Below are 56,627 nucleotides of genomic sequence, written 5' to 3' on the forward strand. Positions count from 1 at the left end.
AAGCTGATCATGGAGGCCCTGGCGGGCAACAACGTGCCGTTCATCAACGACGGCCAGCCGATCACCGCCGTGCCGCACATCAGCATCGGCGTCTCGCTCAGCGTGATCATCGGCATCCTGGCGGTGGCCACCATCGCCAGCCTGATCAAGTCGTCCCGCGAGGCGAAGAACGACGCGGAGAAGACGCCGACCCCGGTCGGCTGACGGTCAGCCGCCCACCCGGCCCGCACCCGCCAGCGCGGCGGTGCGGGCCGGTGGCATCTCCTCCAGGATCACCCGGCCGTTGACGCTGCAAGCGTGCAGCACGAAGCGGGTGCCGTCCCGTGGGGCGGCAGCCACGAAGCCCACATGGTCGATATCGCCGCGCGCGTCGGCGAAGAAGTACAGGTCGCCCGGCTGCTCGCTGCCGAGGGGCAGCTCGGGCACGGCGAGACGCTGGTCGCTCGCATCGCGCGGCACGGTGACGCCAAGCTGGCGGAAGGCCAGGTGCACCAGCCCCGAGCAGTCGATGCCGTACGGCGTCAGCCCGCCCCACACGTAGGTGACCCCGAGCCAGGCCCGCGCCGCGGCCAGCGCCGCCGCCCGGTCCACGGCGCCCGCCGCGCCGTCCCCGCTCTCGCGCACGCTGAGCTGGTCCAGCGGCAGCCAGCCGGGGTAGCCGCGCGGGTCCAGCTTCGCGGCGGGCTGCGCGGTGGCCACCACCCGGGCCCAGCCGCCGCGCACCTCCTCGACCAGCACCTGCTCGCCGTGCAGCAGCTGGGTCAGCACGCCGTGGTACATCCGGCCCTCGTCGTCCAGCCCGGCGACCCAGGAGCGCGGGTCGCTGTGCGGCCCGAGCACGGCCGCGTCCACGCCGGGCCGGGGTGCGTCAGGGCGCGACCACAGGGTCGCCACCGGGGCGGTCACCGTCGCGATCTTCATGCGGGGTACCTCGCTTCAGTCGGCTGCGCTCCGTTGCGGGATCGACACGCCCAGTCCGGGGGCGTCGGGTAGTACCACAGTCGCACCCTCGTAGCGGCATCCGCCAGACACCGGCGGCTCGGCCAGCCACCAGGCCGCGTCGAGGTCGCTGACGATGGTGGTCGGGTGCGCCGCGACCAGGCTCGCCGCGGCGCCGATGCCGACGGGGCCCTCCATCATGGAGCCGACGCAGGTGCCCAGCCCGTGCGCGGCGGCCAGCTCCAGCAGGGTGCGCGCGGTGCTGAGCCCGCCGCACTTGGCCAGCTTCACGTTGACCAGATCGGCCGCGCGGCGGCGGATCACCTCGACCAGGTCGCGCAGGCCGAACACCGACTCGTCGGCCATGATCGGCAGCGCGCTGCGGGCACTGACCCAGGCCAGCCCGTCCAGGTCGTGCCGGGCGACCGGCTGCTCGACCAGCTCGACCGGCAGCTCCAGGGCGGCGATGCGGTCCAGGATGCGCACCGCGTCGCGCGGCGTCCAGCCCTGGTTGGCGTCCAAGCGCAGGGTGACGCCGGGGTCGAGGGCCTCGCATACGGCGCGGATGCGGTTCAGGTCGCCCGCGGCATCCGTGCCCACCTTGAGCTTCAGCACCGTGAAGCCCCCGGCGATCCGCTGCTTGGCGGTGACGGCCAGCGCGCCCGCCTCACCCGCGGACAGGGTCACGTCGGTGGGCACGGTCAGGCTCGTGCCGCCGAGCAGGCGTGCCAGGGGAATGCCCAGGCGGCGCGCGGCCAGGTCGTGCAGTGCCACGTCCACCGCCATCTTGGCGGCCTCGTTGCCGACCACCGCGCGGGCCACCTCGCGGCAGCGCGCGGCCAGGTCGTCCGGGTCGCGGCCGATCAGCAGCGGCGCCATCATCTCCGCGACGCACGCCTGCGAGCCCGCGATGCTGGCCCCGGTCACCGCCCACACCTGCGGCGCCTCGCCGAAGCCGGAGCGCCCGTCGGCGTCGACGATCTCGACCAGCAGCGTCTCGACGGCGGTGGCCCGGCGCAGCGCCGTCACGAACGGGGTGTGCAGGGGCGCGGAGACGCGGTGGGTGCGGACTTCGGTGATCGACACGCCACCGACCCTACGTGCGAAACCGGTACCGCAGAAGCCCCGTTCCGGGGCGGCCCGTCAGCTCGCGCCGCGCTGCGCCCAGCTCGCCGCGGCGATCCGGCCCAGCAGCGCGCACGCCTCACCGTCCGGGACGTCACCGGTGGTGCAGACCGCCAGCAGGTACGGCGGCGCGTCCGCCGGGTAGATCAGCGCGCTGCTGTGCCGCTCGCCGGTCACCCAGCCGTTCTTCAGCGCCACCCGGGTGCCCTCGGGCAGGCCGCGGTGCAGGTCGTCGCGGCACTCCTGGGCGGACAGGATGTCCAGCATCGCGGCCGACCCGGCGGGCGAGGCGAGCCGGCCGCCGTGCAGCGCGCCGAACAGCGCGGCCAGGTCGGCGGCGGTGACCTCGTTGCTGATCCCGCCGTCGCGCGCCGGGTAGTCCTCGATGCCGCGGTCGGTGTGCGCGCGGGTCGCCCCGGCGAGCCGCCACACATCGTTGACCTGGGCGAACGCCTGCTCGTTGGGGCCGAGCGCGGCGAGCACCAGGTTGGTGGCCAGGTTGGAGGAGCGCACGATCATCCGCGTGATCAGCCAGCGCAGCGGGGCCTTGCCGCCCAGCCGGTCCCACACCTGCGGATCGCTGTCGTACGCCGGGTCGTTGGCGTACCCCCCGCCGCCGGGCGCGGCCGACACGTGCTCGTTGTGCACGGCGATCTCGGCGTCCAGGTCCAGCCGGCCGGCCTCGGCGGCGCGCCAGGCGGCGGCCATCACGCCGACCTTCATCGTGCTCGCGGCATAGTGCAGCGCCCCGGCCTCCCGGGCGTATCGCGCCGGCCCGTCGAGCGGGCCGCACCAGACGGAGGCGGTGCCGGGGAAGGCGTCGAGTTCGGGAGCCAGGCTCTGCAGCGTGATCACGCCTGCAGGTTACTGAAAACGGGGCAGCGGCGCGCGCTGGGAGGCCGTAGAGTGCCGCGCCGTGACTGAGTTGATCCCTTCTCACCTGTCGGCCCCGGCGCCCGACACCACGCACCGCTGTGAGCAGTGCGGGTGCAGCCCGGCTCGGCAGATGACCTTCCGTGGGCACCGCGGCATGATCGTGGTGATGCAGTTCCTCAAGGAGCGCGGCGTGTGGTGCCGCACCTGCGGCCTGGCCGTGTTCCGCACCATGACCAGCCGCACGGTCGCGCAGGGCTGGTGGGGCTACGGCTCGTTCCTGATCACGCCGTTCGTGCTGCTCTACAACCTGGTGGGCCGCCTGAAGCTGCGCAAGCTGGGCGAGCCGGTCCCCGCGCTAGACGGCTCGTCGACCGCGCCCTGGAACCCGGGCCGCCCGGTGTTCCTGCGCGCGACGATGCTGGTCCCGATTCTGCTGGTGGCGTTCGTGACGACGGTGGCGATCCTGGCCGACCCGGCGAACAAGATCGGGCAGTGCGTCGTCTCGCAGGGCACGGACGACGTGGAGTTCGTCGACTGCTCCCAGCGCAACGAGGGTGTGGTGCTCAGCGTCGTCGACGACAAGGATCAGTGCCCCGCCGAGGCCGTCGGCTACGTCGAGGAGTACACCGAGTACCGCTCCGGCGGCCGCCACGTCGACGAGATCTACTGCATCGGCGCCTGACCATCCGCATGACCGAGACTCCCGCCGGGCCGCGCGAACGGCACGGCGGGAGCCCCGATCAGTGCGGAGTCACCGCGCGCGGCGGGCGACCCAGCCGGTGGCCAGCAGGAACTGGGCCAGGACGTAGGTGAGCATGACCCAGATCTGAGGGCCGGGGATGGTGAACGCGTCGGCGACCCGTACCGCGATCAGCAGATCCGAGATCAGGAACAGCGCCCCGCCGAGCGCGGTGCGCCAGCCAAAGGCCGCTGCCAGCGCCGCGGTCGACGACAGCAGCGTGCCGTACACGGCCATCGGCAGCGCCAGGCCCGCCTCCGACAGCGCCGGCCACAGCCAGCTCAGCGCGCCGACCAGGAAGACCGCGTAGCCGATCGGCACCAGCAGCATCGGCCACGCCCGCAGCCGCGACAGCGCGCCGTGGCGCACGAACGTGGTCACGTAACAGACGTGCGCCGTGCCGAACAGCGCCATACCGATGATGAACGCGGTCGTTCCCTCGAACTGCAGCGCCACGTCACCGGCCCAGGAGAACAGCAGCGCGGCCAGGATGCCGGTGGTCGGGACCAGGCCGCGCGAGCGGTGGTACAGGTAGAACCACAGCGCCAGCAACGGCAGCAGCAGCGGCTTGGTCGCCCAGTCCAGCGGCCTGCTCTCCACGCCGGCGGCGATGACGTTCAGGGCCGAGGCCACACCGAAGAGGCCCAGCACAAGCCGGTCCGCGCGCATAGTCGATCTCCCGAGGGGTGAGGGGTCCGCGCAGCATACCCACCGGTAGCCCGCGCGCAACACCCACCACCCTCCTTGGTTGATCATGAACTTATGGACGTGCTGGACGGCGTGTCACCACCCCGCCACCGTGATCGAACTCCGACGATCCGGTTGATCACGGTGGCGGGGTAGGGACGCGCCGGTGAACACGTCCATAAGTTCATGATCAACCCGGGATAGGGGCCGGCCCCCGGGCTGCGGGGCAGCGCGGGGGCCGGTGGGGCTGGGAGGAGCTGTCAGGCGTGCTTGCGGCGGGCCGCCATGCGGCCGCGCTGGGTCTGGTCGAGGACGACCTTGCGGATGCGCACCGCGGCCGGGGTGACCTCGACGCACTCGTCCTCGCGGCAGAACTCCAGCGCCTGCTCCAGGGACAGCTTGCGCGGCGGGATCAGCTTCTCGGTCTCGTCCGAGGTGGACGCCCGCATGTTGGTGAGCTTCTTCTCCTTGGTGATGTTGACGTCCATGTCGTCGGAGCGGGAGTTCTCCCCGACGATCATGCCCTCGTACACCTCGGTGCCGGGCTCGACGAACAGGGTGCCGCGCTCCTGCAGGTTGGTCATCGCGAACGCGGTGACCGGGCCGGTCCGGTCGGCCACCAGCGAGCCGTTGTTGCGGGTGCGCAGCTCGCCGAACCACGGCTCGTACTTCTCGAACACGTGGTGGAGGATGCCGGTGCCCCGGGTGTCGGTGAGGAACTCGGTCCGGAAGCCGATCAGGCCGCGCGCCGGGACCAGCCACTCCATCCGGATCCAGCCGGTGCCGTGGTTGACCATCTGCTCCATCCGGCCCTTGCGGGTGGCCAGCAGCTGGGTGATGGCGCCGAGGTACTCCTCGGGGGCGTCGATGGTGAGGCGCTCGACCGGCTCGCACAGCTTGCCGTCGATGTCCTTGGTGACCACCTGCGGCTTGCCGACGGTCAGCTCGTACTGCTCGCGGCGCATCTGCTCGACGAGGATGGCCAGCGCCAGCTCGCCACGGCCCTGCACCTCCCAGGCGTCGGGGCGCTCGGTGGGCAGCACCCGCAGCGACACGTTGCCGACCAGCTCCTTGTCGAGCCGGTCCTTGACCATGCGCGCGGTGACCTTGGCGCCCTTGACCCGGCCGACCAGCGGCGAGGTGTTGGTGCCGATGGTCATCGAGATCGCGGGCTCGTCGACGGTGATCAGCGGCAGCGGGATCGGGTTCTCCGCGTCGGCCAGCGTCTCGCCGATCATGATGTCGCCGATGCCGGCGACGGCGATGATGTCGCCGGGGCCGGCCTCGTCGGCCGGCTTGCGCTCCAGCGCCTCGGTCATCAGCAGCTCGGAGATGCGCACCGACTGCTGGGTGCCGTCGGTCTTGCACCAGGTGACGGTCTGGCCCTTGCGGATCGTGCCCTGGCGCACCCGGCACAGCGCGAGGCGGCCCAGGAACGGCGAGGCGTCGAGGTTGGTGACGTGCGCCTGCAGCGGCGCGCCCTCGGTGAAGGTGGGCGCCGGGATGGTGTCGAGCAGGGTCTGGAACAGCGGCTGCAGCGAGTCGCTGTCGGCCGGGATCTTGCCGTCCTCGGGCTGGGTCAGCGAGGCGATGCCGTCACGGGCGCACGCGTACACGATCGGGAAGTCGATCTGGGACTCGTCGGCGTCGAGGTCGAGGAAGAGCTCGTAGGTGTCGTCCACGACCTCCTTGATCCGCGCGTCGGGCCGGTCCACCTTGTTGATGACCAGGATGATCGGCATCTTGGCCTTGAGCGCCTTGCGCAGCACGAAGCGGGTCTGCGGCAGCGGGCCCTCGGAGGCGTCGACCAGCAGCACCACGCCGTCGACCATGGTCAGGCCGCGCTCCACCTCGCCGCCGAAGTCGGCGTGGCCGGGCGTGTCGATGATGTTGATGGTGACCTGGTCGCCGTTCTCGCCGACGTACTTGACGGCGGTGTTCTTGGCGAGGATCGTGATGCCCTTCTCCCGCTCCAGGTCGCCGGAGTCCATGACCCGGTCGGCGACCTCGGCGCGCGCGTGGAAGGCGCCGGCCTGCTTCAGCATGGCATCGACGAGCGTGGTCTTGCCGTGGTCGACGTGGGCGACGATCGCGACGTTACGGAGATCGGGGCGGGTAAGCATTCATCCATTGTCCGGCAGGCGTGATCGAAAATAGCGGTCGGGGTGGCCCGCGTGGCGGGTGTCACCCGGTGGTATGGGTGTCTTTCCCGCCTTGAATCCGTTATCAGTGGTATGTCGGCTAGCCCGCGTACGGTGCTGGGCACCGTCCTGATCATGCCCCTGCTGCTGCTCGCCGCGCTGCCCGCGGTGGCGGTGGCGGTGGGGCAGCCCCGCGCCGTCCCGCAGCCGGACCGCGCCCGCACGACGGGGGTGGACCCGGTCACCGGCACCGCGGGGATCCGGGTCGACACCGACGGCGGCGTGGTGCACGTCCGCTCCGGCCCGACCACCGACCGGCGCGCCATGGCCGCGCTCGGCGACGACAGCCGGGTGGCCGTGCGCTGCAAGGTGTGGGGCGAGCGGGTGACCGGCACGAAACGGCGCACCGCGTACTGGATGCGGGTCGGGGCCGGCCGCTACCTGTCCGACGCCTTCCTGGACTGGCCCGCCGCGCGGCCCGAGGTGCCCTGGTGCGGCACCGCCCCCGTGGACGCGGTCACCGCCCGGGTGGCGGCGGGCGGTTCGGTGCTCAACCTGCGCCGCGAGCCCGGCACGGCCGCCGGCCGCCTCGGCACCGTCGACGACGGCAGCGTGCTGGCCGTGCGCTGCCAGGCCGCGGGCCAGGCGGTCGGGGGCTCGGGCACCTGGCTGCGGGTGGCGGGCGGTCGCTACGTCGCCGAGGCGTACGTGCGCTGGGCGCCGCAGCGGCCCTGGCTGCCGTGGTGCGGGCAGGAGCCGTCGCGCACGCCGCCGGCCAGCTCGCGCGAGTTCGTGGCGGAGGCCGAGGGCCCGGCCCGTGCCGCCGCGCGCGCCCACGGGGTGCCCGCGTCCGTGCTGGTCGCCCAGGCGGTGTACGCATCGGACTGGGGCCGGGCCGAGCCCGCCCGGCGCGACCACAACCTCTTCGGCGCGCTCTGCGTCCCCGCCGCCAAGCCCGGCGCGCTGGGCTGCCGCGAGTACGGCGCCACCGCGCTGCGCGCCTATCGCAGCCCCGCCGACTCCTTCGCCGACCAGGCCCGCGTGCTGGCGGCGGAGCCGCGAAACGCCACGGCCCTCACCCACGCCGCCGACCCCGAGCGGTTCGTCCGCGACCTCCAGGCCGCCGGGTACGCCGGCGGCGCGCGCTACGCCGACCGCCTGGTCGACCTGATCCGCCGCTACGACCTGCGCCGCCTCGATACGGCGGGCTGACCGGTCCTGGCCGGGAAGGGCCTGGTGGGGGTGTGGATCGGGGTAGCGTCGCGGAGGGAGGTCGACATGTCTGGTGCAACGGTCATCCCCACCCTGCGCTACCGGGACGCCGCCACGGCGATCCGGTTCCTGCGGGACGCGTTCGGGTTCCGGGAGCTGCTGGTGGTCCCCGGGGCGGAGGGCACGGTGGCGCACGCCGAGCTGACCCACGGCACCGGCATGGTCATGGTCAGCTCCACCACGGACGGCGGGGACGGGCGGATGCCGTTCGCGGGCGGCCCGGCCTGGCTCTACGTGATCGTGGACGACGTGCAGGCGCACCACGACCGGGCCATGGCCAACGGGGCGGAGATCGTCTACCCGCCGAAGAAAGAGGAGTACGGCGGCAGCAGCTACACCGCCGCCGACTCGGAGGGCAACCAGTGGACGTTCGGCTCCTACCGGCCCGAGGGCTGGTAGGAGGCCGGTCCGCGGTCAGCGGTCGAACTCGCCCGCCTTCGTGCCCGCCAGGAAGGAACCCCAGTCGGCCTTGCTGAACAGCAGCACGGGCCCGGTGGGGTCCTTCGAGTCGCGTACCGCGACGGATCCGGTCAACACGGTCGTCTCGACGCAGTCGCCGTTGCCGCCGCTGCGGCTGCTCTTCCGCCATACCGCGCCCGTGAGATCGACATGGTGCACTGAACAACTCCTCGTGGTTTCGGGTCACCCCGTGAGACTTCGCGCCACGTCCAGCATCCGGACGCTGGACAGCCGGGGGCTGAGGGCCGCCGCGCAAAGATGGTCGAAAACCAGGCTACAACGGGCTATTTCGGTCGAATCGTCCAGGTACAGGTCCCCGGCGAAACCCTCGAAGTAGACGGTGTCCGGATCCCTGCGGTCGGGGAAACGCAGGATCCGGAACGCCCCCGTCATCGCCTCGTGCCCCCCGTGGGCGAACGGAAGGATCTGGACCGTGATGTGCGGCAGCTCGTTGGCCGCGGCCAGCGCCCGCAGCTGCTCGGCCATGACGGCGGGGCTGCCCACGATGCGGTGCAGCACCGCCTCGTCGAGCACCGTCCAGAACTCCGGCGGCTGGTCCTGTTTGAGCAGCTCCTGCCGGGTCAGCCGGATCTGCACGCGCCGCTCGACCTCGTCGGCGGAGTCGTGCGGCCGCGTCGCCCGGATGACGGCGCGGGCGTAGTCCTCGGTCTGCAGCAGCCCCGGCACGAACGACAGCTCGGCGCCGCGGATGGAGTCCGCCTCCGACTCCAGCTGGATGAGCTTGAGGTACGGGCTGGAGACCTCGCCGTACTTCAGCCACCAGCCGCCGCGCCGCTTCGACTCCCGAGCCAGTTCCAGCAGCTCCTCCCGCTGCCCGGCGTCGTCGAGACCGTAGAGGTCCAGCAGCACCAGCAGGTCGCCGCGGCGCACGCCGACCTCGCCGTTCTCGATCCGGCTGATCTTCGACGGCGAGCAGTCGAGCGCGGGGCCGACCTGCTGGTGGGTCAGGCCGGCGGCTTCTCGCAGCTCCCGCAGGGCCACGCCGATGCGGCGGCGGCGTAGCGAGGTGCCCGACGTGGCCAATGACCCTCCTCTGCCGACAGACGCGTCGCCAAGTCTGCTGCTCGGGCAGCTGATCAGGCAAGGGGTCACGCCGAACGGGCGGAATTCCCCGGGTGCCTCCTTGCAAGTTGAATCTCGCACGTGCAAGGTGGAAGGAGAGCCGGGTCCGTGCCGGGAGGCGACGTGCACACTGGACGCATCACCGACGCGCAGGCGATGGGATACCGCCGCATGCTGCGCGACCACCTGCCTGATCCAGCCGCGCCCGAGGCCGGCTGCCGCCTGTGCCACCTGCCGGGCTGCGCCGACTACCGCTACGCCTTCCACTCGCTGGCCGTGGCCGGCCGCTCCACCGCCGTGGACGCCCCGCCCGGCGAGTGACGCCCGCGGCCGGAAATGCCGTGGCCCGCGCCGGGGCGCGGCGCGTACCGTGACCGGTAGCAGCGGGGCGGTCCCGCGCGATGAACTTCCGAGGAGGTGGCGCCCATGTCTGTCGAGGTATCCAGCACGCCGTCCTCCCGGATGGCGTGACCCTTCCGCCACTCGCGTCTGCACGACAAGGAATGAGATGACCGTCTCCCTGTCGTCCCTCGGCTGGGACGACCACTTCGCTTCCGCATACCCCCTCTTCGACCGGCCCGACCACGCACCGGGCCGGGTGGTGCGCGCCGACCGGGGCGTCTGCACCGTGCTGACCGACGCCGGCACCCACCGGGCGAGCCTCGGCGGCCCGGCCATGATCGCGGCCGCCGCCGACCCGGTGGCCCTGCCCTGCGCGGGCGACTGGGTGGCGCTGCGGCACTGGCCCGACCAGCGCACCACCATCGAGGCGGTGCTGCCGCGGCGCAGCGCGATCGTGCGCCGCACCGCCGACAAGGACGCCACCGGCCAGGTGCTGGCCGCCAACGTCGACACCGCCGCGGTGATCGCCTCACCCGACCCCATGCCCGAGCCCGGCACCATCGAGCGCCTGCTCTCCCTGGCCTGGGAGTCCGGCGCCCGGCCGCTGCTGGTCATGACCAAGGCCGACCTCGTCGCCGACCCCGACGCGCTCATCGCGGACCTGGCCGAGCTGGCTCCCGGCGTCCCCGCCGTCGCCGTGAGCGCCGAACGCGGCACCGGCCTGGACACCCTGCGCGCCCTCTGCGCACCCGGCCGCACCCTGGGCCTGATCGGCGCCTCCGGCGCGGGCAAGTCCACCCTCGTCAACGCCCTGGTCGGCACGACCGTGATGACGACCCAGGCCAAACGCCGGGTCGACGGCAAGGGCCGCCACACCACCACCTACCGCGCGCTGATCCCCGTGCCCGGCGGCGGCGCCGTCCTGGACACCCCCGGCATCCGCGGCGTCGGCCTCCTCGACGGCGAGACCGGCCTGGACCGCACCTTCGCCGACATAGTCGCCCTGATCGCCCGATGCCGCTTCCCCGACTGCGCCCACGCCACCGAACCCGGCTGCGCCATCCGCGACGCCCTCGACTCCGGCACCCTCCCCACCCGCCGCTGGGAAAGCTGGCGCAAACTCCAGCGCGAACTCGCCTTCGAATCCCGCCGCGCCCGCACCCGCGCCACCCGCCCCACCCGCCGCCCCCGCTGACCCCGCTGACCCCCCGTCTAGTGCGGCGATCTTGCGTGAACTGTGGGTGCGACACGCCCGAAACGGGCAAATCCCTAACAGTTCGCGCAAGATCGGCGGGGGATGGGGTGCGGCGGGGGTCACGTTGTGGCGGCGAAACGCCGTGTTAGCACGTATGTTCGTGGCGCGAAGCAGGAATGTCGGGGGGCGGGGCTAGAGTTGCGCAGGCATGCGACTGCGCGTGGAGCAGGGGTGTTGTGCTGCCCTGCCGACGGCTGCTGAGCTGGGACGGAGCCTGGGCTGAGACCCTGGGGCGCTGCCGCGTGGACGCCTGACGAACATCGCTGAAACCGTGTGGGGAGAGTTGCTGTGAGCGACCGACTGATCATCCGTGGGGCGCGCGAGCACAACCTGCGCGACGTCAGCCTTGACCTGCCCCGGGACGCGATGATCGTGTTCACCGGGCTGAGCGGCTCGGGCAAGTCGAGCCTCGCGTTCGACACGATCTTCGCGGAGGGGCAGCGCAGGTACGTCGAGTCGCTGTCGTCGTACGCCCGGCAGTTCCTCGGGCAGATGGACAAGCCGGACGTCGACTTCATCGAGGGCCTGAGCCCGGCGGTGTCGATCGACCAGAAGTCCACCTCGCGCAACCCGCGCTCGACCGTGGGCACCATCACCGAGGTGTACGACTACCTGCGGCTCCTCTTCGCCCGGGTGGGCCAGCCGCACTGCCCGGTCTGCGGTCACCTGATCAGCCGGCAGAGCCCGCAGCAGATCGTGGACCGGGTGCTCGCGATGGAGGAGGGCACCCGCTTCCAGGTGCTCGCCCCGGTCATCCGCGGCCGCAAGGGGGAGTATCTCGACCTCTTCTCCGACCTGCAGAGCAAGGGCTTCGCCCGCGCCCGGGTCGACGGGGTGGTCTACCCGCTGAACGAGGTGCCGAAGCTGGCCAAGCAGCAGAAGCACACCATCGAGGTGGTCGTCGACCGCCTCGCCGTCAAGGCGAGCAGCAAGCAGCGCCTCACCGACTCGGTGGAGACCGCGCTCGGCCTGGCCGGCGGCATTGTGATCATGGACTTCGTCGACCTGCCCGAGGACGACGAGCACCGCGAGCGCAAGTTCTCCGAGAACCTCGCCTGCCCGAACGAGCACCCGCTGGGCATCGAGGACCTGGAGCCGCGGGTCTTCTCCTTCAACTCGCCCTACGGCGCGTGCCCGGAGTGCACCGGCTTGGGCACGAAGAAGGAGGTCGACCCGGAGCTGGTCATCCCCGACCCGGAGAAGAGCCTGGGCCAGGGCGCGATCTCCCCCTGGGCCGGCGGCCAGACGATGGAGTACTTCGGCCGCCTGCTGGAGGCGCTGGGCGAGGAGAACGGCTTCGACCTGGACACCCCGTGGCGGGCGCTGACCGCGCGGGCGCAGAAGCTGATCCTGCACGGCGCGGAGAACCAGGTGCACGTGCGCTACCGGAACAAGTACGGCCGCGAGCGCTCGTACTACTCCGGTTTCGAGGGCGTGATCCCGTGGCTGGAGCGCCGGCACGCCGACACCGAGAGCGAGTGGTCGCGCGACAAGTACGAGGGCTACATGCGCGAGGTGCCGTGCTCGGTCTGCTCGGGCACCCGGCTCAAGCCCGAGGTGCTGGCCGTCACGTTGGACGGGCGCAACATCGCCGAGCTGTGCGCGCTGTCGGTGGGCGAGGCCGCGGTCGTGCTGGCCGGGCTGGAGCTGGACGACCGGCAGCGCTTCATCGCCGAGCGGGTGCTCAAGGAGATCAACGCCCGGCTGCGCTTCCTGGTCGACGTCGGCCTGGACTACCTGTCGCTGAACCGGCCGTCGGGCTCGCTGTCCGGCGGCGAGGCGCAGCGCATCCGGCTGGCCACCCAGATCGGCTCCGGCCTGGTCGGCGTGCTGTACGTGCTGGACGAGCCGTCGATCGGCCTGCACCAGCGGGACAACCACCGGCTCATCGAGACCCTGGTCCGGCTGCGCGACCTGGGCAACACGCTCATCGTCGTCGAGCACGACGAGGACACCATCCGCACCGCCGACTGGGTGGTGGACATCGGCCCCGGCGCGGGCGAGCACGGCGGCGCCATCGTGCACAGCGGGCCGTACGACAAGCTGCTGGTCAACGAGGAGTCGGTGACGGGGGCGTACCTGTCCGGCCGCAAGCAGATCGCGACCCCGGCGCAGCGGCGCCCGGCCACGCCCGGCCGAGAGCTGACCGTGGTCGGTGCGCGCGAGCACAACCTGCGCAACGTGTCGGTGGCGTTCCCGCTGGGCCAGTTCATCGCGGTCACCGGCGTGTCCGGCTCGGGCAAGTCGACGCTGGTCAACGACATCCTCTACACCGTGCTGGCGAACCAGATCAACGGGGCGCGCATGGTGCCGGGGCGGCACACCCGCGTCACCGGCCTGGAGCACGTCGACAAGGTCGTGGGCGTGGACCAGTCGCCGATCGGGCGTACGCCGCGGTCGAACCCGGCCACCTACACCGGCGTGTTCGACAACATCCGCAAGCTGTTCGCCGAGACCACGGAGGCGAAGGTGCGCGGCTACGGGCCGGGCCGGTTCTCCTTCAACGTCAAGGGCGGCCGCTGCGAGAACTGCGCGGGCGACGGCACCATCAAGATCGAGATGAACTTCCTGCCCGACGTGTACGTGCCGTGCGAGGTGTGCAAGGGCGCCCGGTACAACCGGGAGACCCTGGAGGTGCACTACAAGGGCAAGACCATCGCCGAGGTGCTGGAGATGCCGATCGAGGAGGGGGCGGCGTTCTTCGAGCCGATCCCCGCGATCCACCGGCACCTCAAGACGCTGGTCGACGTCGGCCTGGGCTACGTGCGGCTGGGCCAGAGCGCGCCGACCCTGTCCGGCGGCGAGGCGCAGCGCGTGAAGCTCGCCTCCGAGCTGCAGAAGCGCTCCACCGGCCGGACGGTGTACGTGCTCGACGAGCCGACCACCGGCCTGCACTTCGAGGACATCCGCAAGCTGCTGCTGGTGCTGCAGGGCCTGGTCGACAAGGGCAACACCGTGATCGTGATCGAGCACAACCTCGACGTGATCAAGTCGGCGGACCACCTGATCGACATGGGCCCCGAGGGCGGCCACAAGGGCGGCTCCGTGGTCGCCACCGGCACCCCGGAGCAGCTCGCCGCGGTGGACGAGAGCCACACCGGCCAGTTCCTCAAGCCGATGCTCGCCGCCCACCCCGCTCCCGCTCCCGCCACCCCGCCCCGCGCCCGCAAGGCCCGCGCCAAGGCGGCCGTCTGACGACCGCATGATCGTCCGACTTGCCCGGCACATGGGCGAAAGAGCGGTCAAGATACGCCCAGGTGCCTGGCAAGACGGATGATCTTCGGGGCCGATCGGACGAGAAATTAGTTGAACTCGCAGCTAAATCTCAGAGCGGGCCGCTAGGTTGATCGGGAAGATTCCTCACCTAGGAGGCCCTCCCCATGAGTGACGTGACCCCCGGCGCCACCTCGCGCCGGGTCCTGCTGACCACCGCCGGTGCCGTGGGCGCCGGTGCCCTGCTCGCGGCCTGCGGTTCCGAGAGCCCGACCGCGACGCCGTCCAACGCCGCCCCCGGCGCGGGCGCCTCGACCGGTGCGACGCCGGCCGGCGCGGGCGGTGGCGCGGTGCTGGCCAAGACCGCGGACATCCCGGTCGGCGGCGGCGTGATCTTCAAGGAGGAGGGCGTCGTCGTCACGCAGCCCACCGAGGGCCAGTTCAAGGGCTTCAGCAACATCTGCACGCACATGCAGTGCCCGGTCAGCTCGGTGGAGAGCGGCAAGATCAAGTGCCAGTGCCACTTCAGCGAGTTCGCCATCGCCGACGGCGCGGTGCTGAGCCCGCCCGCCCCGCGCCCGCTGGAGGAGAAGGCGATCAAGGTCGAGAACGGTGAGATCCGCCTCGCCTGATCGTCGGAGGGCCCCGATAGGCTGACGAACGTGGCTGATCCGTCCCAGTACCGGCCCGCGCCGGGCACGATTCCCGACGCGCCGGGTGTGTACCGGTTCCGTGACGAGCAGGGGCGGATCATCTACGTCGGCAAGGCCAAGAGCCTGCGCAGCCGGCTCAACTCCTACTTCGCCGACGTCTGGACGCTGCACCAGCGCACCCAGCAGATGGTGACCACCGCCGCGGGCGTCGACTGGGTCGTCGTCGGCACCGAGGTCGAGGCGCTCCAGCTGGAGTACTCCTGGATCAAGGAGTACGACCCCCGCTTCAACGTGAAGTACCGCGACGACAAGTCGTACCCGTACCTCGCGGTCACCCTCGACGAGGAGTATCCGCGGCTGCTGGTGATGCGCGGCGCCAAGCGCAAGGGCGTGCGCTACTTCGGGCCCTACTCGCACGCCTGGGCCATCCGGGAGACGCTCGACCTGCTGCTGCGCATCTTCCCGGCGCGCACCTGCTCGGCCGGGGTGTTCAAGCGGGCCGGGCAGATCGGCCGCCCCTGCCTGCTCGGCGACATCGGCAAGTGCTCCGCGCCGTGCGTGGGCCGGGTCAGCGCGGCCGAGCACCGGGGCATCGTCGACGACTTCTGCGACTTCATGGCCGGGCGCACCGACCACATGCAGCGCCGCCTGGAGAAGCAGATGCACGAGGCGTCGGCGGCGCTGGAGTTCGAGCGGGCCGCCCGGCTGCGCGACGACCTGATCGCGCTGCGCCGGGCCATGGAGAAGCAGTCCATCGTGCTGTCCGACGGCACCGACGCCGACGTGGTCGCCTTCGCCGACGACCAGCTCGAGGCCGCGGTGCAGGTGTTCCACGTACGCGACGGGCGGGTGCGCGGCCAGCGCGGCTGGGTGGTCGACAAGACCGAGGACCTCACCGTCGGCGACCTGGTGCACCACTTCTGCACCCAGATCTACGGCGGTGAGTCCGGCGAGTCCGACGTGCCCCGCGAGCTGCTCGTGCCCGAGCTGCCCGCCGACGCCGACGCGCTGGCCGACTGGCTGTCCCAGCACCGCGGCTCGCGGGTGGCGATCCGGGTGCCGCAGCGCGGCGACAAGAAGGCGCTGCTGGAGACCGTCGCGCGCAACGCCGGGCAGTCGCTGGCGCAGCACAAGCTGCGCCGGGCCGGTGACCTGACCGCGCGCAGCAGGGCGCTGGAGGAGATCGAGGACGCGCTCGGGCTGGGCAGCGCGCCGCTGCGCATCGAGTGCTTCGACATCTCCCAGATCCAGGGCACCGACGTGGTGTCCAGCATGGTCGTCTTCGAGGACGGCGTGCCGAAGAAGTCCGACTACCGGCGCTTCATCATCAAGGGCGCGACCGACGACGTCTCGGCGATCAGCGAGGTGATGCGGCGGCGCTTCGCGCGCTACCTGGCCGAGGGCCCGATCGACCCGGAGGCGGAGGCGGCCCCGGCGGGGCGGGCCAAACGGTTCGCGTACCCGCCGCAGCTCGTCGTCGTCGACGGGGGCGCGCCGCAGGTCAACGCGGCCGCGGCGGTGCTCACCGAGCTGGGGGTGACCGACGTCGCGGTGTGCGGCCTGGCCAAGCGGCTGGAGGAGGTGTGGCTGCCGGACGACCCGATGCCGGTCATCCTGGCCCGCACCGCCGAGGGCCTCTACCTGCTGCAGCGGGTGCGCGACGAGGCGCACCGCTTCGCCATCCGCTTCCACCGCGAACGCCGCTCCGCCCGGATGACCGCCTCGGACCTGGACACCGTGCCCGGCCTGGGGGAGATCCGGCGCAAGGCGCTGCTGCGGCACTTCGGCTCGCTCAAGCGGCTGTCCGCCGCCAGCGTGGAGGAGATCGCCGAGGTCCCCGGCATCGGCCCGCGCACCGCGCAGGCGGTGCTGGTGGCGCTCGGCGTGCTGCCGCAGCCCGAGGCTGTCGCGCAGCCCGAGGCCGAGCCCGCTGCCGGCGGTGCGCTTCCGGCTGCCGTACCCACTCAGCCGGGGCTGCGCGACGACGCGGCGCCCGCTGCGGCGGAGGATCCCGGCACCCCTGGCTAGGATGGTTTTCCGTTGCCTGCATCCCGCGGCAACCTGCTCGCCCGCTCGCACGGCTTGGATGGGCCGTCGGGACCGGCGGGCCGCCCGGATGGGCGGTGACCATCAGCAGTGGGGGCACACGTGAGCGTGGATACGACGGCCCGGCTGGGCACGCCCGGCCAGGAACGGGCCGCCGCGGACGAGTCCGGCGAGCGGCCGGCCACCGACCTGGTCGTGGTGACCGGCGTCTCCGGCGGGGGCCGCAGCACGGTGGCCCGCGCCCTGGAGAACGTCGGCTACTACGTGGTGGACAACCTGCCGCAGGCGCTGCTGGTGCAGCTCGCCGAGCTGGCCGCGAAGGCGGGCGGCGCGGCCCGGCACACCGCGATGGTGCTGGACGTGCGCAGCCGGGTGTTCTCCACCGACCTCGCCGGGGCCATCCGCGACCTGCGCGAGAAGGGCTTCTCGCCGCGCGTGGTGTTCGTCGACGCCGACGACGAGGTGCTGATCCGCCGGTTCGAGAGCGTGCGGCGCTCGCACCCGCTGCAGGGCGACGGACGGCTGTCCGACGGCATCGCCGCCGAGCGCGCCCTGCTGGCCGAGGCGCGCGAGCAGGCCGACGTCCTGATCGACACCTCGCACCTGAACGTGAACCAGCTGCGTGCCCGGGTGGAGGAGCTGTTCGCCAGCCCGGAGGCGCTGCGGCTGCGGGTCACCGTGCTCAGCTTCGGTTTCAAGTACGGCCTGCCCCCGGACGCCGACTTCGTGCTGGACGCCCGGTTCCTGCCCAACCCGTACTGGGTGCCCGAGCTGCGCGAGCACACCGGCCGGGAGGAGGCGGTCAGCCGTTACGTCCTCGGCCAGCGCGGCGCTAACACCTTCGTGGAGACGTACGCCCGGCTGGTCACCGCGACCGCACCCGGATTCGAGCGCGAGGGCAAGCGCTACCTGACCGTCGCCGTCGGCTGCACCGGCGGCAAGCACCGCAGCGTGGCCATCTCCGAGGAGCTGGCCCGCCGCCTGCGTGAGCTGCGGGTGGTGGCGCACGCTCAGCACCGCGACCTGGGACGCGAATGAGCTTGGGAACCACGCCGCACGGGGGCGGCGACCGGATCCGGGTGGTGGCTTTCGGCGGGGGGCACGGGCTCAGCGCGAGCCTGCGCGCGCTGCGCGCCACGGGGCTGCCGCTGGACATCACCGCGGTGGTCACCGTGGCCGACGACGGCGGCTCCAGCGGCCGCATCCGGGCCGGCCGCGATGTACTCCCTCCGGGTGACCTGCGTCAGGCGCTGGCCGCGCTGGCCGGTCCCGACGAGGTGAGCGACCGCAGCGCGCGGCTGCTCCAGTACCGCTTCGGCGGCGCCGACGAGCTGGCCGGTCACCCGGTCGGCAACGTGGTGCTGTGCGGCCTGATGGAGCAGCTCGGGGACCCGGTCGCGGCCCTGGACCACGTCGCGGCGATGCTGCGCGCGGTGGGCCGGGTGCTGCCCATGTCCTGCCGTCCGCTGAGCATCGAGGCGGACATCGAGGTCGGCGGCCGGCTGGTGACGGTACGCGGCCAGCACCAGGTGGCCGTGGCGCACGGCCGGGTGGTGCAGGTGCGGCTGGTGCCGCCGGAGCCGGACGCCTGCCCGCAGGCGCTGACCGCGATCGCCGAGGCGGACTGGCTGGTGTTCGGGCCGGGCAGCTGGTACACCAGCGTCATCCCGCACCTGCTGGTGCCGCAGCTCGCGCACGCGATCACGGCCAGCGGGGCGCGCCGGCTGGTCACCCTCAACCTCGCCGCGGACCGGGAGACGATGGGACTGTCCCTGCCGGACCACCTGGACGCGCTCGGGCGTTACCTCCCGGACCTCAAGGTCGATATTGTTCTGGTCGACAGGAATGCCGTGCCAGACCCCGAACCGGTCGCGAATGCGGCAGAATCACTCGGTGCCCGTATCGCGATCGCGCCGGTGGCCGTCGCCGACGGCACCGCGCGACACGATCCGGTCCGATTGGGCCGCGCACTGGTGCCACTCTTGGGCACCGCTCGTTAGCACGTACGACAAACGGCACGACACACCCAGGCATCACAGCCGCGACCGGCCCACGAGGTGACGACACGATGGCGATGACCGCTGCGGTCAAAGACGAGCTCAGTCGGGTCGACGTGCCCAAGCCGTGCTGCCGGCGGGCGGAGATGGCGGCGCTGCTGCGCTTCGCCGGCGGGCTGCACATCGTCTCCGGCCGGGTGGTGGTGGAGGCGGAGCTGGACACCGGTGCGGTGGCCCGGCGCCTGCGCACCACCATCGCCGACCTGTACGGCTACCCGAGCGAGGTGCACATCCTCGCCTCGGGCGGGCTGCGTAAGGGCAGCCACTACATCGTGCGCATCGTCAAGGACGGCGAGGCGCTGGCCCGGCAGACCGGCCTGCTCGACGTACGCGGCCGCCCGGTGCGCGGTCTTCCCCCGAACGTGGTCAACGCCAGCGTCTGCTGCGCGGTGGCCGCCTGGCGCGGCGCGTTCCTGGCGCACGGCTCGCTGACCGAGCCCGGCCGCTCCTGCGCCCTGGAGATCACCTGCCCCGGCCCCGAGTCGGCGCTGGCGCTGGTCGGCGCGGCCCGCCGCCTCGGCATCACCGCCAAGGCCCGCGAGGTCCGCGGCGTCGACCGCGTCGTGGTCAAGGACGGCGACGCCATCGCCGCCCTGCTCACCCGCATCGGCGCGCACGCCAGCGTGCTCGCCTGGGAGGAGCGCCGGGTCCGCCGCGAGGTCCGCGCCACCGCCAACCGCCTGGCCAACTTCGACGACGCCAACCTGCGCCGCTCCGCCCGCGCCGCGGTCGCGGCCGCGGCCCGCGTCACCCGCGCCCTGGAGATCCTGGCCGACGACGCCCCCGGCCACCTCACCAGCGCCGGCCGCCTGCGCCTGGAACACCGCCAGGCCTCCCTGGAAGAGCTCGGCGCCCTCGCCGACCCCCCACTGACCAAGGACGCCATCGCCGGCCGCATAAGGCGCCTGCTCGCCCTAGCCGACAAACGCGCCCGCGACCTCAACATCCCCGACACCGAAGCCGCCGTCACCGCCGAAATGCTGACGGTCTGACGGCCCGGCCCCGGCCCCGGGCCTCGCCCAAGTGCGTCGATCTTGCGTGAACTGTGGGTATGACACGCGCATACCGCCCAAAAGGGCAACAGTTCGCGCAAGATCAACGTGATCTTGAAGGGGTGGGATCGTTGCGGTCTCGTGTGACAGGGGACACGGGGGTGAAACAAAGACCCCGGCGGGGATGTCCGTCACAGCTCAGCTAGGGTCGAAACCGTACGGCGACGCTGCCGGCGGCTCGGCCGCGATGCCGTTGCCAGGTGGGCTGGCGGCGTGACCGGGCGAGTGACCTATCGGCCGCCGCACTGGGCGTAAAAGCCGCCCGTCGGCGCACATGGCGAGGAGATGGGACCTGTGACCATCCGGGTTGGCATCAACGGCTTCGGCCGCATCGGGCGTAACTTCTACCGGGCGCTGCTGGCGTCCGGCGCGGACATCGAGCTGGTGGCCGTGAACGACCTGACCGACAACGCGACCCTGGCGCACCTGCTCAAGTACGACTCGATCCTGGGCCGCCTGCCCTACGAGGTGAAGGCGACCGAGACCGAGCTGACGGTCAACGGCAAGTCGTTCAAGGCGTTCGCCGAGCGGGACCCGGGCAAGCTGCCGTGGGGCGACCTGGGCGCCGACATCGTGATCGAGTCGACGGGCCTGTTCACCGACGCCGCCAAGGCGAAGGTGCACGCCGACAACGGCGCGAAGAAGGTCATCATCTCGGCTCCGGCCAAGGGTGAGGACATCACCGTCGTGCTGGGCGTCAACGGCGACAAGTACGACGCCGCCAAGCACACGATCATCTCGAACGCCTCCTGCACCACCAACTGCCTCGCCCCCATGGCGAAGGTCCTCAACGACGCGATCGGGATCGAGAAGGGTCTGATGACCACGATCCACGCGTACACCCAGGACCAGAACCTGCAGGACGGCCCGCACAAGGACCTGCGTCGCGCCCGCGCCGCGGCCCTGAACATCGTGCCGACCTCGACCGGCGCGGCCAAGGCGATCGGCCTGGTGCTGCCGGAGCTGAAGGGCAAGCTGGACGGCTTCGCGCTGCGCGTGCCGATCCCGACCGGCTCGGCCACCGACCTGACCTTCACCGCCGCTCGCGAGACGTCGGTCGAGGAGGTCAACGCCGCGATCAAGGCCGCGGCCGAGGGCCCGCTCAAGGGCATCCTGGTCTACACCGAGGACGAGATCGTGTCCGCGGACATCGTGACCGACCCGGCCTCCTGCATCTTCGACGCCGGCCTGACCAAGGTCATCGGCAACCAGGTGAAGGTCGTCGGCTGGTACGACAACGAGTGGGGCTACTCGAACCGCCTGGTGGACCTCACCAAGCTCGTGGGCGCCTCTCTCTGATGCGCAACCTCGACGAACTGCTCGCCGAGGGCGTCTCGGGTCGGCGCGTGCTGGTGCGCGCCGACCTGAACGTGCCCTTCGTCAAGGACAGCCCCGGGACGATCGCCGACGACGGCCGGATCCGGGCGGTGCTGCCGACCATCACGGCGCTGCGCGACGCGGGCGCCTCGGTGATCGTCATGTCGCACCTGGGCCGCCCGAAGGGCGAGCCCGACCCGAAGTACACCCTGGCCCCGGTGGCCACCCGGTTCGCCGAGCTGCTCGGCTCGCCGGTGGCGTTCGCCGAGGACACCGTCGGCCCGTCGGCGCAGGCCGCCGTCGCGGCGCTGGCCCCGGGCGGCGTCGTGCTGCTGGAGAACCTGCGCTTCAACGCCGGTGAGACCAGCAAGGACGAGGCCGCGCGCGGCGCGTTCGCCGACCAGCTGGCCGCGTTCGCCGACGTGTACGTCGACGACGCGTTCGGCGCGGTGCACCGCAAGCACGCCAGCGTCTACGACGTCCCGGCCCGGCTGCCGCACTACGCGGGCGGCCTGGTGCGGCGCGAGGTCGAGGTGCTCAAGCGCCTCACCGAGGATGCGGCCACGCCGTACGCGGTGGTGCTGGGCGGCTCGAAGGTGTCCGACAAGCTCGCCGTGATCGAGGCGCTGCTGGGCCGGGCCGACAAGCTGCTCATCGGCGGCGGCATGTGCTTCACCTTCCTCAAGGCCCAGGGCCACGAGGTGGGCGCCTCGCTGCTGCAGGAGGAGATGCTGGACACCTGCCGCGACCTGCTGGCGCGCGCGGGCGACCGGATCGTCCTGCCGGTCGACGTCGTGGTCGCGGACAAGTTCGCCGCCGACGCGCAGACCGACACGGTCGCCGCGACCGCGATCCCGGCCGGCTGGCTCGGCCTGGACATCGGCCCGGAGTCGGTGGCGCTGTTCGCCGACGCGCTGTCCGGCGCGAAGACGGTCTTCTGGAACGGCCCGATGGGCGTGTTCGAGCTGGCCCCGTTCGCGAACGGCACCCGGGGCGTGGCCGAGGCCATCACCAAGGTGGACGGCTTCACCGTGGTCGGCGGCGGCGACTCCGCCGCGGCGGTGCGCGCGCTCGGCATCGACGAGGCCGCGTTCGGCCACATCTCCACGGGCGGCGGCGCCTCCCTGGAGTACCTCGAGGGCAAGAAGCTGCCCGGTCTCGAAGCACTGGAGAAGTGATGGCAGAGGTCAAGCGCCGGCCCCTGATGGCCGGCAACTGGAAGATGAACCTCAACCACCTCGAGGCCATCAAGCTCGTGCAGAAGCTGGCGTTCAGCCTGACCGAGAAGCAGCTCGAGGACGTCGAGGTGGCGGTGCTGCCGCCGTTCACCGACATCCGCAGCGTGCAGACCCTGGTGGACGGCGACAAGCTGCTCATCAAGTACGGCGCGCAGGACCTGTCGGCGTACGCGTCCGGCGCGTACACCGGCGAGATCTCCGGCGCGATGCTGGCGAAGCTGGGCTGCTCGTTCGTGACGGTCGGCCACTCCGAGCGCCGGCAGTACCACGCCGAGTCCGACGAGCTGGTCAACGCCAAGGTGAAGGCGGCGCTGGCCAACGAGATCACGCCGATCCTGTGCGTGGGCGAGGGCCTGGACGTCCGCGAGGCGGGCAACCACGTCGAGTACACCCTGGCCCAGCTCGACGGTGGCCTGGCCAAGCTGAGCCCGGCCGAGGTCGAGAAGGTCGTCGTGGCGTACGAGCCGGTCTGGGCGATCGGCACCGGCAAGACCGCCACGCCCGAGGACGCCCAGGAGGTCATCGGCGCGATCCGTGCGCAGCTGACCAAGACCCAGGGCGAGTCCACCGCGCAGGTGGTGCGGGTGCTCTACGGCGGCTCGGTGAAGGCCGGCAACATCGCCGAGATCATGGCGCAGCCCGATGTGGACGGCGCGCTGGTCGGCGGCGCGAGCCTGGACGGCGACGAGTTCGCCAAGATCTGCCGCCTGGGCGTCTGAGCAGGTGCAAGCCGCGGCGAGAGCCGCTCGCGGAGCCCCGTCCCGCTGCTGCCGCAGCAGGGGCGGGGCTTCGCCGTATCACGGGACGGACACGGAAAGTGATCTCGTGGCTGCCCCGAGTGTCGCTTTGTTGCGATCTGACTCCCGGCTGCCGCAGGGACCGCCCGAGTGCCTAGAGTGTGCGCGTGACCGGGCGACTTTGATGTTGCTCGGCCGCCCCCCGACCACCCCCTAGAGATCCTTGGCGGGCCACCCCCCACGCCCGCTGGGAGGACGACGATGCCGAACCTCTCTTCCGAAACTGGCTCGTCGCGGAGCGCCGCCACCCACCTGGCGCCCCAGGCGACTCCGCAACCCCGGCGCCTGCGCCGCCTGACCGCGGCCGCCGTGGCGCTCGTAGCGCTGGGCGCCGCGTCGGCCTGCGACTCGGCTGCCGACGCGAACGACACCGTCGCGTCCGGCGGCACGCTGCGCGTGGTGCTGCCCTCGCTGCCGGAGCACCTGGACCCGCAGCGCATCGCCGCGGCGATGGACGCCAACATCAGCCGGCTGCTGTCGCGCACGCTCACCACGTACAAGGCGGAGCCGGGCGCGGCCAGCAGCGAGCTGGTGCCCGACCTGGCCACCGACCTCGGCCGCCCCAGCGAGAACAACACGGTCTGGGAGTTCAAGCTGCGCGAGGGCATGAAGTGGGAGGACGGCGCGCAGGTCAACTGCCAGCAGCTCAAGTACGGCGTCGAGCGCAACTTCGCGGCGACCTTCGACTCGGGCCTGCCCTACGCCGAGCTGATGCTGAAGGACAACGCGAGCCCGTACGAGGGCCCGTTCGGCGGCAAGGAGCTGGAGTCGGTCTCCTGCGAGGACGCGTACACCGTCCGGTTCCGGCTGAAGCAGCCGGCGGGCGACTTCAACTACACGGTGGCGCTGCCCATCTTCTCCCCGGCCAAGCCGGGCGCCGACGCCGACAAGGAGGCGTACGACCTGCGCCCGCTGTCCAACGGCCCCTACCGGGTCGAGGCGCGCACGGCGAAGGACAACGTCTTCACCCTGGTCCGCAACGAGCACTGGTCGCCGAGCCTCGACTCGGTGCGCAAGGGCCACCCGGACAAGATCGTGTTCCAGGTCGACGAGAACGACCCGGCGGTCACCAACGCGCTGATCCAGGACCAGGGCGCCGACCGCAACACGATCATGCTGCAGAACAACGTCGCGCCGAACTTCCTGCAGCAGGTGATCAACGACCCGAAGCTGTCGCAGCGGGCGGCCACCGGCCCGACCGGCTCGGTGCGCTACTTCGCCATCAACACCCAGCTGGTCAAGAACCTCGACTGCCGCAAGGCGCTGGTGTACGCGTTCAACAAGCGCAAGTACCGGCAGGCGATGGGCGGCTCGATCATCGGTGACCTGGCCACCGCGATGCTCCCGCCGGGCCTGGCCGCGCACGCCAAGTTCGACCACTACGACACCCTGGTCGACAGCGACGGCAACGAGGACAAGGCGCTCCAGCACATCGAGAAGGCCAAGGCCGCGGGCGTAACCTGCCCCGACACCATCTCGGTGGCGCTGCCCGACAACGACACGATCGCCCGCTACGTGAAGACGATGGTCGACGCGTACGTGCGCATCGGCGTGAAGGTGAACCTCAAGCGCTACCCCGCGGACAAGTACTGGGGCACCATCGCCGACATCGGCCACGGCAACCACCTGGTGTACGCGGGCTGGCTGCCGGACTGGGCGAACGGCTCGGCGGTCATCCCGCCGCTGTTCGACGGCCAGCTGGTCAAGCCGACCGGCGAGCAGAGCGGCTCGAACTACTCGTTCCTGCAGAACGCCGACATCGACAAGGCGATCGCCGAGGCGATGGGGGAGACCAACGCGGAGCGGCAGTACAAGCTGTGGGGCGAGCTGGACAGCAAGCTCTCCGAGCTGGCCGTGACGATCCCGGTGCTCTACCCGAACTCGATCCGGATGTACGGTTCGAACGTGGCCGGGGCGTTCATCCACTCGCAGTTCGGTGCGCCGGATCTGGCCGCGCTGGGCCTGAAGGATCCCTCGATTCCGGTGGATGTGACCTCCTCGGCCTCCTAGCCGGCCGCCTGGCCCGCTATTGTTGTTCGACACCCGCGGCCGCGCGAGCGGCCACCGAACCTAAGGACACCTGCTCATGCCGATCGGCTTCGCCTACACGTTGATCGTGTTGCTGATCATCACCAGCGCCCTGCTGACGCTGCTGGTCCTGCTGCACCGGGGCAAGGGCGGCGGCCTGTCCAGCATGTTCGGCGGCGGCGTCTCGTCGAGCCTGGCGGGCTCGTCGGTGGCGGAGAAGAACCTCGACCGCTACACCGTGCTGGTGGGTATCGTCTGGTTCGCCTGCATTGTCGGACTCGGTCTCTGGCTGAAGCTGGAGATGGCCGCCGGCAACGTCGGCTGACAGCACGCACGAAAAGGGCGGCTGACCCGGTGGGGTCAGCCGCCCTTTCGGCTTTGCTCTGCACACCTATACGCAACTGTTGCGTATAGGTGTGCAGAGCAAAGGCCGTCGTCGGGTCAGCGCAGCGCGCGGGAGCTGAGCGGGACCTGGGCCGCCGCGGCCCGGTCCAGCAGCCAGACGGTACGCGAGGTGCCGTGCACCCCGGCCGCGGGCAGCTGCACCGGCCCGGCCCCGGTCAGCGCCATGCCCACCGCGCCCGCCTTGTCCGGGCCTGCCGCGATCAGCCACACCTCGTCGGCGGTGTTGATCGCAGGCAGGGTCAGCGTGGTGCGCACCGGCGGCGGCTTCGGGCTGCCCCGCACCGCGCTGACCGGCCGCGTCTCGTAGGCCACCGGGTGCTCCGGGAAGACCGACGCCACGTGCCCGTCCTCGCCCACGCCCAGCAGCAGCACGTCGAAGTGCGGCAGCTCGCCCGAGCCGGGCGCGGAGCGGGCGAGTTCCGCGGCGTAGCGCGCGGCCGCCAGCTCCGGGTCTGCGCCGTCCGGCCCGTCGGAGGGTGGCATCGGGTGCACCCGGGCGGGATCGAGCGGCAGCGCGTCCAGCAGGGCCTCGCGCGCCTGGGTGTCGTTGCGGTCCGGGTCGCCCGCGGGCAGGAAGCGCTCGTCGCCCCACCAGAGGTCGACCCGGGACCAATCGACCGCGTCCCGGGCCGGGTTGGCCAGCACCGCCCGGTACACGGCGGCCGCGACCCGGCCCCCGGTCAGCACGACGTCGGCCGATCCCCGCTCGGCCTGCGCGTCCAGCACCCGCACGATGAGGCGCGCGGCCACCGCCTCAGCGAGCAGCCGCGCGTCCGCGTGCACGATCACACTCGACTCGCTCACGCGGGCACCGTCTCCCACGCCGGGTCCTGCCAGATGTGGGTACGCACGCCCGCGCGCTCGCCGAGCTCGGCCGAGCCGGTCGCGGCGGCCAGGGCCGCGGCGTAGGGCTGGTCGGCGTCGAGCCGCTGCAGCTCCTCGGCGAGCACCTCGCCCAGGCGCCGCTCGACCAGCGGCAGCACCTGGTCCCGGACGCCGCTCTTGCGCAGCAGCGCCATACCGTCGCCCGTGCTGTGCAGGCTCAGGCTGCCGCCGTCGGCCAGCGTGAAGTCGACGCCGGACAGGTTGCCCTGCGCCGAGTCGGCCGTCTCCACCGCGATCTGAGTCCGCGCGATGATCCAGCCGCGCAGCAGGGCGCCCAGCGGGTCGCCGGGGGAGGCGTGCACCCGCGCCGAGACGGCGGGCGCGAGCTCGGTGTCGAAGGCGCCCGCGATGAGCGAGCGCCAGCCGGTCAGCCGGGTCCAGGACAGGTCGGTGTCGCCGGGGGCGTAGTCCACCGCCCGCTGCCGCAGCGCCGCGGCGGGGTCGGGGCACTGGGCGATGTCGGTGACCCGCCGCTCGGCGACCACGCCCAGCGGGTCGTACGCGATGTGCTCCGGCGGGCAGCCGTGCCACCAGGTGACCACCGGCACGTCCGGGGCCAGCAGCGGCATGACCACCGACTCGCTGTGCAGGGCCAGCCGGCCGTGCATCCGCATGATGACGGCTTCGCACGGGCCGAGCCGGCCGCCGACCACGATCTCGGCGTCGAGCCGGTCCTTGGCGACGGCGGTCGCCGTGTCGACCCCGGCCACCGGGCCGCGGCTGACCACGAGCAGGCGGCAGGGGTGCGACGCGGCGGCGATGGTGGCCGCGTCCTCGACCTGCCGGACCCGGCCCTCGTCCACGACGACGACCAGGTTCAGCGCGAGACCGCTGGCGACGCCGCCCGCGTTGCGCCGCTCCGAGGCGAGCTTGCGCACCACCTCGTTACCGGTGGTGTCCCACAGGGCTAGCATCCGCTCCTACTTCCACTGACGTGCGTCGATGGGGTCATGCCCGCCGCCAGGAGCGTCCCTCGCGGGCCAGCATCTCGTCGGCCTCACGCGGGCCCCACTCGCCGGCCCGATAGGTGGCCGGCTTGGTGCCCTGCCAGGCGTCCTCCAGCGGGTCGATGATGCGCCAGCCCTCCTCGACCTCGGCCGCGTCCGGGAACAGCGTCCGGTCGCCGAGCAGCACGTCGAGGATGAGCCGCTCGTACGCCTCCGGGCTGGACTCGGTGAAGGCCTCGCCGTAGGCGAAGTCCATGGTGATGTCGCGCAGCTCCATCTGGGTGCCGGGCACCTTGGAGCCGAACTTGAGCATCACGCCCTCGTCCGGCTGGACCCGGATGACCAGCTGGTTGTTGCCGAGCAGCTCCACGTCCTCCGGGTAGAACGGCAGGTGCGGCGCCTTCTTGAAGAGCACGGCCACCTCGGTCACCCGGCGCGGCAGGCGCTTGCCCGCGCGGATGTAGAACGGCACGCCCGCCCAGCGGCGGTTCTGGATGGTCAGCCGCACCGCCGCGTACGTCTCGGTGGTCGAGTCCGCCGGGACGTCGGCCTCCTCCAGGTAGCCCTTGGCGCGCGCGCCGGCCACCCAGCCCTTGAGGTACTGCCCGCGGACCGTCTCGGTCGCCACGTCCTTCGGCGGCACGGTGGCCCGCAGCACCTTGAGCTTCTCGGCGCGGATCTCGCTCGCGTCGAAGGTGGTGGGCTCCTCCATGGCGACCAGCGCGAGCAGCTGCATAAGGTGGTTCTGCAGCACGTCGCGGGCCGCGCCGGTGGCGTCGTAGAAGCCGGCCCGGGTGCCGATGCCGACGTCCTCGGCCATGGTGATCTGCACCGAGTCGACGTACTTGGAGTTCCAGAGCGGCTCGAACAGCGAGTTGGCGAAGCGCAGCGCCAGGATGTTCTGGACCGTCTCCTTGCCCAGGTAGTGGTCGATGCGGAAGACGTCCTCGGCGCTGACCACGTCGTCGACGAGGTCGTTGAGCGCCTTGGCCGACTCCAGGTCCTCGCCGAACGGCTTCTCCACCACGACTCGGCGCCAGCCGCCGGACTTGGCGTTGTCCGCCATGCCGGTGCGCTCCAGCTGCTTGAGCACGGTCGGGAAGGCGGCCGGGGGGATGGACAGGTAGAACGCGGCGTTGCCCTGGATGCCGTGGCTGTCGCGCAGCTCGTTCAGGCAGGACGAGAGCCGGTCGAAGGCGGCGTCGTCGTCGAACGCGCCGCCCACGAACCGGATGTTGCCGGCCAGCCGGGTCCAGACCTCCTCGCGCCACGGGGTGCGCGCGTGCTCCATGGCCGCGGTGCGGGCCATGGACTCGAAGTCGCCGTCGCCCCAGTCGCGCCGGGCGAACCCGGCGATGACGAAGCCGGGCGGCAGCAGACCCCGGTTGGCCAGGTCGTACACGGCCGGGATGAGCTTCTTGCGGGCGAGGTCACCGGTGACCCCGAAGATGACCAGCGCGCAGGGCTCGGGGATGCGCGGCAGGCGGCGGTCCTGGGGGTCCCGCAGCGGATTGCGCCGCTGCGGGACGGACGGCACGGTCACGTGACGTCACCCTTCCTTGTGGGGGGCCAGGCGGGCGGCCGCGTCGAGCAGCTGGGCGATGCCCTTGGCGCGGTCGGTGAGGTGCAGGTGCAGCAGCGGGCGCGCGCGCCCGGCCAGCGCCTGCCGGTCACCGCCGGCCTGTGCGGCCTGCAGCTGCCCGAAGGTGTACGGCTTGCCCGGCACCGGCAGGTCCTCGGCCACCTCGCCGGTGATCTGCAGGAACGCGCCGGACTGCGGGCCGCCCTTGTGGTACTGGCCGGTCGAGTGCAGGAAGCGCGGGCCCCAGCCGAAGGTGACCGGGCGGCCGCTCGCCGCGGCCAGCAGCTCGCGCAGCTTCGCGGTGTCCGCGTCGGCGAACCGGTCCAGGTACGCCATGATCGCGACGTAGCCGTCCCCGCCCGCCGCGTCCAGCAGGGCGCGCAGGGCCTCCTCCAGGGAGCCTCCGGCCCCGTACCCGACGATGTCGCCCTCGGTGAACGACGGCGCCGCCGCGGGCAGGCCCTCTTCCAGGATCTTGGCGGTGTTCTGCTTCGACTCGGTGACGTTGGGCTGATCGAACGGGTTGATGCCGAGCACCCGCCCGGCCACCGCGGTGGCGGCCTCCCAGCACAGGAACTGCGCGCCCAGCGCCCCGTTGACCGAGACGTGCGGGACCACGCCGCTGCCGGGGATCTCGCCGACGCCCAGCGCCCCGCCGACCGTGGCGGTGAGCACGTCCGGGCCGGTCGCGCCCGCGCTGGTCGGGGTCTCCACGACGACGGGCAGGACGCCCTTGCCCTCCTTGCCGGTGGATTCGGCGATGAGCTGCTCGGCCCAGTCGCCCAGGCCGGTGATGCCGCTGCCGTCGTCCACCAGCGCGATCTTGTCGCGGCCGTTGCGGGCCGCCGCGCCCATCGCCGCGCCGAGCAGGAACGCCGGGTTGTCGACGTCGTCGGTCAGCGTGCTCGCGAACCACTCTGCCTGGTCCAGCAGCTCGGCCACGTCGACCCCGGCCAGCGCCGTGGGCACCAGGCCGAACGCGGTCAGCGCGGAGTAGCGCCCGCCCACGTCGGAGTCGGCGAGGATCACCGAGGCGCCCATCTCGCGGGCGGTCGCCTCCAGCGGCGAGCCCGGGTCGGTGACGACGACGAACCGGCGGCCCGCCTCGGCCGGGCTCAGGCCCGCGTCGAGGAACGCCTGCCAGTACGCCCGGCGGTGGCTGTCGGTCTCGACGGTGCCGCCGGACTTGCTGGACACCACCACCACGGTGCGGTCCAGCCGGTCGCGCAGGGCCGCGGCCACCTGGCCCGGATCGGTGGTGTCCAGCACGGTGAGCTGCTTACCCACCGTGAGGGAGATCACCTCCGGGGCCAGCGAGGAACCGCCCATGCCGGCCAGCACCACGTGGTCCAGCTCGCCCAGCTCGTCGCGCAGTGCCGCGAGCTGCGGCAGCAGCGCCCGGCTGCGCTGGAACGTGTCAACCCAGCCCAGCCGGATCGAAGACTCGGCCTCGGCGGCCGGACCCCACAGGGTGGGGTCCTTGGCGGCCAGCTTGGCCGGCACGCCGTCGGTCAGCAGCTCGGCCAGCACCGGCTCCGCCTCGGCGGCGATCTCCTGGCTGACCCGTACGGCCAGCCCGCCGCCCACAGACATCTCCTGCGTCACGCCTGCTCCAGTTTCGCCTGTACGCCCTCGAGGAGCTCTTTCCAGCTGGCGTCGAACTTGGCCACGCCGTCGCGCTCCAGGAACTCGACGACGTCGTCGTAGTCGACGCCGACCTCGCGCAGCGCGTCGAGGGTCATCTCGGCCGACTGCAGGTTGCCGCTGACCGTGTCGCCGGGCACCTTGCCGTGGTCGGCGAAGGCCTGCATGGTCTTCTCCGGCATGGTGTTGACCGTGTTCGGCGCGATCAGCTGCTCGACGTAGAGCGTGTCCGGGTAGGCCGCGTTCTTGGTCCCGGTGGAGGCCCACAGCGGCCGCTGCGGGCGCGCCCCGGCCGCCTTGAGCGCCGCCCAGCGCTGGCCGCCCACGACCTCCAGGTGCGCGCCGTACGCCAGGCGGGCGTTGGCCACCGCGGCCTGCCCGCGCAGCGCCAGCGCGTCCGGGGTGCCGATCTTCTCCAGCCGCTTGTCGATCTCGGTGTCGAAGCGCGACACGAAGAACGACGCGACCGACTCGATCTTCGACAGGTCGTGCCCGTTGGCCTTGGCCTGCTCCAGGCCCTCCAGCCAGGCGTCCATCACCGCGCGGTAGCGCTCCAGCGAGAAGATCAGCGTCACGTTGACGCTGATGCCCTCGGCCAGCGCCGCGGTGATCGCGGGCAGGCCGGCCAGGGTCGCCGGGATCTTGATGAACAGGTTGGGCCGGTCGACCAGCCACCACAGCTGCTTGGCCTCGGCGATGGTCGGCTCGGTCTGGTCGGCCAGCCGCGGGTCGACCTCGATCGACACCCGGCCGTCCACGCCGTCGGTGGCGTCGAAGACCGGCCGCATCACGTCGCACGCCCACCGGATGTCGTACGTGGTGAGCATGCGCACCGCCTCGTCGACCGAGACGCCGCGCACCTTCAGCTCGTGCAGCTGCGCGTCGTAGTCGTCGCTGCCGGCCAGCGCCCCGGCGAAGATGGTCGGGTTGCTGGTGACGCCGACCACGTGCGACTCGTCACGCAGCTTGGTCAGCGCGGTGTGGGAGCCGCCCTCGGTCAGCCGCTCCCGGGAGATGTCGTCGAGCCATACCGCGACGCCCGCGGCGGAAAGCTCGCCCAGTGGATCCGTCATGTCGTTCACGCACCTGCCTTCGCGAGGGAGCGGCGGGCCGCGTCGGCGACCGCCTCCGGGGTGAAACCGAACTTCTCGAACAGCGTCTGGTACGGCGCGGAGGCGCCGTAGTGCTCCAGGCTCACCGACTCGCCCGCGTCGCCGACCAGGTCACGCCACGACATGGCGATGCCGGCCTCGACGCTGACCCGGGCCTTGACCGCGGCCGGCAGCACCGACTCGCGGTAGGCCGCGTCCTGCTCCCGGAACCACTCCTGGCACGGCATCGACACGACCCGGGTCGCGGTGCCCTCGGCCTCCAGCCGCTCGCGGGCGGCCAGCGCCAGCGACACCTCGGAACCGGTGGCGATCAGGATCACCTGCGGGGTGCCCGAGGAGGCCTCCTCGAGCACGTAGCCGCCCCGGGCGAACGCGTCGGCGGTCGCCTTGGCCGGGTCGAGCACCGGGATCGCCTGGCGGGTCAGCGCCAGCGCGGTCGGGCGGTCGCTGTGCCGCAGCGCCATGCGCCACGCGTGCGACGTCTCGTTGGCGTCGGCGGGGCGCACCACGCTCAGGCCCGGGATGGCGCGCAGCGCGGTCAGCTGCTCCACCGGCTGGTGGGTCGGGCCGTCCTCGCCGAGGCCGATCGAGTCGTGTGTCCAGACGTAGGTCACCGGCAGCTGCATCAGCGCGGCCAGCCGCACCGGCGGGCGCATGTAGTCGCTGAACACCAGGAACGTGCCGCCGTAGACGCGGGTGCCGCCGTGCAGGGCGATGCCGTTCATGATCGAGCCCATGCCGTGCTCGCGGATGCCGAAGTGCAGCGTGCGGCCGAACTCGTGGCCGGGGAACTCCTTGGTGGCGTACTCCGCCGGGACGAACGACGGCTCGCCCTTCATGGTGGTGTTGTTGCTCTCGGCCAGGTCGGCCGAGCCGCCCCACAGCTCCGGCAGCACCGGCGCCAGCGCGTTGAGCACCTGGCCCGACGCGGCGCGGGTGGCCACGCCCTTGGCGTCGGCGGGGAAGCTGGGCAGTGCGTCCTCCCAGCCCTCCGGCAGGGTCCGGGTCTTCATCCGCTCGAACAGCGCCACCCGCTCCGGGTTGGCCTTCGCCCAGTCCTGGAACGAGTCCTTCCACTGCGTGTGCAGCACACGGCCGCGCTCGCCCACCGCGCGGGTGTGCTTGATCACGTCGTCCTCGACCGGGAACGCGACGGCCGGGTCGAAGCCCAGCACCTCCTTGACCGCGGCGGCCTCGTTCGGGCCGACCGCCGAGCCGTGGATCTTGCCGGTGTTCTGCTTGGTCGGCGCGGGCCAGCCGATGATGGTGCGCAGCGCGATGAAGCTCGGCTTGTCGGTGACCGCCTTGGCGCGCTGGATCGCCGCCCACAGCTGCGGGATGTTCTCCTCGTACCCGGTGTTGCCGTGGGTCCAGTCGACCTTCTCCACGTGCCAGCCGTACGCCTCGTACCGCGCGCAGACGTCCTCGGACTTGGCGATGCGGGTGTCGTCCTCGATCGAGATCTCGTTGTCGTCGTAGAAGACGATGAGATTGTCGAGCTTCTGGTGGCCCGCGATGGAGGAGACCTCGTGGGTCACGCCCTCCTCGATGTCGCCGTCCGAGCAGATCACGTAGATGTGGTGGTCGAACGGGCTGGTGCCGGGGGCGGCGTCCGGGTCGAACAGGCCCCGCTCGCGGCGCGCGGCCATCGCCATGCCGACCGCGTTGCCCAGCCCCTGGCCCAGCGGGCCGGTGGTGGTCTCCACGCCGCGGGTGTGGCCGTGCTCCGGGTGGCCCGGGGTCAGCGAGCCCCACTGCCGCAGCGCCTGCAGGTCCGACAGCTCCAGGCCGTAGCCGGCGAGGAAGAGCTGGACGTAGAGGGTGAGGCTGGAGTGCCCGGCGGAGAGCACGAACCGGTCGCGGCCGGTCCAGTCGGGGTCGTTGGGGTCCAGCCGCATGGCCCGCTGGAAGAGGAGGTAGGCGAGGGGGGCGAGGCTCATCGCGGTGCCCGGGTGGCCGTTGCCGGCCTTCTCGACGGCGTCCATGGCCAGGACGCGGGCGGTGTCCACCGCGCGGCGGTCGATGTCAGACCAGATCAACTGCTCGGTCACAGCTGTGCTACTCCTAGCGGACTCGTCCGTCACCGCCAGGCCGTGGACAGGTTCGCCACGCCCAGGGGCTCCGGCAGGTACAAAGCATCGTCGCGCGGGCGGCCACGGTGTCGCCGGCGTCGGTGTTGACCCTACTCATACCCTGCACGACACATGTGCGAACCCGTCCATTCCGCGCGAGGTGGCGCGCCCGCAGGGCTTGACCAGCGTTGCCGTACTGTGTAGCGGGTGAGCACGCTCGCCGCAGAGTCGCCCGACGCGGCCACCACAGATCTCCCGTCCCCCCGCACCAGCCCGATCCCGGTCCAGCCGGGGGCGGCCGCCCGTGCCGCGCAGGAGCGGGCCCGCAGCGTCCGCTGGGCCAAGGTGGGGGCGTACGTGTCGCTCACCAAGCCGCGCATCGTCGAGCTGCTGCTGGTCACCACCGTCCCGGCGATGATGCTGGCCGCCGAAGGGCTGCCGTCCGTCTGGCTGATGCTGGTGGTGCTGGTCGGCGGCTCGTTCGCGGCCGGCGCCGCCAACGCGATCAACTGCTACCTCGACCGCGACATCGACCCGCTGATGGGCCGCACCTCGCGCCGCCCGCTGGTCACCCACCAGGTGGCCCCGCGGCACGCGCTGCTGTTCGGCCTCTCCCTGGCGGCCGCGTCGACGGTGCTGATGGCGCTGTTCACCAACTGGCTTGCCACCGCGCTGACGGTGGCGGCGATCGTCTACTACGACCTGATCTACACCGCCTGGCTGAAGCGGACCACCCCGCACAACACCTTCTGGGGCGGCGTGTGCGGCGCGATGCCGGTGCTGATCGGCTGGGCTGCCGTCACCGGCACGCTCGCCCCGGCGGCGTGGCTGCTGTTCGGCGTCGTCTTCTTCTGGCAGATGCCGCACTTCTACGCGCTGGCCATCCGGTTCAAGGACGACTACGCCCGCGCCGGCATCCCCATGCTCACGGTGACCGCCACCCCGCGCCGGGTCGCCATCGAGTCCGTGGTGTACTCCTGGCTCACGGTGGCCACCTCGCTGGCGGTGTGGCCGCTGGGCATGTCGTCGGTGTACGGCCTGCCCGCGCTGATCTGCGGCGGCTTCTTCATCCTGGAGGCGCACGGCCTGTACAGCCGGACCGTGAAGGGGGAGCCGGTCAAGCCGATGCGGCTGTTCCACTGGTCCACGGCGTACCTCACGATCGTGTTCGTGGCGGCCGCGGTCGACGTGTTCATCTGAGCGGTTCTTGACTGTTTGGGCAGGACACGCCCGATTTGGTAACGGAGTGTCGGCCAGCTGACTCCAGCTGGCCGAGGGCTGTCCGTTCTGCGACGCATTGACCGTGATAATTCCGGGCGAACTCGGACACTTGATCAATAATCACAGAGTTGCGATCACGTAACAGGAATCACAAAAGGTCCTCACAGTACCTCCACCGGACGCCCGTTCTGCTTATGGTGCTTGGCATGGCAGATGGTTCAGATACGACGATGACGATCGAGCACCCCACCGCCACGCTCGTGGCGGGCCTGCGCGAGTTCGCGAGCGCGCACGGGGGAGCGAAGGGCGTCATCGAGTACGTCGGTCGGCGTGGTGCGCGCATCGTGCTGGTGGGCACTGACGGAGCCTGGGGCGACCAGTTCGCCGCGAGCACCGACATCGCCAGGGCCGCCTGCGAGCGGGCCGGCGTCACCGTGGAGAACGAGTGGGAGCGTGAGCTCATCGAGCTGATGCGGCCCACCAACGACCTCTGGCGCTCCATGTCCAAGCGGACGCTGGCACGCTGAGGTTCTTTCACCTCTCCGGTTATATTCGGATCTTGTGAGCACACCCCTTGACCACGCGACCCGGGCAGCTGCCCGGGTCGCCCTGGTTTCCACCCCCGTTCCCGCTGCCGCTCCGGCCGATCGGCGGCCGCGCGTCGCGATCGTCACCTGCGCCGAGATTCCGCTGCTGGAGCCCGACGACCGGCTGGTGCTGCCCGCGCTGGCGGCGCTGGGCGTAGACGCCGAGCCCGCCGTGTGGGACGACCCGGCCGTCGACTGGGCCGCGTACGACCTGGTCGCGCTGCGTTCGACCTGGGACTACGCGCAGCGCCGGGACGAGTTCCTGGCCTGGGCGCGCCGCGTGCCCCGCCTGGTGAACCCGGCCGAGACGGTCGCCTGGAACACCGACAAGCGCTACCTCGCCGAGCTGGCCGCCGCCGGGCTGCCGGTCACCCCGACCGTGTTCCTCGGCCCGGACGACTCGTGGACGCCGCCCGGCGGCGAGTACGTCGTCAAACCCGCCGTCAGCGCGGGCAGCCGCGACACCGGCCGTTACGGGCCCGGAGACGGCGCTCTGGCCGTGGCGCACGTGCGCCGGCTGCAGGCCGCGGGCCGGATCGTCATGATCCAGCCGTACCTGCCGGCGGTGGACTCCTACGGGGAGACCGCGCTGCTGTTCTTCGCGGACCCGGTGACCGGCCGCCTGGTGTACAGCCACGCGATCCGCAAGGGGCCCATGCTGACCGGCCCGGACGAGGGCATGGACACCCTGTACAAGCCCGAGGAGATCACGCCGCGCGTGCCCACCGCCGCGGAGCTCGCCGTCGGCGAGGCCGTGGTGGCGACCCTGCCCGGCGGCCTGGCCTACGCCCGCGTCGACCTCATCCCCGACGAGCGCGGCAACCCCCTGCTCGTCGAGCTGGAACTCACCGAGCCCTCGGTCTTCATGCTCCACCATGAGGAGTCCCCCGCCCGCCTCGCCACCGCCCTGGCCTCCTTCCTCTGACACCCCGCCGCCCGGCCGTCGCCACCGCCCCGAGCCGGGTTCGGCCGGCTCGGCCAGCTTTCCGGCTCGGCCGCCGGTGAAGATCGCGGTCTCGTGTCCAAACCTGGGGTCCGGCCCGACCTTTGGACACGAGACCGCGATCTTCGCGGGTAGGCGTGGCGACGCCGGTGGCGAAGATCGCCGTCTCGTGTCACAACCTGTGCTCTGACCTCACATGTCGACACGAAGCCGCGATCTTCGCCAAACCCCACCGCCGCCCCACGGCCAAGATCGCGTCGATCTTGCGCGAAGTGTTAGGGATATGCCCGGAAAGGGCGAGTCGCACCCACAGTCCGCGCAAGATCGGCGCGGGAGAGGGGGTGGTGGCGCGGGGTGGGGGCGGGGTGGGGTGGGGCTAGAGGGGGGTGCGGGCGAGGAAGTCGCGGAGGCCGGCGCCTGGGGGGTCGTCGGGGTGGGCGGCTAGGCCGCGTTCGGCCCAGTGGCGGGCGAGGGTGGGTTCGTTGATGTCGGCCAGGGCGCGGGCGAGGCGGCCGTATTGGGCGGGGTGTTTGAGGTCGCCGCCGATGACCTCGATGAGGGTGGCGGTGTCGTGTTCCCAGCGGGCGAGGCGCTCGACGGCGTCGCGGGCGCTGAGGTCGCCGGGGTCGGCGGCCCAGCGGCGGCGGACGACGGCGCGGTAGTGGTCGAGGCCCTCCTTGCCGAGGGCGGGGCCGTAGGCCCAGATGTCGACGGGGCACCAGCGGCCCGCGTCGAACTGCACGGTGACGAGCCAGTCGGCCAGCTCGACGGGGTCGGGCGGGTCCTGGCGGCAGGCCTCGGCGTGGGTGGCCAGCAGGCGGCTGAGCAGGTTGTCCAGGGCGCCGGAGGCGTCGTCGGCGTGGTCGAGGGTGGTCAGCAGCAGCTCGACGGCGTGGGCGAGTGGCTCCCGGGCGATGGGGGCGCGGCCGGTGCGCACGAGGGTGGCCAGCTCCTCGGTGATCTGCGCGGCGTTCTCGGCGTGCCGGACGCTGGCCCAGTAGTCCAGGTCACCGGCAGTGGTGAAGGCCCGGGTCACCACGCCGGGCAGCGAGTCGTCGGGGTGCGCCTGCGGCGCGCGGCGCAGAGAGGTCGGCACCCCGCCATCATCGCTCCGCGAGGCGTCCGGCGGGGGCGGTCTGGGACCGGTTGACGCCCGGATCGGAATCCGTTGGTTACCGGACGGTGACCAATGTCCGGTCTGTTTCGGGCCTGGTCGCGCTGGGCGCGCTCCCAGCCGCTCCGGGGGCGTCGAAGCCGGTCGCCCAGACGACGCCGAGGGTGGCGACCCACACCGCGCAGGCGCCGGCCATGTGGAAACCGACCAGTACGGCGGGCAGGTGGGTGAAGTACTGCACGAAGCCGATCGCGCCCTGGGCGAGCGACACGGCGAGCAGGATCGCGCTCGCGCGGGCCATCGCGGGGGAGGGCACCGCGCGGGCGGCGAACCAGCAGGCCACGGCGAGGCCGAGCATGAGGAAGACGGCGTCCACGTGCAGCTGGGAGATCATCTCGGGGTTCAGGCCGGTGCGGCGGGCCTTGTCGTCACCGGCGTGCGGGCCGCTGCCGGTGACGATGACGCCGATCACCACGACGACGGCCGACGCGGCGGTCAGCGCCCAGGTCAGCCCGCGCAGCCGGACCGCGCCGGGAACGGCCTCGGGGCGGGGCACGGTGCGCTGCCAGAGGGCGTAGGAGCCCGCGATCATCACGGTGGAGAGCAGGAAGTGCAGGCCGACGACGTACGGGTTGAGGTCGGTGAGCACGGTGATGCCGCCCACCACGCCCTGCCCGGGGATGCCCAGCAGCAGGATGACGGACAGCGCGCGCAGGCGGGGGTGCCGCCAGGCGGCCAGCACCAGCAGCACCGCGATCGCGCCGAGCACGAAGGTGAGCAGCCGGTTGCCGAACTCGACCGCGCCGTTGATCCCCATCGCGGCGGTGGTGGTGTACGAGTCCTCGGTGCACTTGGGCCAGGTGGGGCAGCCCAGTCCGGAGCCGGTCAGCCGGACCGCCCCGCCGGTGATCACGATGCCGATGTTGCCCGCCAGCCCCGCGAGCGCGAGGCGGCGCTGGGTGAGGGGGCCCGCGTCGAGCAGCCGCCGGGTCGCGGGCACGCGCTCCAGCAGCCTGGTCAGCCGGGGGAGCGGGGAGGCGGGGGCGGGCTCGACATCTCGCACGAAACGATGGTAGGCGTGCGTTCCGGGCGCGCCGAGCGCGGGCACGCGTAGTGTCACGTGTCACGCCGGGGGCGGTTTGCGCACGTCGAACTAAATAAGTCACACTGGCGTAGTGAAAAAGGGTGCGGTGGTCGTCGAGCCATCCGATCGGCGCTCGGGCCATCCGGCCACGCGCGATCGGGTGATCGAGCTGCTCGCCCAGGGCCCCGCCACCGCGGCGGCGCTCGGCGAGGAGCTGGGCCTCAGCCCGGCCGGCGTCCGGCGCCACCTCGACGCGATGTTCGCCGAGGGCCTGGTCACCGCCCGCGAGCAGGTGCTGCGCGGGCCCCGCGGCCGGGGTCGCCCGGCCAAGCTGTTCCTGCTCACCGACGCCGCCCGGGACGGGCTCGGCCGCCACGCCTACGACGGCCTGGCCGCCGCCGCGCTGCGCTGGATCGCCGAGCGCGGTGGGCAGCAGGAGGTCGCCGCCTTCGCCGCCGCTCAGGTGGCCGCGCTCGAGGAGCGCTGCGAGTCCGCCGTACGCGACTCGGGTGATGATCCTCTCGCCCGCGCGGAGGCGCTCGCCGAGGCGCTGACCGCCCAGGGATACGCTGCGAGCGCGTCCACGATCGCGACCGGCGGGCAGCTGTGCCAGCACCACTGCCCGGTGGCGCACGTCGCCGCCGAGTTCCCGCAGCTGTGCGAGGCCGAGACCGAGGTGATCGGCCGCCTGGTCGGCACGCACGTGCAGCGGCTCGCGACGATCGCGCACGGCGACGGGGTGTGCACCACTCACATCCCGGGCTTTGCCCGGGATCAGCAGCTCAAGCCGCCGAAACGTACTCAGCTTCTTCAGATCAACGACCGCGCCACGATAGGGACGGACTCATGACCGAGCAGATCACCACGACCGAGGACCAGCTCGCTGGCCTGGGCAAGTACGAGTACGGCTGGGCGGACCCGGACCTGGCCGGTGCCAACGCGCAGCGCGGGCTCAACGAGGCCGTGGTGCGCGACATCTCGGCGAAGAAGAACGAGGCCGACTGGATGCTGGAGCTGCGGCTCAAGGGGCTGCGCCTGTTCGGCCGCAAGCCCATGCCGAGCTGGGGCGCCGACCTGTCGGACATCGACTTCGACAACATCAAGTACTTCGTGCGCTCGACCGAGAAGCAGGCGGCCTCCTGGGAGGAGCTGCCCGAGGACATCAAGAACACGTACGACAAGCTCGGCATCCCGGAGGCGGAGAAGCAGCGCCTGGTGGCCGGTGTCGCGGCGCAGTACGAGTCCGAGGTCGTCTACCACGCCATCCGTGAGGACCTGGAGCAGCAGGGCGTGCTGTTCCTGGACACCGACACGGCGCTGCGCGAGCACCCGGAGCTGTTCCAGGAGTACTTCGGCACCGTCATCCCGGTCGGCGACAACAAGTTCGCCGCGCTGAACACCGCCGTGTGGTCGGGCGGCTCCTTCATCTACGTGCCGCCGGGCGTCAACGTGGAGATCCCGCTGCAGGCCTACTTCCGGATCAACACGGAGAACATGGGCCAGTTCGAGCGGACCCTGATCATCGTCGACGAGGGCGCGTACGTGCACTACGTCGAGGGCTGCACCGCGCCGATCTACTCCTCCGACTCGCTGCACAGCGCGGTCGTCGAGATCGTCGTGAAGAAGAACGCGCGCTGCCGCTACACCACCATCCAGAACTGGTCGAACAACGTCTACAACCTGGTCACCAAGCGCGCCGTGTGCCACGAGGGCGCGACCATGGAGTGGGTCGACGGCAACATCGGCTCCAAGGTCACCATGAAGTACCCGGCGGTCTTCATGGTCGGCGAGCACGCCAAGGGCGAGGTGCTGTCGGTGGCCATGGCCGGTGAGGGCCAGCACCAGGACGCCGGCGCCAAGATGGTGCACGCGGCCCCGCACACGTCCAGCACGATCATCAGCAAGTCGATCGCGCGCGGCGGCGGCCGGACCTCGTACCGCGGCCTGGTCCAGGTGCTGGAGGGCTCGCACCACAGCAAGAGCACGGTCAAGTGCGACGCGCTGCTGGTGGACACCATCTCCCGCAGCGACACCTACCCGTACGTCGACATCCGCGAGGACGACGTGGCCATGGGCCACGAGGCGACCGTCTCCAAGGTCAGCGACGACCAGCTCTTCTACCTGATGAGCCGGGGCCTGTCCGAGGACGAGGCGATGGCCATGATCGTGCGCGGCTTCATCGAGCCCATCGCCAAGGAGCTGCCGATGGAGTACGCGCTGGAACTGAACCGACTGATCGAACTGCAGATGGAAGGCGCCGTCGGCTGATGACCACCGAAGCAATCGCACCGCCCAAGACCAAGTCGCAGGCGCTGCGTTCGTTCCACGCCGCCGATTTCCCGGCGCTCACCGGCCGTGAGGAGGAGTGGCGCTTCACGCCGCTCAAGCGCCTGCACGGGCTGGACCGGATGTCGGCCGGGGACGTCTCCGGCGAGGCGGCGCACTGGCCGGCGATCGGCCACGGCGCGCTGCCCGAGGGCGTGACGGTCACCGGGATCGGCCGCGACGACGCCCGGATCGGCAGCGTGCTGACGCCGTTCGACCGGATCAGCGCGCTGGCGTTCGAGTCGTTCGAGACGGCGACGCTGGTGCGGATCGCGCCCGAGGCGACCCCGGCGGAGCCGGTCGTGCTCAAGGTCGACGGCGGCCTGTCCGGCACGCCGACCTTCGGCCACACCTTCGTGGAGGTCGGCACGTTCGCCGAGGCGACGCTGGTGCTGGAGCAGACCGGTTACGCCACGCTCGCGGACAACGTCGAGATCGCGGTCGCCGACGGCGGCAGGCTGACCCTGGTCACGGTGACCGACTGGGCCGCCGACGCGGTGCAGGCGCAGCACGTCAAGGTGCGGCTGGGGCGCGACGCCCGGATCCTGCACGTGCAGGTGACCCTGGGCGGCAACCTGGTGCGCCAGTTCACCAGCGTCGACTACACCGGCCGCGGCGGCGAGGCGGAGCTGTACGGGCTCTACTTCGCCGACGGCGAGCAGCACCTGGAGCACCGCCTGCTGGTCGACCACTCGGTGCCGGACTGCACCTCGTACGTGGGGTACCGCGGCGCGCTGCAGGGCGACGGCGCGCACACCGTCTGGGTCGGCGACGTGCTGATCCAGGACCAGGCCACCGGCACCAGCACCTACGAGGTGAACCGGAACCTGCTGCTGTCCGACGGCGCGCGGGCCGACTCGGTGCCCAACCTGGAGATCGAGACCGGCGAGATCGTCGGCGCGGGCCACGCCTCGGCGACCGGCCGCTTCGACGACGAGCAGCTGTTCTACCTGATGGCCCGGGGCATCCCGGAGGCCGAGGCGCGCAAGCTGGTCGTCCGCGGCTTCTTCGCCGAGCTGCTCGGCAAGATCCCGGTCGAGGAGCTGCGCGAGCGGCTCGGGGCGGCGATCGAGCAGCGTCTGGAGAAGGCGGGCGCGTGACCGAGTTCCTGAGGGCCTGTGCCGCCGACGAGATCGCCAAGGGGGCGGCGCTCGCGGTGGACCTGGACGGCACGCCGATCGTGCTGGTGCACGCGGAGGACGACGGCTTCTACGCCGCGTACGACGAGTGCTCGCACGCCGCGGTGGCGCTGTCCGAGGGTGAGGTCGACGGCTGCACCCTGGAATGCTGGCTGCACGGATCGCGTTTCGATCTTCGTACCGGCGAACCCTCCGGGCTGCCCGCGACCGAACCCGTCCCCGTCTACCCCGTCGAAGTACGCGACGGCGATGTCTACGTCAGCCTGACGCCAAGCAATGGAGTAACCCGATGAGCAAGTTGGAGATCCGCGACCTTCAGGTGTCGGTGAAGCTGCCCGAGGGCGAGCTCAAGCCGATCCTGCACGGTGTCACGCTGACCGTGGAGTCGGGCCAGACGCACGCCATCATGGGCCCGAACGGGTCCGGCAAGTCGACGCTGGCCTACTCGATCGCGGGCCACCCGAAGTACGAGATCACCGGCGGCTCGGTGCACCTGGACGGCCAGGACGTGCTGGCCATGAGCGTGGACGAGCGCGCCCGCGCTGGCCTGTTCCTGGCGATGCAGTACCCGGTCGAGGTCCCCGGCGTCTCGGTGGCCAACTTCCTGCGTACGGCCAAGACCGCGATCGACGGCGAGGCGCCGAAGCTGCGCACCTGGGCCGGCGAGCTGAAGGGCTCGATGGAGAAGCTGGGCATGGACCCGGCCTTCGCCCAGCGCAACGTCAACGAGGGCTTCTCCGGCGGCGAGAAGAAGCGGCACGAGATCGTGCAGCTGGAGCTGCTCAAGCCGAAGATCGCCATCCTGGACGAGACCGACTCCGGCCTCGACGTCGACGCGCTGCGGGTGGTGTCGGAGGGTGTGAACCGGGTCAAGGACGCCAACGACACCGGCGTGCTGCTGATCACGCACTACACGCGGATCCTGCGCTACATCAAGCCGGACTTCGTGCACGTGTTCGTGGCCGGCCGGATCGCCGAGGAGGGCGGCCCGGAGCTGGCCGACAAGCTCGAGGCCGAGGGTTACGTGAGCTACACCGGCGCGGCCGCCGTGGGCGCCTGAGGGAGCTGAAGATGACGACGTTGACCATCCCGGCCGGGATGCCGCAGTACGACGACAAGCCGCGCTTCGACGTGGAGCGCGTGCGCGCCGACTTCCCGATCCTGGACCGGGAGGTCAACGGCCACCGGCTGGCGTACCTGGACAGCGGCAACACCTCGCAGAAGCCGCGCCAGGTGATCGAGGCGGTGGCGGACTACTACGCCCGCCACAACGCCAACGTGGCCCGCTCGGTGCACACGCTGGGCACCGAGTCCACCGAGCTGTATGAGGGCGCCCGTGCCAAGGTCGCCGCGTTCATCGGCGCGAACAGCCCGGACGAGATCGTGTTCACCAAGAACGCCACCGAGGCGCTGAACCTGGTCGCGCACGGCTTCGGCTCCCACGCCGACGACCCGCGCTTCCGGCTCGGCCCCGGCGACGAGATCGTGATCTCGGAGATGGAGCACCACTCCAACATCGTGCCGTGGCAGCTGCTGTGCCAGCGCACCGGCGCGACGCTGCGGTGGTTCGGCATCACCGAGAGCGGCCGCCTCGACGAGAGCAACCTCGAAGAGCTGGTCAACGAGCGGACGAAGATCGTCTCGATCGTGCACATGTCCAACGTGCTCGGCACGGTCAACGCCACCGCCCGGATCACCCAGCGGGTGCGCGAGGTCGGCGCGCTGCTCATGCTCGACTGCTCGCAGTCGGTGCCGCACCTGCCGATGGACGTCGTCGACTACGACGTGGACTTCATCGCGTTCACCGGGCACAAGATGCTGGCCCCGACCGGCATCGGTGTCCTGTGGGGGCGGCAGGAGCTGCTGAACGCGATGCCGCCGTTCCTGGGCGGCGGCTCGATGATCGAGACGGTGAAGCTGACCGGCTCGACGTACCTGCCGGCTCCGGCCCGGTTCGAGGCGGGCACCCCGCCGATCGCGCAGGCGGTCGGGCTGGGCGCGGCCGTCGACTACCTGACCGAGATCGGCATGGACGCGGTGGCCTGGCACGACAAGGAGCTGACGGCGTACGCGCTGGACGCCCTGGCCACCGTGCCGGACCTGCGCATCTACGGGCCCGAGGTGCCGGTGGGGCGGGGTGCGACCATCTCGTTCACGCTCAAGGGCATCCACCCGCACGACGTCGGGCAGGTGCTCGACTCGCTCGGCGTGCAGGTGCGGGTCGGCCACCACTGCGCGCGGCCGATCTGCGATCGTTTCTCGGTGCCGGCGCTCACCCGAGCCTCGTTCTACCTCTACACGACGACCGACGAGGTCGACGCGCTCGTGCGCGGCCTCGAGCAGGTGCGGAAGGTCTTCGCCTAGCCATGCAGCTCGACCAGCTCTACCAGGAGATCATCCTGGACCACTACAAGCACCCGAAGGGCCGGGGGCTCCGTGAGCCCTACGCCGCGGACGTGCACCACGTGAACCCGACCTGCGGCGACGAGATCACGCTGCGGGTCGCCCTGGACGGGGAGACCATCAGCGACGTCTCGTACGACGGCCAGGGCTGCTCGATCAGCCAGGCCTCGGCGAGCGTGCTGCACGAGCTGGTGACCGGCCGCAAGATCGCCGACGCGCTGGCCGTGCACGCCGCGTTCGTCGAGCTGATGGGCGGCAAGGGCCAGATCGTGCCGGACGAGGAGGTGCTGGAGGACGCGGTCGCGTTCGCCGGCGTCGCCAAGTATCCGGCCCGAGTGAAGTGCGCCCTGCTGTCCTGGATGGCGCTGAAGGACGCGGTCGCCCAGGCCGTCGCCCTCGAGAAGGAGGAAGTGTGATGAGCGAGACCGACATCGCCGAGGGCGCCGTCGACACCACGCGCACGTCGGAGCAGGAGGCCGCGCTCGCCGCGGAGGCCACCACCGACGCGGTCGCGACGAGGACCGTCAAGAAGGCGGAGCTGGACGACGTCCGGGAGGCGATGAAGGACGTCGTCGACCCTGAGCTCGGCATCAACGTCGTCGACCTCGGCCTGGTGTACGGCGTGCACGTCGACGACGACAACGTCGCGACCCTGGACATGACGCTGACCTCGGCCGCCTGCCCGCTCACCGACGTGATCGAGGAGCAGACCCGCGCCGCGCTGTGCACCGGCCCCGGCGGCGGTCTGGTCAACGACATGCGGATCAACTGGGTGTGGCTGCCGCCGTGGGGCCCCGACAAGATCACCGACGACGGCCGCGACCAGCTCCGCTCCCTCGGCTTCAACGTCTGACCGTCTCTTCCGCGAAGGGCGCCCCGCCACCCGGCCGGGCGCCCTTCGCGCGCCCGCACCCCGCGCCCGCCCCGCACCCCGCGCCCGCCCCGCGCCCGGCTCGGCCCGCCTCGCCCAAGATCGTCCGACTTGCCAGGCACATGGGCGTATCCGGGCTCATGATTCGCCCACCTGCCGGGCAAGTCGGACGATCTTGGCGCGGTCCGCGGAGAGGGCGGCGGATAATGCGGTTGATGACCTTCGGGCTGCCGTAGGAGGCTCGCGCCCATGCGCATCGCCACCCTTGCCGAACGACCCGACCTCGAAGACGCCCTGTGGAACATGCCCACGGCGTGGCCCGAGTTCATGCTGCACGACCCGATCTCGAACCTGTACTACGGCCTGTGCACCCGGCTGTGGCCGGAGTACATCCTGGTCGCGGAGGATCCGGCGGAGCCCGGCCGGATCGTGGCCAAGGGGCACAGCGTGCCGTTCGTGCTGCCGGTGGGCGACGAGCTGCCGCTCGACGGCTGGGACGGGGCGCTGCGCCGGGCGATGCGGGCGAAGGCGGTGGGGGACACCCCCAACATCGTGTCCGCAATCGAGATCTCGGTGCGCCCGGACCGGCAGGGCACGGGCCTGTCCGCGCTGATGCTGGCCGCGATGCGGGACAACACCGCCCGGCTGGGCTTCGCCGACCTGGTCGCGCCGGTGCGGCCCAACGGTGCCAAGGACCCGCTGGAACCCATGACGGAGTACGCGTACCGCACGCGCGACGACGGCCTGCCGGTGGACCCGTGGCTGCGGGTGCACGTCCGGGCCGGCGGCATGATCGAGAAGATCGCCACGCGCTCGATGGTCATCCCCGGCACCTGCGCCGAGTGGGCCGAGTGGACCGGCCTGCCGTTCGACAAGACCGGCCCGGTGCTGGTGCCCAGGGCGCTCACCCCGGTGCACAACGACGCCGAGCACGACTGGGCCGTGTACGTCGAGCCCAACGTGTGGATCCGGCACCGCACCGGCGCCTGAGACATCGACCGGAAAATACGTCGCGGACCTGGGGCGCGACCAGCAGAATCGCTCGCATGACTGATACCTGCCCGCGCCTCGCGCCCCTGTCCGCCACGGCGGAAGGACGGGGCCGACAGCAGCGTGGGTCCGAGTCCGGAGCGAGCCTCTCGCAGTCGTGACCGCCGCCTTCGTGGCGGGGCTGCTGGCGGGGTACGGCGTGGCCGTGCCCGTCGGCGCGATCGCGCTCCTGCTGATGAGCCTCACCGCCCGTACCTCGCTGCGGATCGGCGCTGCCGCCGCGCTCGGCGTGGCCGCGGCGGACGGCATCTACGCCCTGGTGGCCGTGCTCGGCGGGGCGGCGCTGGCCCGCTTCATCGAGCCGATCGCCACCCCGCTGCGCTGGGTCGCGGTGGCCGTGCTGCTCTACCTCGCGGGGCACACCGCGGTGAGCGCGATACGCCACTACCGTGATCCGGCCAGGGCGAAGGAGACCAGGCTGCTCGACTCTCCCGGACGGGCCTTCCTCGCCCTGCTCGGACTGACCCTGCTCAATCCCATGACCATCGTCTACTTCGGCGCGCTCGTGCTCGGCGGCCAGGCCGTCGACGGCCTGACCGGGGCACAGGGGGCGGTGTTCGTCAGCGCGGCGTTCCTCGCCTCGGCCAGCTGGCAGCTGTCCGTCGCGGCGGGCGGCGCGCTGGTTGGCCGGGTGCTCGGCACACCGCGCGGACGCCTGGTCACCGCCCTGGTGTCCAGCCTGGTGATCTCGGTGCTCGCCCTGGCTCTGGTCGTGGCAGAGTAGGCGCATGCTGCCTTCCCCCGCCGCGCTGCTGCTCGATTTCGGTGGGGTGATCGTCGAGTCTGGACGGTCACCCCACGACCGCCACTCCGCGCTGATCCAGCGGGTGCATCGGCTCACCGCGGGGGCGGTCGCCGAGGAGCAGATCCGCGAGGCGCTGGACCGGGCCAAGCAGGCCCGCTCGCGGCTGCGCGAGGACGACGAGGAGTGCCTGGAGATCACCCACGAGCACCTCTGGGGCGAGCTGATCGCCGCCGAGTGGCCCGCGGTGGCCCGGGCCACGGTGCTGGTGCACGCCACCGACCTGACCCGGCAGTGGGCCCGGCGCACGGACTGGAAGCTGCGACCCGGCATCGCCGACCTGCTCGACTTCACCGTCGGGCGGGGCATGCCGGTGGCGGTGGTCAGCAACACCCCGTGCGGGCAGGCGCACCGCGACGCGCTCGACGACTTCGGGCTGACCGGGGCCGTCGCCGCCCAGATCTACAGCGACGAGCTGGGCGTGTACAAGCCGCACCCCAGCATGATCTGGGCGGCCGCCCGGGAGCTGGGCGTCCCCGCCGCCGCGAGCTGGTTCGTGGGCGACCAGCCGCACCGTGACATCGCGTGCGCGCGGCGGGCCGGGGTGGGAGCGGCCATCCTCATGCCCGAGGGGGAGCCGCGCGAGGCCGGCGAGCACACCCCCGACGCCGTGGTCGCCGACGGTAACGAGCTGCTCGACCTGCTGCGCAAGTCGCTGTAACGGTGCATCGGCGGGCCCGAGCGGCGCCGTGCCTCGCTGCGGCGGCGCCTCGCCCGGCCCGTCTGTGGTGGCGGATCGCCGCGCACGGGGCACGGGGGCTCGGCTCGCCGCGGTCAGGGCCGGGCGCCGGGGTGATGGTGGCGCTGCGCTCGGCGCTCGGCCATCGCCTGCATGGCGGGCAGGAGTGCCAGCAGGGGCAGCGCCAGGCTGCCCAGGAACAGCGCGGCCACCAGAGTGGCGAGCATGGCGCTGCTGGAGATGACGCCGCGGCGCACCGAGCGCTGCACCGCCTCCTGGCGGCCGGGGCGCTGCAGCGGCTTCCGGTCGCGGATGCGCAGGGACAGCAGCAGGCCGCTCAGCGCGATGAACAGCAGATTGATCATGTAGAGCACGGTGGCGCCGTGGGACTGGTTCACCTCGTAGGTCAGCACCGCCGTCGGCACCGGCAGGAAGACCACGCCCAGCAGCCACAGGCTGTTCAGCAGCATGATGCCCTCCCCGACGTCGGCGAGGTTGTCGAAGACCCGCCGGTGCACCATCCAGAACAGCGACACCACGGCGAACGACATCACGAACGCGGCGAAGTCGCCCGCATGCTCGCGCACCATGTCGCGCACGGTCTCGGTCCCCGCCTCCTGGGCGATGCCGGCCAGCGGCAGCACCAGCAGGGTCAGCGCGATCGCGACGACCCCGTCGGTGAACGCGGTGAGCCGGTTCAGCGAGCGGGACTCCTCCTTCACACCTCGTCCCTACCACAGCGGACCTGGTCAGCTCAGGTGCTTGAGCGCTTCCCGCCGGGACAGCCCGGACAGCCCGGGCTGCGCGGCCACGAACTCGCGTACCGCCGCGGGGTCGGTCTTGGCGTGCTCGCGCAGCGCCCAGCCGATCGCCTTGCGGATGAAGAAGTCCGGGTGCGGCGCGAGCTCGGCGCAGTAGCGCAGCAGCCGTTCGGCGTCGGTGCCGGCCTTGTACGTCAGCTGGTGCAGCAGCGCCGTGCGGGCGAGCCACAGCTCGTCCCCGGCCGCCCACGCGTCCATCACGCGCACCAGGTGCGGGTGGCGGGCCACCAGCGCGCCGACCACGTGCGCGGCGAGCGTGTCGACGGTGTCCCACCACGACTTGGTGACGATCAGGTGCCGCGCGGTGTCGAGGAAGCCCGCGTCGAGCGTCCGGGCGTGACGGCGCAGCAGCACGCAGGCGGCGTACTGGAACTCCCGCTCGTCGCGCGCCCAGCAGTCGAGCGCGGCCTCCCGCAGCGTCGCGGCGTCCGGCCGGGGCGACCCGGCGAGCACCGCCCGGACCGTGGCCTGCACCTGCGGCGCGGGCACTCCGAGGAACGGGAACTGCTCGCGCAGGTACGCCCGCATCGCCGGAGCGCGGGCCGGATCGGCGGCGGCCGTCAGGCGCGCGGCCAGGGCGCCGGTCAGCGCGAGTCCGGCGGCCCGGGGATCGGCGGCCGGTGCCGGACCGCCCCCGCGTGCTGCCCCGGCCATGCCACCTCCTGCATATTGGCCTGCGATTTCCGCCCACGGCGGGTGGAATACTGCGAATCATGGACAGTACTCCGCCCGCGGCCGGCTTCGCCGCGCACTGGTCCGCCGTCGAGCCCGGTTACCTGAACACGGCCAGCTTCGGGCTGCCGCCGGACCGGGCCTGGGACGCCCTGCAGGCCGCCCAGGCCGACTGGCGGCGCGGGCGCACCTCGTGGGAGGGCTGGGGCGAGTCCACCGACCGGGCCCGGCAGTCCTACGCCCGCCTCATCGGCGTCGACGCGGCCGACGTCGCGATCGGCGCGCAGGTGTCGCAGCTGCTCGCCCCGGTCGCCGCGGCGGTGCCGGACGGGGCGGCGGTGCTGGTGCCGGAGCTGGAGTTCACCTCGGCGGTGTTCCCGTTCGCGGTGCACGCCGACCGGGGCGTGACCGTGCGCACCGCGCCGTTCGAGCGGCTCGCCGAGCGCATCGACGCCTCCGTGGACGTGGTGTCGTTCGGGCTGGTCCAGTCGTCGGACGGGGCGGTCGCCGACTACGCCGGGATCGTCGCCGCGGCCCGCGCGGCGGGTGCGCTGGTGGTCGTCGACGCCACCCAGGCGTGCGGCTGGCTGCCGTTCGACGGCTCGCTCGCCGACGTCGTGGTCACCGGGGCGTACAAGTGGCTGATGTCACCGCGCGGCACCGGCTTCGTGTATCTCGCGCCCGCCGCCCGCGAGCGGATGCGCCCGCTGGCCGCGAACTGGTACGCCGGGGAGGACGTGCACGGCTCGTACTACGGGCTGCCGCTGCGGCTGGCCAAGGACGCGCGCGCCTTCGACATCTCGCCCGCCTGGCACCCGTGGGTCGGCACCGCGCCCGCGCTGGAGCTGATCGAGGAGCTGGGCGTGGCCGCGATCCACGCCCACGACCTCGCGCTCGCCAACCGGTTCCGGGCCGGGCTCGGGCTGCCGGCGGGGGACAGCGCGATCGTTTCCGTGGACGTGCCCGGCGCCGACGCGAAGCTGGGCGCCGCGGGCATCCGTACGGCCGTGCGCAACGGGCGGATCCGCGCGTCGTTCCACGCGTACACCACGGAAGCCGATGTGGACGCCGCGCTGAACGCGCTGGTGGGCTGATGGTCGCGAAACCGGCCGCCGGTGGCGGGCGCTGGGCCGACGTCGAGCCGCGACGGCTGCGCCGCTGGCTGGACGGCTTCTACTCGCGCCATGACGGCGCGGAGGAGGACGGGCTGAAGCTGTCCGCCGCCAACGGCGACACCGCCGAGCTGCTGCCACCGCCCGGCGTCACCGACGTGGCCGACATCGACGGGCTGCTCACGGCCCTGGCCGTGCCGCGCCGGCTGGGGTTCCTGCTGGCCAGGCGCAACGCGGTCGCGGTCGGGGTCGCCGACGGCGACGAGCTGGTCAGCTCCAAGGTGGACACGTTCTACGTGCAGGGCCGTACGGCGGCCGGGGGCTGGTCACAGCAGCGCTACGCGCGCCGCCGGGAGAACCAGGCCGCCGGGGCCGCCCGCGACGCCGCGGACATCGCCGCGCGCATCCTGCTGCCGTACGCCGACAGCCTGGCGGCCCTGGTCTGCGGCGGAGACCGCGCCACCGTCGACGAGATCCTCCTCGACAAACGCCTGGCGCCCCTGCTCCCGCTCCGCCACGACCGCCTCCTCGACGTCCCCGAGCCCCGCCACGCCGTCCTCGTCGAAGCGCTCACCACCGCCCAAGCCGTCCGCATCCACCTGGTCCCGTAACCCCAAGACCATCGGACTTGCCTGGCAGACGGGCGTATCGAGGGTCAAGATGCGCCCGTCTGCCAGGCAAGTCGGTGGATCTTCGCGACGCGGCGCGGCGCGACGCGGCGGGCGGCGTTCGGCGGGCGGGTCAGCGGGAGAAGGTGTCGCACTGGCGGGGGTCGCCGGTGCGGTAGCCCTGGTTGAACCACTGCTGGCGCTGTTCGGAGCTGCCGTGGGTGAAGGCCTCCTGGTTGATGCGGCCGCCGGCCTTCTGCTGGATGGCGTCGTCGCCGACGGCGGCCGCGGCCTCCAGCGCCTGGTCGATGTCCTGCTGGGTGACGCTCTTGAACAGGGGCTGGCCGGTGGCGTCGGTGGTCTTGGCTGCCGCGTTGGCCCAGACGCCCGCGTAGCAGTCGGCCTGCAGCTCCATGGCGACCGAGTACTTGTTGGCGTTGGCGGGGTCGCGCTGCTGGGCGCGGCGCACCTGCGCCTCGGTGCCGAGCAGGGTCTGGATGTGGTGGCCGTACTCGTGGGCGAGTACGTACGCCTGCGCGAACTGGCCCTTCGCGCCGAAGCGGTTGGCCAGCTCCTCGTAGAAGCTCAGGTCGATGTAGACGTGGTTGTCGCCGGGGCAGTAGAACGGGCCGACGCCGGCCGTGGCCGGGCCGCAGGCGGTGGACACCGAGCCGGTGAAGAAGCGGGTCGTCGCGGGCGTGTACTGCTGGCCGAGGTACTGCGGCATGGCCGCGCGCCAGTACGCCTGGATCGAGTTGATGTAGAGCAGGTTGCGGCAGGCCGGGTTGTCGAACCGGTTCGGGTTCGAGCGGTCGCACTGCTGGGCGAGCGCGGTGCTGTTGACGTCGTTGGGGCCGGGCTGCTGCTGCCCCGGCTGGCCGGGGTTGAGCCCGCCCACGCCGCTGAACAGGCTGGAGCCGCCGCCGGTGCAGATGAGCAGGCCGACGCACAGGGCGCCGACCAGCAGCACGGCCATGCCGATCTTGCTGCGCATGAGCATGGGCAGCAGGCCCGCGAGGCAGCCGGCGCCCGCGCCGCCCATACCCCCGCCGCCACCTCCGCCGAACGGCGGGAAGCCGCCCCCGCCGCCGCCTCCGCCGCCGGAGCCGCGCATGTCCTCGACCTGTGACGGGTCGAGCTCTGCGTTCTCGTTGATGCTCACGCAAGCCAGCGTAGGCAGTTTTGTGGTGAATCACACCCAAAATGGGGCGGCCCGGGGTAAAGCCCAGGCGAGCTGCCGCGCGCGGCTCGGTAGAATGGGCAGTCCTTCCTCGTGCCACCCGGTGGCCCACCCCTGACCTGGGAGAGTTACATGATCACGGCCACCGGTCTGGAACTGCGCGCGGGCGCGCGCATCCTGCTCGGGGACACCACCCTGCGGGTGCAGCCCGGCGACCGCATCGGTCTGGTCGGGCGCAACGGCGCGGGCAAGACCACCACGCTCAAGGTGCTCGCCGGTGAGGGCACGCCCTACGCCGGGAAGGTCGACACCCGCGGGCCGGTCGGCTACCTGCCGCAGGACCCGCGCACCGGCGACCTCGGCATCACCGCCAGCGACCGGGTGCTCTCCGCGCGCGGGCTGGACGTGCTGCGCAACGAGATGAAGGAGCTGGAGCCGAAGCTCGCCGACGACGAGCGCTTCATGCGCCGCTACGGGCAGCTGGAGGACCAGTTCTCCGCGCTCGGCGGCTACGGTGCCGAGGCCGAGGCCGCCCGCATCTGCTCGAACCTCGGCCTGCCGGATCGGGTCCTCCAGCAGACCCTGGGCACGCTGTCCGGCGGCCAGCGCCGCCGGGTGGAGCTGGCCCGCATCCTGTTCCGGGACGCGACCGAGACCGGCGGCGGCATCCTGCTGCTCGACGAGCCCACCAACCACCTCGACGCCGACTCCATCACCTGGCTGCGCGGCTTCCTCGCCGGGCACAAGGGCGGCCTGATCGTCATCTCCCACGACGCCTCGCTGCTGGAGGCGGTCGTCAACAAGGTGTGGTATCTCGACGCCAACCGCTCGGTCGTCGACTCGTACAACATGGGCTGGAAGACGTATCTCGAAGCCCGGGAGACCGACGAGCGCCGCCGCAAGCGGGAGCGGGCCAACGCGGAGAAGAAGGCCGGCGCGCTCATGGCGCAGGCCGACAAGCTGCGGGCCAAGGCCACCAAGACGATCGCCGCGCAGAACATGGCCAAGCGCGCCGAGAAGATGATCGCCGGGCTGGACGAGGTGCGCGCCGCCGACAAGGTGGCCAAGGTGCGCTTCCCCACCCCGGCCGCGTGCGGCAAGACCCCGCTGACCGCGGAGGGACTGTCCAAGTCGTACGGTTCGCTGGAGATCTTCACCGACGTCAGCGTCGCGGTGGACCGCGGCTCGCGGGTCGTCATCCTGGGCCTCAACGGCGCGGGCAAGACCACGCTGCTGCGCATGCTCGCGGGCATGCTGGAGCCGGACACCGGCGAGGTGAAGGCGGGCCACGGCCTGCGGCTGGGCTACTACGCCCAGGAGCACGAGACGCTCGACGTGGACCGGACCATCCTCGACCACATGCGCTCGGCCGCCCCGGAGCAGACCGACACCGAGCTGCGCCGGATCCTGGGCGCGTTCCTGTTCAGCGGGGACGATGTGGACAAACCGGCCGGGGTGCTCTCCGGCGGCGAGAAGACCCGGCTCGCCCTGTCGACGCTGGTCTGCTCGGGCGCCAACGTGCTGCTGCTCGACGAGCCCACCAACAACCTCGACCCGGTCAGCCGCGAGCAGGTCCTCGACGCCATCGCCCGCTACCCCGGCGCGATCGTCCTGGTCACCCACGATCCCGGCGCCGTCGCCGCCCTCAAGCCCGACCGCGCCATCCTCCTGCCCGACGGCGACGAGGACGCCTGGAGCGACGACCTCCTCGAACTCGTCGAACTAGCCTGACAAACGAAGGAAGGGCACCTTCTTATCGCTTTGCGTAGAGGAAGGTGCCCTTTTTAACGCGCGCCGCCGATTACCAGGGCGTCGACAGGACCGCTTCGATGATCATCGCGGAGGCGGCGCCCACGGCGACCAGGAGCAGGGGAGCGGGGACGGGGTCGCCGCCGGGGCGTTCCGGGGCGACGGCGGCGATGGTGAGCCACGGGAAGTACGGCAGCCAGGCGTGCTCGACGCCGCCGCGCGCCAGCCCCGCGCCGACCGAGAACAGCACCGCCGTGGCCGCGCCGACCAGGAACGGCCAGCCGGGGGTGTTGCGCACCTTGCGCAGGCTGGCGTACAGCGGCGGGCCGACCGCCAGCAGCAGCGCGCACACGCTGATCAGGCCCCACCACATGGCGCTGCGGTGCGGCTCGATGCGCTCGGCGAAGTCGGCGTACGCCGTGCCCAGCCCGTCGGTCCAGGTGAAGCCGAGCTTCGCCGCGCCGAGCACTGGCAGCAGCACGCCCAGCCCGGCGAACATGTTCAGGGCGGCCCGGCGCCGCGCGAAGTTCAGGAACACCACGGACAACCCCAGCCAGGCCACGGCGTACGAGAACAGCGCCGCGACGCCGAGCAGCAGCCCGGCCAGCACCGCCCACAGCGCCGCGCGCCAACCGTGGCGCCGGGTCGCGCGCACCCCGGCCAGCGTCATCGCCGCGCCGAGCGTGGCCACCACGGCGTCCATCGACACCGCCGTCCACACCGCGTACGGCGCCAGCGCCAGCACGGGCGCGTACGGGCGCGCGGCGGCCTCGCCGCTCATGTCGCGTACGGCGGCCAGCACCATCGGCACGGACAGCGCGCCGACCGCGGTCACCAGCAGGCCCAGCGCCAGGTGGTCGGTGACGCCGAGCCGCTGCACGGCCCACAGCAGCAGCACCGGCGCGGGCGGGTGGCCGCGCGTCGCCGTGGTGTGCTCGGCCGAGCGGCCCGTGAAGGAGCTCAGGTACGCCAGCGGATCGTCGCCGACCTCCTGTACGTCACCGAGGTAGCTGTCCGGGGTGAGCGAGCGGGTCAGGCCGCCGGCGCCGTCGACGAGGGCGAGCGAGACGGCCCACGCGAAGAAGGCGACGGTGGCCCCGGTGCTCACCGCCCACCACGGCAGTCGATGGATCCAGCCGCGCCAGGCGGCGCCGAGCACGGCGACCGCGACGAGCGGCGCCAGCAGCGAGGCGGGCGACAGTTCGAAGCGGTAGCTGCCGAGGAACGGCGCGCTGGCGGTGCCCAGCCGGGCGCCGCCGCGCACCGCCAGCCAGGTCGCCAGCAGGCCGATGCACACCAGCACCAACCAGCCGAACAGGTCTCGCCGTTCGCGGTCGCGGGTGCTCAGGGGGTCAGCGGTGGTCACGGTCGGACACGCTATCGGGTACCCGACAGCACCGTGCGTGTCGGTTGGCATGGAATTGATATCTAGCGCATGATCGTCGGAGGCGGTCTAATAGGTTGGACCGCATACCGCATCGTCCGGGACGTGAGGATTTCAACATGGCAGCCACCGGCACAGCTACCACCACCGAGAAGGGTCGCCGGATCGTCGGGACCGAACGCCAGACGCTCGCCAAGGACCTCGTGAAGCGCTACACGTCGGGTGAGTCCATCCGCGCGCTGGCCGCGTCGACTGGCCGTTCGTACGGATTCATCCACCGGGTGCTCACCGAGTCCGGTGTCGCGCTGCGGCAGCGCGGCGGAGCACGTCGGCGCAAGAAGGCATGATTCGCCCGCGCCACGCCGAGCAGTGGGAGCCGGCCGATGCCTGACATGGCAGCGACCGGCTTTCGCATGACCGTGGACGGTCCGGTCGCGACGGTGACATTGGACCGCCCGGAGGTGCGCAACGCGCAGACCCCGCAGCTCTGGACGGGTCTTGCCGCGGCCGCACGGGGGCTTGCCGGCGATGTGCGCGTCGTGGTCGTACGCGGAGAAGGGCGGTCCTTCTCCGCGGGCCTCGACCTGAAAGTGGTGCAGGGTGGCGAGTTCCAGGAGCTCGCCACGCTCGACCCGGAGGAGTGCGCGGACCGGATCGCCGGGTTCCAGCAGGCCTTCTCCTGGCTCCGCCGGCCCGACCTCATCACCATCGCGGCGGTGCAGGGCCACGCCATCGGCGCGGGCTTCCAGCTCGCGCTGGCCTGTGACCTGCGGATCGCCGCCGACGACGCGCTCTTCGCGATGGCGGAGGTGACGCTGGGGCTCGTGCCGGACCTCACCGGCACCAAGCGCCTGGTGGAGCTGGTCGGCTACGCCCGTGCGCTGGAGCTGTGCGTGACCGGGCGCCGCGTCGGGGCC

At 71.9% G+C, this 56,627-nt stretch carries 55 protein-coding genes (2 of these 55 only partly in view); 36 read left to right on the forward strand and 19 right to left on the reverse strand.

Features of this window, described 5'->3' with window-relative positions:
• Positions 1–204, forward strand: partial view of a TerC family protein gene (locus Cba03nite_RS02545; RefSeq protein ID WP_203741231.1) — the 3' portion only. The gene continues 804 nt to the left of window position 1, outside the view; only the last 204 of its 1,008 coding nucleotides appear in the window; its start codon lies off the left edge, out of view; the stop codon is at positions 202–204.
• A 3-nt stretch (positions 205–207) separates the two neighbouring features.
• On the opposite strand, the gene Cba03nite_RS02550 is transcribed toward Cba03nite_RS02545, so the two are convergent.
• Genes Cba03nite_RS02550 through Cba03nite_RS02560 form a run of 3 tightly spaced genes read right to left on the reverse strand, consistent with a single transcriptional unit; the run spans position 208 to position 2,916 of the window.
• Positions 208–921, reverse strand: a complete 714-nt coding sequence (locus Cba03nite_RS02550) for a C40 family peptidase (protein ID WP_203741233.1) — start codon at positions 919–921, stop codon at positions 208–210.
• Positions 922–936: 15 nt separating this feature from the next.
• Positions 937–2,025 (reverse strand): mandelate racemase/muconate lactonizing enzyme family protein, encoded by a 1,089-nt coding sequence (locus Cba03nite_RS02555; RefSeq protein WP_203741235.1) that lies wholly within the window; start codon positions 2,023–2,025, stop codon positions 937–939.
• Between the two features lie 57 nt (positions 2,026–2,082).
• Positions 2,083–2,916, reverse strand: coding sequence for a serine hydrolase (locus tag Cba03nite_RS02560; protein ID WP_203741411.1), 834 nt, complete (start codon positions 2,914–2,916; stop codon positions 2,083–2,085).
• Positions 2,917–2,980: 64 nt separating this feature from the next.
• Here Cba03nite_RS02560 and Cba03nite_RS02565 point away from each other — a divergent pair, with 64 nt between their 5' ends.
• Complete coding sequence (locus tag Cba03nite_RS02565) at positions 2,981–3,622, forward strand: hypothetical protein (RefSeq protein WP_203741237.1); 642 nt, start codon at positions 2,981–2,983, stop codon at positions 3,620–3,622.
• Between the two features lie 69 nt (positions 3,623–3,691).
• Here the strand turns inward: Cba03nite_RS02565 and Cba03nite_RS02570 are convergent, their stop codons facing one another.
• Positions 3,692–4,348, reverse strand: a complete 657-nt coding sequence (locus Cba03nite_RS02570) for a lysoplasmalogenase (RefSeq protein WP_203741239.1) — start codon at positions 4,346–4,348, stop codon at positions 3,692–3,694.
• Positions 4,349–4,626: 278 nt separating this feature from the next.
• Positions 4,627–6,489, reverse strand: coding sequence for a translational GTPase TypA (typA, locus tag Cba03nite_RS02575; protein WP_203741247.1), 1,863 nt, complete (start codon positions 6,487–6,489; stop codon positions 4,627–4,629).
• Positions 6,490–6,621: 132 nt separating this feature from the next.
• On the opposite strand from typA, the gene gsmA reads away from it, so the two are divergent.
• Positions 6,622–7,719: a sporangiospore maturation cell wall hydrolase GsmA gene (gene gsmA / locus Cba03nite_RS02580; RefSeq protein WP_203741255.1), complete on the forward strand. Its 1,098-nt coding sequence runs from the start codon at positions 6,622–6,624 to the stop codon at positions 7,717–7,719.
• A 66-nt stretch (positions 7,720–7,785) separates the two neighbouring features.
• Complete coding sequence (locus Cba03nite_RS02585; RefSeq protein WP_203741259.1) at positions 7,786–8,178, forward strand: VOC family protein; 393 nt, start codon at positions 7,786–7,788, stop codon at positions 8,176–8,178.
• Between the two features lie 15 nt (positions 8,179–8,193).
• Here Cba03nite_RS02585 and Cba03nite_RS02590 read toward each other — a convergent pair whose 3' ends face one another.
• Both Cba03nite_RS02590 and Cba03nite_RS02595 read right to left on the reverse strand, forming a co-directional pair.
• Complete coding sequence (locus Cba03nite_RS02590; protein WP_203741267.1) at positions 8,194–8,397, reverse strand: DUF397 domain-containing protein; 204 nt, start codon at positions 8,395–8,397, stop codon at positions 8,194–8,196.
• Positions 8,398–8,421: 24 nt separating this feature from the next.
• Positions 8,422–9,282 carry a helix-turn-helix domain-containing protein gene (locus Cba03nite_RS02595; RefSeq protein ID WP_203741269.1) on the reverse strand — a complete coding sequence of 287 codons (861 nt, stop codon included), beginning with the start codon at positions 9,280–9,282 and terminating at the stop codon, positions 8,422–8,424.
• Between the two features lie 162 nt (positions 9,283–9,444).
• On the opposite strand from Cba03nite_RS02595, the gene Cba03nite_RS02600 reads away from it, so the two are divergent.
• From Cba03nite_RS02600 to secG, 13 genes are all read left to right on the forward strand, one after another.
• A complete protein-coding gene (locus tag Cba03nite_RS02600) occupies positions 9,445–9,642 on the forward strand; it encodes a hypothetical protein (RefSeq protein ID WP_203741271.1) in 198 nt (65 codons plus the stop codon).
• Between the two features lie 187 nt (positions 9,643–9,829).
• Positions 9,830–10,858 carry a ribosome small subunit-dependent GTPase A gene (rsgA, locus tag Cba03nite_RS02605; protein WP_203741275.1) on the forward strand — a complete coding sequence of 343 codons (1,029 nt, stop codon included), beginning with the start codon at positions 9,830–9,832 and terminating at the stop codon, positions 10,856–10,858.
• A 348-nt stretch (positions 10,859–11,206) separates the two neighbouring features.
• Positions 11,207–14,113: an excinuclease ABC subunit UvrA gene (gene uvrA, locus Cba03nite_RS02610; RefSeq protein WP_308442742.1), complete on the forward strand. Its 2,907-nt coding sequence runs from the start codon at positions 11,207–11,209 to the stop codon at positions 14,111–14,113.
• A gap of 185 nt (positions 14,114–14,298) precedes the next feature.
• Complete coding sequence (locus tag Cba03nite_RS02615; protein WP_203741277.1) at positions 14,299–14,763, forward strand: Rieske (2Fe-2S) protein; 465 nt, start codon at positions 14,299–14,301, stop codon at positions 14,761–14,763.
• Positions 14,764–14,793: 30 nt separating this feature from the next.
• Complete coding sequence (gene uvrC, locus Cba03nite_RS02620; protein WP_203741279.1) at positions 14,794–16,812, forward strand: excinuclease ABC subunit UvrC; 2,019 nt, start codon at positions 14,794–14,796, stop codon at positions 16,810–16,812.
• 144 nt (positions 16,813–16,956) lie between these two features.
• Positions 16,957–17,868 carry an RNase adapter RapZ gene (rapZ, locus tag Cba03nite_RS02625; RefSeq protein WP_346110875.1) on the forward strand — a complete coding sequence of 304 codons (912 nt, stop codon included), beginning with the start codon at positions 16,957–16,959 and terminating at the stop codon, positions 17,866–17,868.
• On the forward strand, positions 17,865–18,830 hold the full coding sequence (locus Cba03nite_RS02630) for a gluconeogenesis factor YvcK family protein (protein ID WP_203741286.1): 966 nt from the start codon (positions 17,865–17,867) through the stop codon (positions 18,828–18,830). The genes rapZ and Cba03nite_RS02630 overlap by 4 nt, the downstream gene beginning before the upstream one ends.
• A 68-nt stretch (positions 18,831–18,898) precedes the next feature.
• Complete coding sequence (gene whiA, locus Cba03nite_RS02635; RefSeq protein WP_203741294.1) at positions 18,899–19,879, forward strand: DNA-binding protein WhiA; 981 nt, start codon at positions 18,899–18,901, stop codon at positions 19,877–19,879.
• Positions 19,880–20,233: 354 nt separating this feature from the next.
• Positions 20,234–21,238 carry a type I glyceraldehyde-3-phosphate dehydrogenase gene (gene gap / locus Cba03nite_RS02640; protein ID WP_203741301.1) on the forward strand — a complete coding sequence of 335 codons (1,005 nt, stop codon included), beginning with the start codon at positions 20,234–20,236 and terminating at the stop codon, positions 21,236–21,238.
• A complete protein-coding gene (locus Cba03nite_RS02645; protein WP_203741302.1) occupies positions 21,238–22,434 on the forward strand; it encodes a phosphoglycerate kinase in 1,197 nt (398 codons plus the stop codon). Before gap ends, Cba03nite_RS02645 begins: the two co-directional genes overlap by 1 nt.
• Complete coding sequence (tpiA, locus tag Cba03nite_RS02650; RefSeq protein WP_203741304.1) at positions 22,434–23,213, forward strand: triose-phosphate isomerase; 780 nt, start codon at positions 22,434–22,436, stop codon at positions 23,211–23,213. The genes Cba03nite_RS02645 and tpiA overlap by 1 nt, the downstream gene beginning before the upstream one ends.
• Positions 23,214–23,492: 279 nt before the next feature.
• Positions 23,493–25,301 carry an ABC transporter substrate-binding protein gene (locus Cba03nite_RS02655; RefSeq protein ID WP_203741306.1) on the forward strand — a complete coding sequence of 603 codons (1,809 nt, stop codon included), beginning with the start codon at positions 23,493–23,495 and terminating at the stop codon, positions 25,299–25,301.
• Between the two features lie 76 nt (positions 25,302–25,377).
• A complete protein-coding gene (gene secG / locus Cba03nite_RS02660; RefSeq protein ID WP_203741308.1) occupies positions 25,378–25,644 on the forward strand; it encodes a preprotein translocase subunit SecG in 267 nt (88 codons plus the stop codon).
• Between the two features lie 116 nt (positions 25,645–25,760).
• On the opposite strand, the gene pgl is transcribed toward secG, so the two are convergent.
• The 6 genes from pgl to tkt are packed head-to-tail and all read right to left on the reverse strand — an operon-like array spanning position 25,761 to position 33,879.
• Positions 25,761–26,528, reverse strand: a complete 768-nt coding sequence (pgl, locus tag Cba03nite_RS02665) for a 6-phosphogluconolactonase (protein ID WP_203741317.1) — start codon at positions 26,526–26,528, stop codon at positions 25,761–25,763.
• Positions 26,525–27,523, reverse strand: a complete 999-nt coding sequence (locus Cba03nite_RS02670) for a glucose-6-phosphate dehydrogenase assembly protein OpcA (protein ID WP_203741319.1) — start codon at positions 27,521–27,523, stop codon at positions 26,525–26,527. The genes pgl and Cba03nite_RS02670 overlap by 4 nt, the downstream gene beginning before the upstream one ends.
• Before the next feature lie 34 nt (positions 27,524–27,557).
• On the reverse strand, positions 27,558–29,093 hold the full coding sequence (gene zwf / locus Cba03nite_RS02675) for a glucose-6-phosphate dehydrogenase (RefSeq protein ID WP_203741415.1): 1,536 nt from the start codon (positions 29,091–29,093) through the stop codon (positions 27,558–27,560).
• A 12-nt stretch (positions 29,094–29,105) separates the two neighbouring features.
• Positions 29,106–30,731 (reverse strand): phosphoglucose isomerase-related protein, encoded by a 1,626-nt coding sequence (locus Cba03nite_RS02680; protein ID WP_203741417.1) that lies wholly within the window; start codon positions 30,729–30,731, stop codon positions 29,106–29,108.
• 8 nt (positions 30,732–30,739) lie between these two features.
• Positions 30,740–31,855: a transaldolase gene (gene tal / locus Cba03nite_RS02685; RefSeq protein WP_203741321.1), complete on the reverse strand. Its 1,116-nt coding sequence runs from the start codon at positions 31,853–31,855 to the stop codon at positions 30,740–30,742.
• A 5-nt stretch (positions 31,856–31,860) separates the two neighbouring features.
• Complete coding sequence (gene tkt, locus Cba03nite_RS02690; RefSeq protein ID WP_239125416.1) at positions 31,861–33,879, reverse strand: transketolase; 2,019 nt, start codon at positions 33,877–33,879, stop codon at positions 31,861–31,863.
• A gap of 432 nt (positions 33,880–34,311) precedes the next feature.
• Between tkt and Cba03nite_RS02695 the strand changes: the two genes are divergently transcribed.
• From Cba03nite_RS02695 to Cba03nite_RS02705, 3 genes are all read left to right on the forward strand, one after another.
• On the forward strand, positions 34,312–35,166 hold the full coding sequence (locus tag Cba03nite_RS02695; RefSeq protein ID WP_239125417.1) for a heme o synthase: 855 nt from the start codon (positions 34,312–34,314) through the stop codon (positions 35,164–35,166).
• 227 nt (positions 35,167–35,393) lie between these two features.
• The gene (locus Cba03nite_RS02700; RefSeq protein ID WP_203741325.1) at positions 35,394–35,714 is read left to right on the forward strand and encodes a hypothetical protein; all 321 of its coding nucleotides are present in this window, start codon (positions 35,394–35,396) and stop codon (positions 35,712–35,714) included.
• A gap of 82 nt (positions 35,715–35,796) precedes the next feature.
• Positions 35,797–36,699 (forward strand): ATP-grasp domain-containing protein, encoded by a 903-nt coding sequence (locus Cba03nite_RS02705; protein ID WP_203741421.1) that lies wholly within the window; start codon positions 35,797–35,799, stop codon positions 36,697–36,699.
• 394 nt (positions 36,700–37,093) lie between these two features.
• Here the strand turns inward: Cba03nite_RS02705 and Cba03nite_RS02710 are convergent, their stop codons facing one another.
• Positions 37,094–37,813 (reverse strand): hypothetical protein, encoded by a 720-nt coding sequence (locus tag Cba03nite_RS02710; protein WP_203741327.1) that lies wholly within the window; start codon positions 37,811–37,813, stop codon positions 37,094–37,096.
• 76 nt (positions 37,814–37,889) lie between these two features.
• Positions 37,890–38,813 (reverse strand): COX15/CtaA family protein, encoded by a 924-nt coding sequence (locus tag Cba03nite_RS02715; protein ID WP_203741423.1) that lies wholly within the window; start codon positions 38,811–38,813, stop codon positions 37,890–37,892.
• 193 nt (positions 38,814–39,006) lie between these two features.
• Between Cba03nite_RS02715 and Cba03nite_RS02720 the strand changes: the two genes are divergently transcribed.
• From Cba03nite_RS02720 to Cba03nite_RS02770, 11 genes are all read left to right on the forward strand, one after another.
• Positions 39,007–39,765: a helix-turn-helix transcriptional regulator gene (locus Cba03nite_RS02720; protein WP_239125409.1), complete on the forward strand. Its 759-nt coding sequence runs from the start codon at positions 39,007–39,009 to the stop codon at positions 39,763–39,765.
• On the forward strand, positions 39,762–41,183 hold the full coding sequence (gene sufB / locus Cba03nite_RS02725; RefSeq protein WP_203741329.1) for a Fe-S cluster assembly protein SufB: 1,422 nt from the start codon (positions 39,762–39,764) through the stop codon (positions 41,181–41,183). The genes Cba03nite_RS02720 and sufB overlap by 4 nt, the downstream gene beginning before the upstream one ends.
• On the forward strand, positions 41,183–42,340 hold the full coding sequence (sufD, locus tag Cba03nite_RS02730; RefSeq protein WP_203741331.1) for a Fe-S cluster assembly protein SufD: 1,158 nt from the start codon (positions 41,183–41,185) through the stop codon (positions 42,338–42,340). Before sufB ends, sufD begins: the two co-directional genes overlap by 1 nt.
• Positions 42,337–42,672, forward strand: a complete 336-nt coding sequence (locus tag Cba03nite_RS02735) for a non-heme iron oxygenase ferredoxin subunit (protein ID WP_239125410.1) — start codon at positions 42,337–42,339, stop codon at positions 42,670–42,672. The genes sufD and Cba03nite_RS02735 overlap by 4 nt, the downstream gene beginning before the upstream one ends.
• On the forward strand, positions 42,669–43,439 hold the full coding sequence (sufC, locus tag Cba03nite_RS02740; RefSeq protein WP_203741333.1) for a Fe-S cluster assembly ATPase SufC: 771 nt from the start codon (positions 42,669–42,671) through the stop codon (positions 43,437–43,439). The genes Cba03nite_RS02735 and sufC overlap by 4 nt, the downstream gene beginning before the upstream one ends.
• Positions 43,440–43,450: 11 nt before the next feature.
• Positions 43,451–44,743, forward strand: a complete 1,293-nt coding sequence (locus Cba03nite_RS02745) for a cysteine desulfurase (protein WP_203741335.1) — start codon at positions 43,451–43,453, stop codon at positions 44,741–44,743.
• Positions 44,744–44,745: 2 nt separating this feature from the next.
• On the forward strand, positions 44,746–45,198 hold the full coding sequence (sufU, locus tag Cba03nite_RS02750) for a Fe-S cluster assembly sulfur transfer protein SufU (RefSeq protein WP_203741337.1): 453 nt from the start codon (positions 44,746–44,748) through the stop codon (positions 45,196–45,198).
• Positions 45,198–45,635 carry a metal-sulfur cluster assembly factor gene (locus Cba03nite_RS02755; RefSeq protein ID WP_239125411.1) on the forward strand — a complete coding sequence of 146 codons (438 nt, stop codon included), beginning with the start codon at positions 45,198–45,200 and terminating at the stop codon, positions 45,633–45,635. The genes sufU and Cba03nite_RS02755 overlap by 1 nt, the downstream gene beginning before the upstream one ends.
• Positions 45,636–45,902: 267 nt before the next feature.
• Positions 45,903–46,643: an N-acetyltransferase gene (locus tag Cba03nite_RS02760; RefSeq protein ID WP_203741339.1), complete on the forward strand. Its 741-nt coding sequence runs from the start codon at positions 45,903–45,905 to the stop codon at positions 46,641–46,643.
• 157 nt (positions 46,644–46,800) lie between these two features.
• On the forward strand, positions 46,801–47,427 hold the full coding sequence (locus tag Cba03nite_RS02765; protein ID WP_203741346.1) for a LysE family transporter: 627 nt from the start codon (positions 46,801–46,803) through the stop codon (positions 47,425–47,427).
• 4 nt (positions 47,428–47,431) lie between these two features.
• Positions 47,432–48,166 carry an HAD family hydrolase gene (locus Cba03nite_RS02770; RefSeq protein WP_203741347.1) on the forward strand — a complete coding sequence of 245 codons (735 nt, stop codon included), beginning with the start codon at positions 47,432–47,434 and terminating at the stop codon, positions 48,164–48,166.
• A 113-nt stretch (positions 48,167–48,279) separates the two neighbouring features.
• Here the strand turns inward: Cba03nite_RS02770 and Cba03nite_RS02775 are convergent, their stop codons facing one another.
• Together Cba03nite_RS02775 and Cba03nite_RS02780 are read right to left on the reverse strand one after the other, a co-directional pair.
• Positions 48,280–48,906, reverse strand: coding sequence for a TMEM175 family protein (locus tag Cba03nite_RS02775; RefSeq protein WP_203741348.1), 627 nt, complete (start codon positions 48,904–48,906; stop codon positions 48,280–48,282).
• Between the two features lie 27 nt (positions 48,907–48,933).
• A complete protein-coding gene (locus Cba03nite_RS02780) occupies positions 48,934–49,659 on the reverse strand; it encodes a DNA alkylation repair protein (RefSeq protein WP_203741349.1) in 726 nt (241 codons plus the stop codon).
• A 59-nt stretch (positions 49,660–49,718) separates the two neighbouring features.
• Between Cba03nite_RS02780 and Cba03nite_RS02785 the strand changes: the two genes are divergently transcribed.
• On the forward strand, positions 49,719–50,771 hold the full coding sequence (locus Cba03nite_RS02785; RefSeq protein WP_203741350.1) for an aminotransferase class V-fold PLP-dependent enzyme: 1,053 nt from the start codon (positions 49,719–49,721) through the stop codon (positions 50,769–50,771).
• On the forward strand, positions 50,771–51,400 hold the full coding sequence (locus Cba03nite_RS02790) for an acVLRF1 family peptidyl-tRNA hydrolase (protein WP_203741352.1): 630 nt from the start codon (positions 50,771–50,773) through the stop codon (positions 51,398–51,400). The genes Cba03nite_RS02785 and Cba03nite_RS02790 overlap by 1 nt, the downstream gene beginning before the upstream one ends.
• A gap of 130 nt (positions 51,401–51,530) precedes the next feature.
• Here Cba03nite_RS02790 and ypfJ read toward each other — a convergent pair whose 3' ends face one another.
• Positions 51,531–52,559 carry a KPN_02809 family neutral zinc metallopeptidase gene (ypfJ, locus tag Cba03nite_RS02795; protein WP_203741354.1) on the reverse strand — a complete coding sequence of 343 codons (1,029 nt, stop codon included), beginning with the start codon at positions 52,557–52,559 and terminating at the stop codon, positions 51,531–51,533.
• Between the two features lie 150 nt (positions 52,560–52,709).
• Between ypfJ and Cba03nite_RS02800 the strand changes: the two genes are divergently transcribed.
• Positions 52,710–54,308, forward strand: a complete 1,599-nt coding sequence (locus Cba03nite_RS02800; protein WP_203741356.1) for an ABC-F family ATP-binding cassette domain-containing protein — start codon at positions 52,710–52,712, stop codon at positions 54,306–54,308.
• Between the two features lie 70 nt (positions 54,309–54,378).
• Here Cba03nite_RS02800 and Cba03nite_RS02805 read toward each other — a convergent pair whose 3' ends face one another.
• Positions 54,379–55,692 carry a glycosyltransferase family protein gene (locus Cba03nite_RS02805; protein ID WP_239125412.1) on the reverse strand — a complete coding sequence of 438 codons (1,314 nt, stop codon included), beginning with the start codon at positions 55,690–55,692 and terminating at the stop codon, positions 54,379–54,381.
• Between the two features lie 137 nt (positions 55,693–55,829).
• On the opposite strand from Cba03nite_RS02805, the gene Cba03nite_RS02810 reads away from it, so the two are divergent.
• The gene (locus Cba03nite_RS02810; protein ID WP_120315961.1) at positions 55,830–56,057 is read left to right on the forward strand and encodes a helix-turn-helix domain-containing protein; all 228 of its coding nucleotides are present in this window, start codon (positions 55,830–55,832) and stop codon (positions 56,055–56,057) included.
• Between the two features lie 45 nt (positions 56,058–56,102).
• On the forward strand, positions 56,103–56,627 hold the 5' portion of the coding sequence (locus Cba03nite_RS02815) for an enoyl-CoA hydratase/isomerase family protein (protein WP_203741432.1). It continues 228 nt past the right edge of the window; only the first 525 of its 753 coding nucleotides appear in the window; its start codon is at positions 56,103–56,105; its stop codon lies beyond the right edge, outside the window.

Source organism: Catellatospora bangladeshensis, assembly GCF_016862575.1.
Classification (GTDB): Bacteria; Actinomycetota; Actinomycetes; order Mycobacteriales; family Micromonosporaceae; genus Catellatospora; species Catellatospora bangladeshensis.

Excerpts from the sequence above, each read along its gene's own strand:
- Cba03nite_RS02550 (WP_203741233.1), bottom strand. The coding sequence starts at position 921 with ATGAAGATCGCGACGGTGACCGCCCCGGTGGCGACCCTGTGGTCGCGC.
- Cba03nite_RS02570 (WP_203741239.1), bottom strand. The coding sequence starts at position 4,348 with ATGCGCGCGGACCGGCTTGTGCTGGGCCTCTTCGGTGTGGCCTCGGCC.
- typA (WP_203741247.1), bottom strand. The coding sequence starts at position 6,489 with ATGCTTACCCGCCCCGATCTCCGTAACGTCGCGATCGTCGCCCACGTC.
- Cba03nite_RS02585 (WP_203741259.1), top strand. The coding sequence starts at position 7,786 with ATGTCTGGTGCAACGGTCATCCCCACCCTGCGCTACCGGGACGCCGCC.
- rsgA (WP_203741275.1), top strand. The coding sequence starts at position 9,830 with ATGACCGTCTCCCTGTCGTCCCTCGGCTGGGACGACCACTTCGCTTCC.
- Cba03nite_RS02615 (WP_203741277.1), top strand. The coding sequence starts at position 14,299 with ATGAGTGACGTGACCCCCGGCGCCACCTCGCGCCGGGTCCTGCTGACC.
- Cba03nite_RS02630 (WP_203741286.1), top strand. The coding sequence starts at position 17,865 with ATGAGCTTGGGAACCACGCCGCACGGGGGCGGCGACCGGATCCGGGTG.
- whiA (WP_203741294.1), top strand. The coding sequence starts at position 18,899 with ATGGCGATGACCGCTGCGGTCAAAGACGAGCTCAGTCGGGTCGACGTG.
- Cba03nite_RS02645 (WP_203741302.1), top strand. The coding sequence starts at position 21,238 with ATGCGCAACCTCGACGAACTGCTCGCCGAGGGCGTCTCGGGTCGGCGC.
- tpiA (WP_203741304.1), top strand. The coding sequence starts at position 22,434 with ATGGCAGAGGTCAAGCGCCGGCCCCTGATGGCCGGCAACTGGAAGATG.
- Cba03nite_RS02655 (WP_203741306.1), top strand. The coding sequence starts at position 23,493 with ATGCCGAACCTCTCTTCCGAAACTGGCTCGTCGCGGAGCGCCGCCACC.
- secG (WP_203741308.1), top strand. The coding sequence starts at position 25,378 with ATGCCGATCGGCTTCGCCTACACGTTGATCGTGTTGCTGATCATCACC.
- Cba03nite_RS02670 (WP_203741319.1), bottom strand. The coding sequence starts at position 27,523 with ATGCTAGCCCTGTGGGACACCACCGGTAACGAGGTGGTGCGCAAGCTC.
- Cba03nite_RS02680 (WP_203741417.1), bottom strand. The coding sequence starts at position 30,731 with ATGTCTGTGGGCGGCGGGCTGGCCGTACGGGTCAGCCAGGAGATCGCC.
- tal (WP_203741321.1), bottom strand. The coding sequence starts at position 31,855 with ATGACGGATCCACTGGGCGAGCTTTCCGCCGCGGGCGTCGCGGTATGG.
- tkt (WP_239125416.1), bottom strand. The coding sequence starts at position 33,879 with ATGGACGCCGTCGAGAAGGCCGGCAACGGCCACCCGGGCACCGCGATG.
- Cba03nite_RS02700 (WP_203741325.1), top strand. The coding sequence starts at position 35,394 with ATGGCAGATGGTTCAGATACGACGATGACGATCGAGCACCCCACCGCC.
- sufB (WP_203741329.1), top strand. The coding sequence starts at position 39,762 with ATGACCGAGCAGATCACCACGACCGAGGACCAGCTCGCTGGCCTGGGC.
- sufD (WP_203741331.1), top strand. The coding sequence starts at position 41,183 with ATGACCACCGAAGCAATCGCACCGCCCAAGACCAAGTCGCAGGCGCTG.
- sufC (WP_203741333.1), top strand. The coding sequence starts at position 42,669 with ATGAGCAAGTTGGAGATCCGCGACCTTCAGGTGTCGGTGAAGCTGCCC.
- Cba03nite_RS02745 (WP_203741335.1), top strand. The coding sequence starts at position 43,451 with ATGACGACGTTGACCATCCCGGCCGGGATGCCGCAGTACGACGACAAG.
- sufU (WP_203741337.1), top strand. The coding sequence starts at position 44,746 with ATGCAGCTCGACCAGCTCTACCAGGAGATCATCCTGGACCACTACAAG.
- Cba03nite_RS02755 (WP_239125411.1), top strand. The coding sequence starts at position 45,198 with ATGAGCGAGACCGACATCGCCGAGGGCGCCGTCGACACCACGCGCACG.
- Cba03nite_RS02760 (WP_203741339.1), top strand. The coding sequence starts at position 45,903 with ATGCGCATCGCCACCCTTGCCGAACGACCCGACCTCGAAGACGCCCTG.
- Cba03nite_RS02770 (WP_203741347.1), top strand. The coding sequence starts at position 47,432 with ATGCTGCCTTCCCCCGCCGCGCTGCTGCTCGATTTCGGTGGGGTGATC.
- Cba03nite_RS02780 (WP_203741349.1), bottom strand. The coding sequence starts at position 49,659 with ATGGCCGGGGCAGCACGCGGGGGCGGTCCGGCACCGGCCGCCGATCCC.
- Cba03nite_RS02785 (WP_203741350.1), top strand. The coding sequence starts at position 49,719 with ATGGACAGTACTCCGCCCGCGGCCGGCTTCGCCGCGCACTGGTCCGCC.
- Cba03nite_RS02790 (WP_203741352.1), top strand. The coding sequence starts at position 50,771 with ATGGTCGCGAAACCGGCCGCCGGTGGCGGGCGCTGGGCCGACGTCGAG.
- Cba03nite_RS02800 (WP_203741356.1), top strand. The coding sequence starts at position 52,710 with ATGATCACGGCCACCGGTCTGGAACTGCGCGCGGGCGCGCGCATCCTG.
- Cba03nite_RS02810 (WP_120315961.1), top strand. The coding sequence starts at position 55,830 with ATGGCAGCCACCGGCACAGCTACCACCACCGAGAAGGGTCGCCGGATC.